Raw genomic sequence first — 55,435 nt, 5'->3', positions numbered from 1 at the left:
AGGTGCGCACCCACGGCACGCAGGACCTCCTCGTCCTCGACCGTCACGCCTTTTAAGATCAGTTTTGTCTTTCCAAATGCACTTCACAACAAAAAGCAAGGGTGACGGGACCCCCCACGGGCCCGCCACCCTCGCGTTTCGGGGACGCCTCGGGAGGGCGTCAGTCGGCGACCACCAGGGACGGGGTCTCCTTCGTGAGGATCTCGCCGCGGAAGAACGCGGGGCTCTTCCGCTGCATGACCAGCATGATCACCACGCCGAGGAGCAGCAGTCCGACGCCGATCACGAAGACCGAGCCGACGCCGAAGACCGCGGAGCCGGAGCCGTACGCCGGGTCCCACATGTCGTAGAGCGTCTTGCCGAAGACGGCGGTCAGCATCAGGCCGCCGAGGAACGGGATCACGCCCTTGAAGGCGAGGTCGCGGGCGGAGCGGAAGAGCTCGGCGCGGAAGAACCAGACGCAGGCGAAGGCCGTGAGCGCGTAGTAGAAGCAGATCATCAGGCCGAGCGCGTAGATGGTGTCGACCAGGACGTTCTCGCTGACCAGGGTCATCACGGTGTAGAAGACGCCGGTCGCGACGCCGGCGACGATCGTGGCCTTGCCGGGGACCTTGAAGACGGGGTGGACCCGGGCGAAGGACGGCGGCAGCGCCTCGTAGCTGGACATGGCGAGGACCGTGCGGGCGACCGGGATGAAGGTGGTCTGCAGGCTGGCGGCGGCGGAGGCGAGGACGGCGACGAAGAGCGCGATGCCGAGGGCGGGGCCCATGACCGGGCCCGCGAGGGCGGCGAAGACGTTGTCGGAGGTCTCCGGGTTGGCGAGGCCGAGGCCCTGGTCGCCGGAGCCGACGACCATCTGGGCGGCGATGCCGGTGGCCAGGTAGGAGCCGACCAGGACGACCATCGAGATGAGCGCGGCGCGGCCCGGGGTCTTGTCGCTGTCGGTGGTCTCCTCGTTGGCCGTGAGGCAGGTGTCCCAGCCCCAGTACATGAAGATCGACAGCGAGAGGCCGGCGGTGAAGGCCGCGAAGGAGCCGACGGAGAAGGGGTTCAGCCAGGACCAGGAGAAGCTCGCCCCGGTCGGGAAGTCGACCGAGCCGGCCTTGGAGAAGGCCATGACGACGAAGACCAGGAGGACGGCCAGCTGGAGGCCGACCAGGGTGTACTGCACGCCCTTGGTGGCGGTCATGCCGCGGTAGCTGATCGCGGTCGCGGCGGCGATCAGGGTGAGGCAGGTGAGGATGTGGACGGCCTTGTTGTCGTCCAGGGCGGCGATCGAGTCGTTGCCGCTGATCTCACCGGCGAGCAGCCAGAAGTACGAGGTCGCGACGCCGGCCAGGTTGGACAGCACGATGATCGTCGCGATGACCAGGCCCCAGCCGCACATCCAGCCGACCTTGGGGCCGAAGGCCTTCACGGTCCAGGTGAAGGAGGTGCCGCAGTCGGGCATGCGCTTGTTGAGTTCGCGGTACGCGAACGCGACGAGCAGCATCGGCAGGAAGCCCGCGAGGAAGACGGCGGGCATCTGCAGTCCGACCTCGCCGGCGGTGGAGCCGAGCGTGGAGGTCAGGCAGTAGACGGGGGCGACGGTCGAGATGCCGATGACGGCGCTGCCGAGGAGGCCCACGGAGTTGCCGCCGAGGCCCTTGGTGCGCACGCCGGAGGCGCTGCCCGGGGCATCGGTGCCCCCTGCCGTGTCTCCGGCCTGCTGCCGTACATCCACCTGAGTCATGAATTCGACGTTAAATGCTGCGGTTTCCATATCCGGAGGACTGGACTCCGCTCACTTGATCGATCATGACCTTGCATTGCGAGGTCGAATCCGGACACCCGCCAATGATTGAAAGATCGACCAACTAGGCGAGCCGACCATCCGGTAGGTCCGGCGGCGAGTGTCCGATATGCGGGAACCGCAGCTGCACCCCAAATGTCCGGTTTCAAAATTTCCCGTGCGACTTTGGAGACGCTTCTCACCCCGGTCGTCCCGGGCTGTCACCCCGGCCAGACGACCGCCTGCAGCTCGCTGTACGCGTGCAGCGCGTACGAGCCCACGTCCCGCCCGACACCGCTCTTCTTGAAGCCGCCGAACGGCGCCTCCATGTTCCGGCCGATCGTGTTCACGCCCACCCCGCCGGCCCGCAGCCGGGCCGCGACACGGAAGGCGCGGGCCACGTCGCCGGACCACACGTAGTCGATCAGCCCGTAGTCGCTGTCGTTCGCGAGCGCGATCCCCTCCTCCTCGTCGTCGAAGGGCACGACCACCACGACCGGCCCGAAGATCTCCTCCCGGACCACCCGCATCTCGTTGGTGCAGTCGGCGAGCAGCGTCGGGGCCACGTAGAAGCCCCGGGCGAAGTCCGGGCGCTCGCCGCCCGCGACGACCCGGGCCCCCTCCTTCCTCCCCAGCTCGATGTACGACTCCACCCGGTCGCGGTGGGCCGCCGAGATCACCGGGCCGACCACCGTCCCCTGCTCCGCCGGGTCCCCCACCTTCATGAAGGCCAGATAGCCGGTGAGCCTCTCGATCAGCCGCTCGTAGATCCCGCGCTGGGCGAGGACCCGGGTCGGGGCGGTGCAGATCTGCCCGCTGTAGAAGGCGAAGGTCGTCCCGATGCCCATGACGGCCGCGTCCAGGTCGGCGTCGTCGAAGACGAGCGCGGCCCCCTTCCCGCCGAGCTCCATCAGCTGCCGCTTGAGCGAGCGGCCGCAGACCTCGCCGATCGCCTGCCCGACGGCCGTGGAGCCGGTGAAGGAGACCATGTCGACGTCCGGGGAGTCGACGGCCGCCTCGCCGACCGCCTGCGCGGAGCCGGTGACGACGTTCACCACGCCCGCCGGGACCCCGGCCTCCTCCAGGGCGCGGGTCATCGCGTACACGGAGAGCGGGTCCTGCGGGGCCGGCTTCACCACGACCGTGTTGCCCATGGCGAGCGCGGGGGCGATCTTGCCCGCCGGGTTGGCCCAGGGGTTGTTGTACGAGGTGATGCAGGTGACGACGCCGACCGGGCGCCGCACCGCCACCGCGCCGAACACCCCGGCCTTCCCCATCGGGCCGGCCTCGTTGATCTGCGGGGGCAGGGCCTGCTCGACCGGCTCCATCGCCCCGCGCGCGTACCGGCGGAAGCGGGAGGAGCCGACCGCGACCTGCATCCCGCGCGCGGTGCCGGTCGTGGCGCCCGTCTCGGCCCGGGCGAGGAGCGTGTTCGCCTCGGCGTCCCGGGCCATCAGGTCCGCGGCCCGGTCGAGGATCGCCGCCCGCTCCTCCGGTCTCGTACGGGACCAGGTCGCGAAGGCCTCGCGGGCGGCGGCGGCCGCCTCGTACACCTGGGCCCGGGAGGCCTCGGGCGCGAGGCCGACGACCTCCTCGGAGGCCGGGTCGATCACCTCGTAGTGGCCACCGTCGGGCTCGACCCACTCTCCCCCTATATAGAGGCGCTCGATCCGGGTCATCGTGTGCTCACCGTCCTCGTGTCGCGGCCCGAGCGCAGCACCTTCCCCGGTACCGCGCCGGTCACCTCGTCGTCCCGTACCGTCTCCACGCCGTTGACCCGTACCGACACGATCCCCACCGCGCGCGAGTCGAGGCGCGGGCTGTCCCCCGGCAGGTCGTGCACGAGGGTCGCCGGGCCCGCGTCGATCCGCTCCGGGTCGAAGAGGACCAGGTCGGCGTGGAAGCCCTCCGCGATCCGGCCGCGCTCCCGGAGCCCGAAGAGCCGGGCCGGGTCGTCGCTCAGCATCTTCACCGCCCGCTCCAGGGGGACCAGCTTCCGGCCGCGGAGGCAGTCGCCGAGGAAGCGGGTGGTGTACGGGGCGCCGCACATCCGGTCCAGGTGCGCGCCCGCGTCCGAGCCGCCGAGCAGGACGTCCTCGTGGTCCCAGGTCTCCCGGCGCAGCGCCCAGGAGGCCGGGTCGTTGTCGCTGGGCATCGGCCAGAGGACGGTCCTCAGGTCGTCGTTGGCGCAGATCTCGACGAGGGCCTGGAAGGGGTCCTGGCCGCGCTCGGCCGCGATGTCCCGCACGACCCGGCCGGTGAGGCCCTCGTTCTCCCGGCTGTACGTGTCGCCGATGACGTACCGGCCGAAGTGCGCGAGCCGCCGGAAGACCCCGGCCTCCTTCGAGTCCGCGCGCAGCAGCATCTCGGCCCGCACCTCGGGGTCGCGGAGCTTCGCGATCCGCTCGGGGACGGGGAGGGCGAGGATCTCGCCCCAGCCGGGGATGAGGTTGAGGGCGCAGAAGGTCCCGAGGGACATGTTCATGGGGGTGAGGATCGGCATCGTGAGGGCGACGATCCGGCCGCCGGACTTGCGGGCCCGCTCGGAGGCGGTGAGCTGGCGGGGGACGCGCTCGGGGACGGCGGCGTCGATGGTGAGGACGTTCCAGTTGAGGGGCCGCCCGGCGGCGGCGGTCATCTCGACGAACAGCTCGATCTCGTCGTCGGAGAACTGGTCGAGACACCCGGCGAGGATGGCCTCCAGCTGCGTGCCCTCGTGCTCGCCGACGGCCTTCGACAGGGCGATCAGCTCGGCGGGCGTGGCGTGCCGGGAGGCGACGGGGGCGCCGTCGCCGTCGGAGTGGGTGGAGGACTGGGTGGTGGAGAGCCCCCAGGCGCCGGCGTCCATGGCCTCCTTGAGGAGAGCCACCATCTGCGCGAGCTGTTCCTCCGTGGGCTGTCCGCCGACGGCGTCCGCGCCCATCACGTACCGGCGCAGGGCGCAGTGGCCGACCATGAAGCCGGCGTTGACGGCGATGCGGCCGTCGAGGGCGTCCAGGTACTCGGCGAAGGAGGACCAGCCCCAGTCGACGCCCTCCTCCAGGGCCTTGAGGGCCATGCCCTCGACCTTCGACATCATGCGGCGCGTGTAGTCGGCGTCCTCGGGCCGGTCCGGGTGGAGGGGCGCGAGGGTGAAGCCGCAGTTGCCGCCGGCGACGGTGGTCACGCCGTGGTTCATGGACGGGGTGGCGTACGGGTCCCAGAACAGCTGGGCGTCGTAGTGGGTGTGCGGGTCGACGAAGCCGGGCGCGAGGACGAGGCCGGTGGCGTCCTCGGTGGTACGGGCGGTGGCGCCGGGCCCGGGGAAGACGATCCGCCCGTCGCGTATGCCGACGTCGGCGACGTGGCCGGGGGCGCCCGTGCCGTCCACGACGGTGGCGCCCGTGATCAGGTGGTCGAGCATGACGGTCCCTCTCTGTCCGTGAACGTGGGTGTGCCCCGGACCGGGGCCGCCGCGGGGCCCCGGCCGGGGCCGGTACGGGGCGGCGGTCCGGGAAGACACCGCCCCGCGCTTCTGGACCTCCCGCCCGTTGCGGGCCCGCGCCCCCCGTTGTGGGCCCGCGCGCCCCGTTGTGGGCAGGCGTTCCGCAAGGGGCGGAACGGGTGGGCACAACGGAACGGCGCCCCTGCCGGCGCCCGAGGCTCCCGCGCCCTGACCCGCACCCCGTGTGCACCATCGCTGGTGGTGCGGGTCCAGGCACGAGACGCGGAGGCGCCGCTGAGGGCGCCGTCCCGTGTGCCCACCCGTCCCGCCCCAGCGGGACGATTGCCCACACGGGCGGGGGAGCCGCCCAGTCGCGCGCGGGCCCCACACGGGGGGCGGCGGCGTCAGGAACCCGACGACTGCCGCATGCGGGTCGTCCGGTGCACCGGGTCCGTGTCGATCTCCGGAATCACGTGCTCCCCGATCAGCTTGATCGAGTTCATCGTGTCCTCGTACGAGATCCCGATCGGGAGGCCGAAGGACAGCTGGTCGGCCCCGGCCTGCTCCCAGCGCTTGCACTGCGCGAGCACCTCGCTCGGGTCGCCGCAGATCATCAGCTCCTCCTGGATGAGGAGTTCGATGATCTCGGCCGAGTACTCGGGGAGGAGCTCGGGCCACTCGGGGATGCCCTCGGGCCGCGGGAAGGTGTCGTGGTAGCGGAAGAGGAGGGACTGGAGGTAGTTCAGTCCGCCGCCGACCGCGATCTCGACGGCCTTCTCGTGGGTCTCGGCGCAGATCGCGGTCGAGGTGACCATGACGTTGTCGTTGACGAAGTCGCCGACCGCCTTGGCCTCCTTGATCGCGTTCTTGTAGGACTCGACGACCCACTCCATGTCGGAGACCTTCTGGACGCTGAAGCCGAGGACGCCGAGGCCCATCTTCCCGGCCATGGCGTACGAGGAGGGGGACCCGGCCGCGTACCACATGGCGGGGTGGGACTTCCCGTACGGCTTGGGGAGGACCTTGCGGGGCGGCAGCGACCAGTGCTTGCCCTGGAAGCCCACGTACTCGTCCTGGAGCCACATCTTGGGGAACTCGGCGATGGTCTCCTCCCAGATCTCCTTCGTGTGGTTCATGTCGGTGATGCCCGGCATGAACCCGAGGATCTCGTGGGAGCCCGCCCCGCGCCCGGAGCCGAACTCGAAGCGGCCGCCGGAGAGGTGGTCGAGCATCGCGACCTTCTCGGCGACCTTGACCGGGTGGTTGACGGGGGCGAGGGGGTTGAAGATGCCCGAGCCGAGGTGGATCCGGTCGGTGGCGTGGGCGAGGTAGCCCAGGTAGACGTCGTTGGCGGAGAGGTGCGAGTACTCCTCCAGGAAGTGGTGCTCGGAGGCCCAGGCGTACTTGAAGCCGGACTTGTCGGCCTGGATGACGTACTCGGTCTCCTCCATGAGGGCCTTGTGCTCGGCTTCGGGATCGGTCTCGGCGCGCTTGCCGACGTATCCCTGTACGAAGATCCCGAATTCCAAGGGGGTTCACCGTCCTCATTGTTTCTGACGATCCGTCAGATTCCTTGATGTGCCCGACTCTCGCACCGCGGCGCAGGTGCGTCAATACCTGACGAGGCGTCAGAAGAGGCTCACGCCGGCCAGCCAGCCGCCGTCGATCACGAACGGCTGGCCCGTGATGTACGCCGATTCCTCCCCGGTCAGGAAGAGCGCGAGGGCCGCCACCTCCTCCGGCCGCCCGATCCGCCCGAGCGGCACGAGCTTGCGGTACAGCTCGGCCGTGGCCGCCGGATCCACGCCCTCCGGGTTGCTCATGGGGGTGTCGATCGCACCCGGGCAGACCGCGTTCACCCGGACACCCTTCGCGGCCAGCTCCAGGGCGGCGACCCGGGTGAGACCGAGAACGGCGTGCTTGGAGGCGGCGTAGGCGCCGACCCCGGCCATCCCCGTCAGACCGGTGTACGAGGCGGTGTTGACGATCGTCCCGCCGCCGGCCGCCGCGATCTCGGGCGCGACCGTGCGGATGCCCAGGAAGCAGCCGGTCTGGTTGACGGACACGATCGCCTGGAACTCCTCCAGGGGTGTCGCCACCAGCTCGTTGAAGCGGAGGATGCCCGCGTTGTTGACGAGCCCGTCGATCTTCCCGAACCGCTCCTTGGTCGCCGTCACGGCCGCCGTCCAGTCCTCCTCGCTCGTCACGTCCAGGTGGACGTACGCGGCCCGGTCCTCCCCCAGCTCCTTGGCCAGCGCCTCCCCCGCGTCGTCCAGGACGTCCCCGAGGACCACCTTCGCCCCCTCGGCGGCGAACAGCCGCGCCTCCTGCTCGCCCTGCCCGCGCGCCGCCCCGGTGACGAGGACGACCCGCCCGTCGAGCTTGCCCATGCCCGCACTCCTTAGAGATGAGGTGCGACCTCCGTGCCGAAGGCCGCCATCTGGTCGATGAGTTCGGTACGGCTCCGGGACCGGAACCGGACCTGGATCTGGTGCACGCCCATCTCCCCGTACGCGCGCAGGGAGGCGGCGAGCTCCTCCGGACGGCCGCTCAGGGTGCGCCTGCCGACCTCCCAGCCGGGCGCGCCGACGTACAGCGCCTCGGTGATCGCGCCGACGGTGACCGGCTCCGCGATCCCGGCCTCGGTACGGAGCCGCAGCAGCGTCGCGATCTGCCCGGCGAGCTTCTCGCGCGGGTCGCCCTGCGGCAGCCAGCCGTCGCCCTTGAGGGCGGCGCGGCGCACGGCGGCCGGCGAGGAGCCGCCCACCCAGAGCGGGACCCGCTCCTGCGCGGGCCGGGGCAGCTGCCCGAGGTCCTTGAAGGCGAACCGCTCCCCCAGGTGCTCCGGGTACTCCTCGGGCCCGAGGGCCGCCCGCAGCGCGTCGACGGTCTCGTCGAGCACGGCGCCCCGGCGGGCGAAGTCCACGCCGAGCACCTCGAACTCCTCCTGGACGTGCCCGGCACCGACCCCGAGGACGAGCCGGCCGCCCGAGAGGTGGTCGAGCGTCGCGTACGCCTTGGCCGTGACGAGCGGATGGCGCAGGCCGACGACGGCGACGTGCGAGAGGAGCCGGACCCGCTCGGTGGCGGCGGCGAGGAAGGAGAGCGTGGCGACCGGGTCGTACCAGACGGTGCTCATCGGCCCGGCGAGCCGGCGCGGGATGGCGACGTGGTCGCAGCTCGCGAGGTAGTCGAAGCCGTGGGCCTCGGCGGCCCGGGCGACGGCGAGCAGGTCCGCCGGGCCCGCGGCCGCCTCCCAGGGCTCGGCGTAGAGGGTGCTCTGCGACTGGACCGGCAGCTGCATGCCGTAGACCACCATGGGAAACCCCTTACCTGACGGACCGTCACTTCGGCGAGCAGGCCCATGCTCGTACCTGACGATCCATCAGGCAAGGGGTAGGAGGTTCCGGGTACCCGACACGCCCCCGCTCAGGCAGCGCGGAGCTGCCCGAGCGGGGGGAACCTTCGTCCTTCGGTGCGTCCTTCCGCGGGTCAGGCGCTGCCCGCCGCGCCGGTCGCCCTCGCGTGGCGCACCACGGCCGTGGCGGCCAGGCAGACGACGGCCACGGCGCTCAGGAGCGCCAGTGCCTTGGCCCAGGCGAAGGTGGTGCCGAGGCTGCCGCTCAGCAGCTCGACGGTGCGCGCGCCCGCCACTCCGTGGAGCGCGATCACGAAGACGGCGACACCCGCTGCGGCGGCCCAGGCGATCAGGGTGTCCCGGGCCGCGAGCCACACCGCGCACGCCAGGCAGAGCACGGTGACGACCACGGACAGCGCCTGCGCGTCACCGCCCGAGCGCAGGCCGTCGAGGTCCGTCGGCAGATGGACGAGGCCGCAGACGAACAGCGCGACCGCCGCGGGCCAGCGCAGCACCGACCGCAGCGCGGGAGAGGAGACGTGACTTCCGGGACCCGCGGCCAGTGCGCCGTCCAGCGCGGACTTCCGCCCCTTGGAGGCGCCGCCGGCCCGCTTGGGGACCGTGGCGACCAGTGCGGCTCCCCCGGGTTCGGCCTTCTGCGGTTCGTCCCCGCTCGTGGTGGACTGCCAGTCGCGACTGTCGGCACCGAGGATGCCGACGAGCTGGACCACGTCATCGACCGACCGGCCCACCGCCGCGGCGCGCAGCGTGGTCTCGGCCTGGTGGAGGTCGTATCCGGACGCGTTCAGCAGCGCGAGCAGTTGGCGCACCTCGTCCAGCGGGCGGGTGACGGCCGCCGCGCGGAGCGCCACGTCCGCGGGACTGGACAGCTCGCCGGTCTCCTGGAGGCGGGCCACGAGTGTGGCGACCTCCTCCACGGGCCGCTCGGTGGCGGCCGTCCGCAGCAGCATGTGGACGGCTTCGTCACCGGACTCGTCGGGGGCGGACTCGTCGTGGGTGGACGGCTCGAGGGTGGACGGCTCGTGGGCGGACGGCTCGGAGGTGGACGGCTCGGAGGTGGACGGCTCGAGGGTGGACGGCTCGGGGGTGGTGTCGGGCTGCGGGCCGACCAGGGACTCAGCGGTGGCCTGCGCCCCCGGGCCGGCCGGGGACTCCGGGTCGGCCGGGAGCGCCGCCGCGACCGGGAACTCCGTCACGACCGGACCGCCCGATACGGCGGGGGGCGCCGTCGGCCGGTCGGGGAAGGGAGGCGCGTCGAGTACCGGGGACGGGTCGAGCACCGGGGACGAGGAGACAACCGACTGGCGGGACGGCCCCGGGCGCGGCTCTGTGGGCTCTGCGGACTCTGTGGTCGGTTCTACGTCGTCGTCCGCCGGATGTATGTGTGGGAGGTCGGTGGTCATGTCGCAGGCTCCGTTCGTGAACGCCCCCGGGGGAGGTCCACCATGGCTGTCTCGTGATGTGCAAGAAACGCACACTTGACTACTATTTGCACGCAGTCCGTGACACTCCGCCATCAGGGGGCGGCCTCGTTGGGCCAATGGGGCGACAGACGGAAGCGGCCGGGCCCCCTGCGGAGGACCCGGCCGCGAGCCGATGACCAGGCCCTACGGCCGCCAGAGCCCTTCCGGGGACAGCCCGAGGAGGTCGATCGCGTTGCCGCGGACGATCCGCTCGACGACATCGGAGGGCAGGTGACCCATCTGGGCCTCCCCGACCTCCTTCGACTTGGGCCAGGTGGAGTCCGAGTGCGGGTAGTCCGTCTCGTACAGGACGTTCCCCGCCCCGATCGCATCGAGGTTGCGGAGCCCGAAGGCGTCGTCGAAGAAGCAGCCGAAGACGTGGTCCGCGAAGAGCTCGGACGGCGGGCGCGTGACCTTGTCGGCGACGCCGCCCCAGGCGCGGTTCTCCTCCCAGACGACGTCGGCGCGCTCCAGGATGTACGGGATCCAGCCGATCTGCCCCTCGGCGTACATGATCCTCAGGTTCGGGAAGCGCTCGAACTTGCCACTCATCAGCCAGTCGACCATCGAGAAGCAGCAGTTGGCGAAGGTGATGGTGGAGCCGACGGCCGGCGGGGCGTCGGCGGAGGTGGACGGCATGCGGCTGGAGGAGCCGATGTGCATGGCGATGACCGTGCCGGTCTCGTCGCAGGCGCGGAAGAAGGGGTCCCAGTGGTCCGTGTGGACCGAGGGGAGCCCGAGGTGCGGCGGGATCTCGGAGAAGGCGACGGCCCGGACCCCGCGTGCGGCGTTCCGCCGGACCTCGGCGGCGGCGAGCTCGGGGTCCCAGAGCGGGATGAGGGTGAGCGGGATGAGCCGCCCGTGCGCCTCGGGCCCGCACCACTCCTCGACCATCCAGTCGTTGTAGGCGCGGACGCAGAGGAGCCCGAGCTCGCGGTCGCTCGCCTCGGTGAAGGTCTGCCCGCAGAAGCGGGGGAAGGTGGGGAAGCAGAGGGCGGACTGGACGTGGTTGACGTCCATGTCGGCGAGCCGGTCCGGCACGGAGTGGGAGCCGGGCCGCATCTGCTCGTAGGTGATGACTTCGAGGCGTATCTCGTCCCGGTCGTAGCCGACGGCGGTGTCGAGCCGGGTGAGGGGCCGGTGGAGGTCCTCGTACACCCACCAGTCGCCGATCGGCCCGTCGTCTCCCTTGGCACCCATGACGGGGGCGAACTTGCCGCCGAGGAAGGTCATTTCCTTGAGCGGGGCGCGGACGATCCGGGGGCCGGTGTCGTGGTACCGGGACGGGAGCCGGTCCCGCCAGACGTGCGGGGGCTCCACGGTGTGGTCGTCCACCGAGATGATCTTCGGGAAGGTCTCCATGGGTTTCACGGTAGCGCCGATCTGACGGTCCGTCAGCTAGTGGGAGCCAGAACGGCCGTGCAACGGCTCCGCAACGGGCCGCACAACGGCCGACCCGATGCTGACGGACTCCCTCCGGACAAGGCAGACTGTCCTGGGCGAAACCAGCGGTAGGGGCAGGGGGAGCGATGGACCGTGAGAACGGGCCGCGAGTTCCGGCGCAGCGGGCTCCGAGGATGGGCTCGGCAGCCCCGGCGCACGAAGAGACGGGCACCGACACGAACGCGGGTACGGACATACGGCCCGGCACGAACGCGAACACGAACGCGGGTACAGACGCACGACCCGGCACCGAGACGCACGGGAACACGGGTACTGACGCACGACCCGGCACCGACACGAACGGGAACACCCCCGGCACGAAGGGAGACGCCTCCGGCGGGCTCCGCTTCGGCGTGCTCGGCCCCGTCCGCGCGTGGCGCGACGGCGAACCCGTCCCCACCGGTTCCCCGCAGCAGCGCGCCCTGCTCGCCGCGCTGCTCCTGCGCGGCGGCCGCACCGCCACCGCGCACGAGCTGATCGACGCGCTGTGGGGCGAGGAACCGCCCTCCCAGGCGCTCGCCGCGGTCCGTACGTACGCCTCCCGGCTCCGCAAGGCCCTCGACCCGAAGGTCCTGGTCAGCGAGTCCGGCGGGTACGCCCTGCGGACGACCGCGCTCGACGTGACCGAGGCGCAGGAGCTGGCCGCCGAGGCGGACAAGCTGCGCGCGGCCGGGGACCGGACGGCCGCGCGGGCGAAGCTCGCCGAGGCGCTGGACCTGTGGGACGGCGAGGTGCTGGCCTCTGTGCCCGGCCCGTACGCCGAGACGCAGCGGACCCGCCTGGAGGAGTGGCGGCTCACCCTCCTCGAAACCCGCCTGGACATCGACCTGGAGGTCGGCGCGCACGCGGAGGCCGTGTCCGAGCTGACCGCGCTGACCGCCGCGCACCCGCTGCGGGAGCGCCTGCGCGAGCTCCTGATGCTCGCGCTCTACCGCAGCGGCCGGCAGGCGGAAGCCCTCGCGGTGTACGCGGACACGCGCCGGCTCCTCGCGGACGAACTGGGAGTGGACCCGACCCCGGAGCTCTCCCGGCTCCAGCAGCGCATCCTCCAGGCCGACGCCGAACTCGCCCGCCCGGTCGAGGAGCCGGCGCCGACGGCGGCGCCGGTCGCCCGCCCGGCGCAGCTCCCGGCGACGGTCCCGGACTTCACGGGCCGGTCGTCCTTCGTACGGGAACTGGGCACGCGTCTCGCCACGGCCGAGGGATCGGTCATGGCGGTCTCGGCGCTCGCGGGCATCGGCGGCGTCGGCAAGACGACGCTCGCCGTGCATGTCGCCCACGAGGCCCGGCCGCACTTCCCGGACGGTCAGCTGTACGTGGACCTCCAGGGCGCGGGCAACCGCGCGGCCGCGCCCGAGACGGTGCTCGGTTCGTTCCTCCGGGCGCTCGGCACGGCGGACTCGGCGATCCCGGACTCGCTGGAGGACCGGGCGGCGCTGTACCGCTCGACGCTGGACGGCCGCCGGGTCCTGGTCCTGCTGGACAACGCCCGGGACGCGGCCCAGATCCGCCCCCTGCTGCCGGGTACGGCGGGCTGCGCGGCCCTGGTCACGAGCCGTATCCGGATGGTCGACCTGGCGGGGGCGCACCTGGTGGACCTGGACGTGATGTCCCCGGAGGAGGCGCTCCAGCTGTTCACCCGTATCGTCGGCGAGGAGCGGGTGGGAGCCGAACGGGAGTCGGCCCTGGACGTGGTCGCGGCGTGCGGCTTCCTCCCCCTGGCGATCCGCATCGCGGCCTCGCGCCTGGCGGCGCGCCGTACGTGGACGGTCTCGGTGCTCGCGGCGAAGCTGGCGGACGAACGTCGCCGGCTGGACGAGCTGCAGGCGGGCGACCTGGCGGTGAAGGCGACGTTCGAACTCGGCTACGGGCAGCTGGAACCGGCGCAGGCGAGGGCGTTCCGGCTCCTGGGCCTGGCGGACGGCCCGGACATCTCGCTGGCGGCAGCGGCGGCGGTCCTGGACCTCCCCCTGTGGGACACGGAGGACCTCCTGGAGGCCCTGGTGGACACGTCGCTGGTCGAATCGGCGGCGCCCGGCCGCTACCGGTACCACGACCTGGTCCGGCTCTACGCGCGTGCGTGCGCGGACCGCGACGAACAGCCCCCGTCGGAGAAGGAGGCGGCGCTCTCCCGGCTCCTGGACTTCTACCTGTCGACGGCGGCGAGGGTGTACGCGATCGAGCGCCCGGGCGACCGTCTGGTGGACCACCTGGAACCGACGTCGTACGAGGGCCTCACCTTCACGGACCGCCACGAGGCCCAGGACTGGCTGTACGCGGAGGCGAACTGTCTCCTGGCGTGCGTACGCCAGTCGGCTTCGTCACCGACGACCCTCCGCCGAGCGGTGGACCTCCTGTGGGCGTCCCTCGACCTGGCGGAGTCGGGCGCGAACTCGAAGGAGTACGAGGCGGTGGCGACGGTGCTGCGGGAGGCGGCGAACGGGGCGGGGGAAGTCCGTGCCGAGAGCCGCGCCGCGATCACGCTCGCGTACGTGCACCACGTCTCCGGCCGCTTCGAGCAGGCCGACGGAGAGGCCAGAGAGGCCATGCGCCTCGCGAACGGCGTCGACGACCGGCTCCCCCAGTGCTGGGCGGCCAACACGCTCGGCGTGATGGCCGTCTACCGCAACCGGTACGACGAGGGCGAGGAGTTCCTCAACCGTGCCATCGAGGCCTTCCGGGACTGCCAGGACGGTCCGGGCGAGGCCAGTGCCCTGTGCAATCTGTCCCGCATCCACCTGCTCACCGGCCGGACCACGAGCGCGGTCACGCTCGCCCGCCGGGGAGCAGACATGTACGACAGGATGGGCCACGCCCTCAAGGGCGCCAACGGCCGCTACGCCATGGGGGTCGCGCTCACCCAGAGCGGGCAGCTCGACGACGCGGCCGCGAGCCTGACAGAGGCCCTGGACGTCTTCCGGGACAGCCGCCAGCGGCTCTGGGAAGGCATGACCCTGTTCCGCATCGCGGAGGTCGACGTCGCATCCCACCGGTACGCCCAGGCCGCTTCCAAGGCCGAGACGGCGCTCACCGTCCTTCGTGACATCGGCGGCGAGTGGCGACGGGGCAATGTGCTGACCGTCCTCGGCCGGGCCCTCGCCGGGATCGGCCAGGGCGGCCGCGCCGCCGTCTGCTGGCGGGAGGCCCTCGGCATCTACGAGGAGCTGGGCTCGGCAGAGGCCGCGGAGGTACGGATGCTGCTGCGCCCGATCGCCGCCGCCTGACGCCTTCAGGAGGCCGGGACGCGGGCGTTCATCATTCGTTTATCGCCGCAAGCCATGCTCATCTCATCGATCCGTCGCGTCGGGGGGCAGACGGGTCGCTGGTAAGGCCGTCGCTCCGACGCACTAGGGTGAGCGGCCCTGCGAGGAGGTCCGTCCGCTCGCCCACGGGGGAGCGCGCGGGCGGACCTCGACGACCCAACTGACACCGCCACAACGGGAGATTGCGATGAGCGACGAGTCGAGCATCAAGCCGACGAACATCCACGTCACGGGCGAGCCGGCGCTTGCCGACCTGGAGACGAAGAACATCCACGTCACCGACGAGCCGGCCGCGGACGCGATCGCCGAGAAGATCGGTATCAAGAACATCCACGTGACCGACGAGCCGACGGCCGTCGACGGCGGCACGGCCACCCCGCTCGGCAACATCCACGTCACGACCGAGCCGGCCAACTAAGCCACTCCCGACGGGGAACGGCCGCGGCGGCGACTTCGGGGGAGCTGCCGGGGCCAGCCGGAGGAGGTCCGGTCGACGGGGGAGCACACGGGCTCGGGGGACGCCCGGCGGAACCAGGGGGGATCCGTCCGGGCAGGGCCCGTGCGCAACGCGATCGGACCACCGCACAAGGAGGGGCCGGGCAGCTGCCCGGCCCCTCCGGCGTGTGCGCTCACGCCCCCTCGCCGCAGCCCTCCGCCAGTGGGGCCGTCGCGCCGCGGGCCACGTAGGTGGTCCAGCGGGTGAGGGCCGAGTCGGGTTCCTGTTTCGCGTAGCGGGTGTAGCCGTCGCCGTAGGCGGGGTCCTGGGCGTAGCCGACGACGTAGGTGTGGCCGGGGACCAGGACCGGGTACAGGGGGTCGTGGCTCGTGTAGCGGCCCTGGGGGTCGCGGCCGACGCCCTGGCCGAGGGTGAGCGTGGTGGGGACCTCGCCCTTGAGGGGGTGGAGGACGCGGAGGCGGACGCGCTGGATGCCGCCGGGGCCGCCGTCGGTGTCCGGGTCGTAGCCGGTGATCTCCTCGACCGTGGCGTAGGCGAGGTGGCTCATCGCGGCCGGCACGTACTCGTCGTGCGAGAGGTCGGGGAGGCAGAGGGCGTGCACGGGGGTCGTGCGGGCGGTGAAGGCCTCCGTCGCGGCCCATGCGGTGGCGCCGAGGACGAGCGTCCCGGCGAGGACGAGACCGGCGATCCGCTTCCGTTCCATGGTCACTTCCAGAGTTTCCGGTAGTTCGCTTCGTCCCGGTGCGTGGGTTCCGTCGGCGGGTTGTCGACGACCTTCGTCCACATCACGGAGGCCCAGGTGTCCGGCTTGTGGCACAGGCCGAGGGCGTGGCCGAGCTCGTGGACGGCGACGTGCCGGCGGGAGTCGCGGTCCTTGTAGCGGCCGTCCAGGTAGTACGAGTTCAGGTAGATGTAGTCGACGCCGGGCTTGCCCTGCCAGTAGCCCCCGTGGCCGTCGGCCTTGGAGTAGTCGCGCCATTCCAGGTCGTTGACGCTTCCGGCGTCGTCGGGGGCGATCTTCACCAGCCCGAGGGACCAGACGCGGTGGGCCCAGGTCAGCGGGTCGTTGTACGTGCTGTCGTCCTCCCAGCGCAGCTCCTTCCCGTCCACGCTGGAGTCCCCGCGCGTCTCGGACTCGCCGCGTACGCACGGCGCCGGGTCGACGGCGGTGGCCGCCGCGCCGTGCGGGCTGAGCAGGAGGCCCGACGTCAGGATCGCGGCCGCCGTGAGGGAACCGGCTGCCTTCATGGGGTGCTCCTCGCGCCGTCGACGACCGGGCTTCGGAGCGTAACCGCAGGTCCGCGGCCGACCGGGCGGGATACGCCCGCAGTCACCCGGCCGGGCGAGCGCCCGCCGGGAAGCGCGCCACAAGCAGCGCCCCGCGCGCCGAGTCCTCGATCGTCAGGGTCCCCCCGTGGTGGTCGGCGATGTCGCGGGCGATGGGGAGGCCCAGGCCCGCGCCGCCCGAGGTGCGGGTGCGGGAGGCGTCGAGGCGGGTGAAGCGGTCGAAGACGCGGGCGCGGTCGGCGGGCGGGATGCCGGGGCCGTCGTCCGAGACCGTGAGCCTCACCGTGGGGCCTTCGGTGACGGCCTCCACCGTGACCTCCGTCTTCGCGTGGCGGCACGCGTTCGCCAGGAGGTTGCGGAGGAGGCGTTCCAGGCGGGTCGCGTCGCCGTGGACGAGGGCCTCCGCCGGGGCCTCGCACGTGAGGTGGAGGCCGACAGCGTCCGGGAGGTGCTGGTGTTCGCGGACGAGGTCCTCCGCGAGGCCGGCCAGGTCGACCGGTTCCCGTACCGGCGTCAGCGAACGGTGGCTCGCGAGGAGCAGCAGGTCGTCGGCGAGCGTCTGGAGGCGTACGACGTCGGCGGCGGCCTCTCGTACGACGGATGGCCAGTCGGTGACCGAGTCCGGGTGGCGGAGGGCCGTCTCCAGTTGCACGCGGAGGGCGGCGAGGGGGCTGCGGAGTTCGTGAGCCGCGTCGGCCGCGAACTCCTGCTGGCGGGCCGAGGCCTGTTCGAGGCGGTCCAGGGTGTCGTTCGTGGTGACGGCCAGGTGGGCGATCACGTCTCCGGTCGGCGGTACCGGGACCCGCCGGTCCAGCGACTGGCCCGTGATGTCGGCGAGTTCGCGCCGGATCGCCTCCACCGGGCGGAGGGACCGGACGGCGGCGAAGTGGACGAGCGCTCCCGTGAGCATGGCGACGAGCGGCGCCCCCGTGGTCAGCATGATCCCGTACACCGGGCCGTGGGGTTCGTCGTACGCCTGTCGCTGGACCTCGATCGCCGCCGCGAAGAGACCGCCGGTCGTGGCCGCCGCCGCCAGGACCGTACGGCTCCGGTACGGCAGCCGGACCGCGCCGCCGCCCACCGCCGCCCACACCACGGCCCCCGTCAGCAGGCCCGAGGACGGGCCGATGGACATCAGGCCCCAGCGGTACGCCTCCTTCGCGACGAGCCACGGCTGCTGCGTGTTCTCGTGGTGGAGCCACTGCGTGTACGTGAGGAAGAGGGCTCCGGAGGTCAGGCCGGCGATCACCGCCGTCCTCAGCCGGACCATCCGCACGTGCCCCCGCCCCGCGAACCAGGCGGCGGTCGCGACGAACAGCGCGCCGACGAGGAAGCCCGAGGAGGCCAGGGCCGTGATCTCCGGGCCCACCCGGTCGGTGGCGAGGACCTCGGGGATCACCCAGGGCAGCGCGCCCTTCGCCAGGTCCGCCGCCTGGAGCCGGATCACCGCCACCGCCACGACGCACCACGCGGCGATCCCGGCCGCCACCGCCTGCCCGTACCGTCGCCACCACTCAGCCACGGCTCCTCCCCGCCACCCGGTAGCCCGCGCCCCGTACCGTCTCGATCGTCTCCGTCCCGAACGGAGCGTCGATCTTCTTCCGCACCGCCCTGATGTAGACGTGCACGATGTTCGGGTCGCCCGTGAAGTCCGCCGACCACACCTCGTCGAGGATGTCGAGCGTCGGGACCACCTCGTCGAGGCGCAGCAGGAGGCAGTGGAGGACCGCGAACTCCTTGGGGGTGAGCGAGATCGTCTCCGCGCCCCGGCCGCAGGTCCTGCCGGCCGGATCCAGCCACAGGTCGCCGCACTCCAGGAGGGTGCGCGTGCGGGCGCCGCCCCGGCGGAGCAGGGCGCGGAGCCGGGCTTCGAGGACGACTCTCCTGCTGCCCACGCAGCCGCTCGCCGCCCTCGCCACCCCCGGTTTCTGGCAGGAGAGCCCCCGGGAGGCGGCCGCCCGCGCGGCCTTGGCCCTGATCCCCGACGGGGCCCGGGTCGCGGCGAGCAACAGCCTGGCCCCGCACCTGACCGACCGGGCGACGGTGCACCTGGTCGCGGACGGGGTCCTCGACCGGCGGCCGGCCGTGGGGTGGATGGTGGCCGACGTGCGGGAGTCCTGGCCGGAGGGGGCGGTCGAGCGGGTGCTTCGGCGGGCCCGGGAGCGGGGGTGGCGGGTGGTGCGCGAGGCGGACGGGATCGTGGTCCTGGCCCGTCAGCGGGCGTAGGAGCCGAGGCCGATGAGGCAGTAGACGTACTCGCTGACGGTCGTGCCGTTCATCGTGTAGCGGTGGGAGAAGGCGTACTCCGTCTTCGGGTTCGCGTTGCAGTTGTCCATGTCGGAGGTGAGGGGGAAGGTCTGGATGACCTTGTAGTGGGCGTCCGAGGCCGAGCACGACACCTCCTCGACGCCGCTGACGCTCTGCGCGGTCTCCGAGTTGGGGAGGGTGCCGTTGAGGCAGGTGCCGTTCTGGTAGGGGTCGGGTTCCTTCTCCGTGGGGGTCTCGCTGGGGAACGGTTCGGGCGAGTACGAGTAGGTCGAGGTGGGGGCGGGGCCCGCGGTGCCGGGGCTCTCGTCCTCGTTCTGGTTCAGGAGGTACGAGCCGCCCACCAGCGCGCCGATGACCAGGAGCGTGGCCAGGCAGCCGAGGCCACCGGACTTCTTCGGGGCCTGCGCGGCCCCGGCGACCGTGATGCGCAGGTGGACCGTGCCCTCGCCGAGCCGGGCCGCGACGAGTTCGCCGTGGCGGCAGGGGCGGACGGTGATGTGGGCGGGACCGGACGGCAGCTGGACGGTGAGGATCACGCCCTGGGCGGCCTGCTGCGGAGTGAGCGTGAGGGGGATCTCTTGCGTCGGCACCGGCTGCTCCTGAGGGGAGAAGGTACGTACACGAAGGCTTGCCCGTATGACGTGTACACGGAGGGAGTTGGTTGCGGCTCCGAGGCCGTCCCCCGTGCCGTGCCCCGTCAGGACGCCGCCCGTTCCCTCAGCTCTCCCTTCACCACCTTTCCGCTCGCGTTCCTCGGCAGCTCCGTCACGAACTCGACCTCCCTCGGGACCTTGTAGTTCGCCATCTCGCGGCGCGACCAGGCGATCAGGTCGTCCGCGGTGACCCTCGCCCCGGCCCGCCGTACCGCGAAGGCCTTGCCGACCTCGCCGAGGCGCGGGTCCGGGATGCCGATGACGGCGACGTCCGCGATGTCGGGGTGCAGGCCGAGGAGCTGTTCGATCTCGGCCGGATAGGCGTTGAAGCCGCCGACGATGAACATGTCCTTGAGGCGGTCGGTGATGCGGAGGTTGCCGGCCTCGTCCAGGACGCCGATGTCGCCCGTGTGCAGCCAGCCGTCCGCGTCGATCGTCGCCGCCGTCGCCTCCTCGTCCTCGAAGTAGCCCTTCATCACGTGGTGGCCCCGGACCAGGACCTCGCCCGTGTCCGAGAGGCGTACCTCCGTGCCGGGGATCGGGCGGCCCGAGGTGGTGGCGATCGTCTCGTCCGGGTCGTCGCGGCGGCACATCGTGACGATGCCGCTCGCCTCGGAGAGGCCGTACGCGGTGAGGACCGTGCCCACGCCCAGCTCGGAGCGGAGGCGTTCGACCAGCCGCAGCGGGACCACGGCCGCGCCCGTCACGACGAGACGGAGGGTGGCGAGGTCGGACGCGGGGCGGGCCGGGTGGTCCAGGAGGGACTGGTGGAGGGTGGGCGGGCCGGGGAGGACGGTGATGCGTTCGGCGGCGATGTTGGCGAGGACGGTGTCCACCGTGAACACGGACTGCGGGACGATCACCGCGCCCCGCATGAGGCAGGCGAGGATGCCGGCCTTGTAGCCGAAGGTGTGGAAGAAGGGGTTGACCACGAGGTAGCGGTCGCCCTCCGCCAGGCCCGCGAGCCCGGACCAGATCGCATAGCAGCGCAGGGACTGGGCGTGGCTGATGACGGCGCCCTTGGGGCGGCCGGTGGTGCCCGAGGTGTAGATGATGTCGGAGGGGGCGTCGGGGTCGATGCCGTCGGCGCGGGCGCGGACCCGGGCGGCCGGGACGGTGTCGCCCTCCGCGAGGAAGGCCTTCAGGGTGGTCCAGCCCGCCTCGTCGGGGGCGGTGTCCCCGAGGACCACCACCCGTTCCAGGTCGGGGAGTCGGATGCCCGAGCGGCGCAGGGAGGCCACGTACGAGGTGCCGAGGAAGGTGCCGGTGACGAAGAGGAGCCTGGCGCGGGAGCGCCGGAGGACGTCGGCGGCCTCGGTGCCCTTGAAGCGGGTGTTCAGGGGGACGAGGACGGCGCCGGCGGTGACGGCGCCGAGGGCGGAGACGATCCAGTCGAGGGTGTTGGGGGCCCAGATCGCGACCCGGTCCCCGGTGCGTATGCCGGTGGCGAGGCAGGCGGCCGCCGCCCGTTCGACGCGCGTCCCGAGTTCGGCGTAGGTGACGCGGACGCGGCCGTCGACGACGGCCTCCCGCGGCCCGTACCGCTCGGCCGCCGCCCGTACGAGGCCGGGGATCGTGCCCCACTCCAGGTCGCCGCGCAGGTCCCTGCCCGTGTCCGCACCCACGTCCATGCCCAACCTCCCTGTAGCTGACTATCCGTCAGATTAGTTGTAGCCTGACGCGCTGTCAGCAGTGCTGCCCCATGAGGAGGTTCGGTGCTCAAGGACGCCACGGCCATCGTCGGGATAGGACAGACCGCCTTCGCGAAACAGCTCCACGAGACCGAGAAGACCCTCGCCTGCCGGGCGATCCTCGCCGCTCTCGACGACGCCGGGATCGACCCGTCCGAGGTCGACGCCTTCGCCTCGTACACGATGGAGGAGACCGACGAGGTCGAGGTGGCGAAGGCCATCGGGGCCGGTGACGTCACCTTCTTCAGCAAGGTGGGGTACGGAGGAGGCGGGTCCTGCGCCACCGTCGGGCACCTCGCCGCCGCCGTCGCCACCGGGCAGGCCTCCGTCGGCGTCGCCTGGCGGTCCCGGAAGCGCGGGTCCGGGCCCCGGCCCTGGAAGAACACCGCCGTCCAGTTGCCCACCCCCGGCCAGTGGACCCGCCCCTTCGGGCTGCTCCGCCCCGCCGACGAGATCGGCATGCTCACCCGCCGCTACATGCACGAGTACGGCGCCACCCGCGACCACCTCTTCAACGTCGCCCTGGCCTGCCGCAACCGCGCCAACCAGAACCCCGCCGCGATCATGTACGAGCGGCCGCTGACCCGCGAGATGTACATGACCGCCCGCTGGATCAGCGAACCCCTCTGCCTCTTCGACAACTGCCTGGAGACCGACGGCGCCCTCGCCTGCGTGATCGTCTCCGCCGAGCGCGCCCGCGACTGCCGGCAGAAGCCCGTGTACGTGCACTCCGCCGCCCAGGGCCTGCCCGCCCAGCACCACGGCATGGTCAACTACTGGAACGACGACCCGCTCTCCGGGCCCGCCTGGACCGCCGCCCGCCATCTGTGGAAGACCGCCGACTTCGGCCCGGACGACGTCGACGTCGCCCAGATCTACGACGCCTTCACCCCGCTCGTCCCGCTCTCCCTGGAGGGCTACGGCTTCTGCGGCAGAGGAGAAGGCGCCGCCTTCACCGAGGGGGGCGCCCTGGAGATCGGCGGCCGGCTGCCGCTCAACACCGGTGGCGGCGGACTCTCCGAGGCGTACGTGCACGGCTTCAACCTCATCAACGAGGGCGTGAAGCAGCTCCGCGGCACCTCCACCGCCCAGGTCCCCGACGCGGCCACCTGCCTGGTCACGGCCGGCGAGGGCGTCCCCACATCGGCCGTCCTCCTCAGGAGCTGATCACCGTGCTGAACCCCGTCATCGACGAAGACGGCGCCCCCTTCTGGGAGTACGCCGCCCGCGGTGAACTCCGCGTCCAGGCCTGCGCCGCCTGCGGCGAGCTCCGCTTCCCGCCCCGCCCCTGCTGCCCGCACTGCCGGTCCTTCGACAGCGAGTGGCGGCTCATGTCCGGACGCGGCCGGATCTGGTCGTACGTCCTCCCCCACCCGCCGCTCCTGCCCGACTACGCCGCCCAGGCCCCGTACAACGCGGTCCTCGTCGAACTCGCCGACGCCCCCCGCATCCGCCTCGCCGGCAACGTCGTCGCCGCCCCCGACGCCCCCCTGAACTCGGTCGACCCGGCCCGGCTCCGCATCGGCGCCCCCGTCCGGGTCGCCTTCACCGAGGTCGACGGCATCGCCGTCCCCCGCTGGCTCCTGGAGCGCGCATGAGCATCCGGGTCGAGCGCGACAAGGAGACCGGGGTCGCGGTCGTCACCCTCGACCGGCCCGGGAAACACAACTCCGTCACCCTGGAGATGGCCCGCGAGCTCACCGCCGTCTGGCGGGGCTTCCGGTACGAGGACGAGGTCCGCGCGATCGTCGTCACCGGGGCCGGCGGGCGGGCCTTCTGCACCGGGATCGACCGCGAGGACGCCGGACGGATCCCGCAGCCCTCCTCCCCGTACACGATCGACGACCCGCTCCTCGCCATCGGCCCCAAGGCGAACGACCTGTGGAAACCGGTGATCGCCGCCGTCGAGGGCATGGCCTGCGGCGGGGCCTTCTACCTGCTCGGCGAGGCGGAGTTCCTGATCGCGGGCGAGAGCGCCACCTTCTTCGACCCGCACACCACGTACGGGATGGTCAGCGCCTTCGAGACCGTCCACATGGCGCAGAAGATGCCGTACGGAGAAATCGCCCGGATGGCCCTCATGGGCACCGCCGAACGGGTCTCCGCCCGCCGCGCGTACGAGACGGGCCTGGTCAGCGAGGTGACGGAGCCCGGCGAAGCCCTTGCGGCCGCCGTCCGGGCCGCCGCCGTCATCGCCTCGTACCCGACCGGGGCCGTCCAGGGCACGGTCCGGGCCCTCTGGTCCACCAGGGACGCCTCCCGCACCCCGGCCCTCGCGCACGCCCCGCACCTGGTGACGCTCGGAAACCTGCCGGCGGACCGGCAGACGGAACTGTTCACCCGGAGGAGCGGCGACCACCGGCTCCGGTAGCGGACGGGTCGGTCCCCGCCGCTGCTACTTCTTCCGCACGTCGTACACCCAGCAGTTCTTGACCGAGGAGACCACCCTCGGGGTCTTCATCGCGACCTCGAAGGTCTTCTCCTCGTAGGCCCCGACGGTGACGACGGCCGTGGTCGAGTCGACCGCCGAACCCGTGACCCCCTTGAACTCCAGGGTCACCTCGTACGTGCCCGCCAGCGCGTCGTGCGAGGTGATCTTCAGGGTCGACGTGGTGTCCGCCTTGCGGGCGGGCCTGCCCTTGCGCTTCTTCTGCGCGGGCTTCACGCAGTCGACGACCACGACCTCGACCGTGGCGGAGCTGGGGGAAGGGCTGATGCTGGGCGTCGAACCACCGGAGCCGCCCGAGCCGCTGTAGTCGTCGTTGCCCTGCTCGTCGCTGGAGCAGCCGCCGCCCGAATCGTCGTCGTCGGAGCCCGAGTGGCTCCGGCTCTTGCTCTTGCCGCTCTTGCTCTTCCCGCTGCCGCCACTGCTTCCGTGGCCGCCCTTGCCGGTGTGGAAACCGGTCAGCGCGAGGACCACCACCGTGAGCGTCGCCGCGAGCTTCAGGCGTGTCCGTACCATCGCCGCCGTCCCCTCCTGCGTGTCGTGTCCGCGCCACCCTAGCGTCGGCTTCGTGCCACGTGGCGGGGGCCCCTCACCCGGCGTAGCGTCGGGAACGAGAGCGGGACCGCCGAGGAGGCCGCATCGATGATCCGCAACATCGCCGGCTCGGTCCTGGCTCTCGCCGGAGCGACGGCCGCCGTCTGGAGCCCCTTCCGTGCCTGGTACGACGGCCGTCACGGGCGCGACTACGCCATCGGGGAGCTGTTCACCGGCGTCACCGACGCGAAGGCCGACGTCCTGGGCTCGATCCTGCTGCCCTTGGCCTTCGCGGCCCTCGTCGCCCTCGTCGGCGTAGTGCTCCGCTCCCGGCTGCTCGTCGCCCTCGCCGGGCTCGTCGTCCTCGGCTTCACGATCCTGTGGATGGTGCGGGTCGGCGAGGCGGAGGGCAGCCTCACCATCGACGCCGACGGCACGGGGCTCGGTGAGGGTGTCGCGATCGCCTTCGGCGGCGGGATCCTGATGCTCCTGGGCGCGCTCGTCATGTCGGGCCGGAGCCATACGCACCGGGTGGACCGGGCGCCACGGCACGGCCGCCGACCGCCGGCCGGTCCTCCGCCGGCGCCTCCCACGGACCGGATGCCCACGGACCAGCCCCCGACAGACCGGACACCGGACCGCTACCCGGCGGACCCGAGCCTGTCGGAGCAGACGCTGACGTGGCCCCCGGAGGAGCCGCCCACGAAGGACGGCTCCCGGTGGCCGGACGGGCCCTAGGCCCGGGGCGCGGCCGCGCCCCGGCCGGTCGCCGTGCCCTTGACCGCGTCGAGCGCGTACACGCAGCGGTCCTTGCTGCACGCGTACACGACCCCGCCCTTCGCCACCGGCGAGCCGGTGATCTCGCCGCCGGTCGCGAGCTTCCAGCGGAGCTGCCCGCCGGTCGCGTCCAGGGTGTACAGGACGTGGTCGGCCGAGCCGAAGTGCACCCGGCCGTCGGCGACGACCGGGGAGCCGACCAGCTCGCCGCCCGCCGCGAACCGCCACCGGGGGGTGCCGGTGACCGCGTCGAGCGTGTAGAGCGCGCTGCCGCTGCCGACGTGGACGTTGCCGTCGGCGACGAGCACCGGCTCGGCGGACTGGCGCGGCTCGGTCGCGATCCGCCAGCGGTCCTGCCCGGTGGTGGCGTCGAGCGCGTACACCGTGCCGAGGTGGTCCGAGAGGTACACCCCGCCGCCCGTGACGGCCGGTCCCGGCGCGAACGTGGGCGGGGAGAGGAAGACGGCCGGCGCCTCGAAGTGCCAGCGGACGTGACCCGCGGCGATGTCGATCGACAGGACCCGGGTCCCGGCGGAGACGTACACGCAGCCGTCCTCGGCCGGGGCCACCCGGACCGGCACGTTGCCGCAGGAGGCGGCGTCGCCGATCGGGTACGACCAGCGCTCCACGCCCGTGCGGGCGTCGAGGGCCTGGAGCCGGGCGTCCCGCCACACGTACACGGTGTCGCCGTGCACGGCGGGCCCCGCCTCCGGGGTCTCGAAGTCGGTCTGGGCGCCGGTGAGCTCCCACAGCTTGGCGCCGTTGGAGGCCTCCCAGCCCTGGACGCCGCCGCCGCGCGTACCGGTGACGACGGTGCCCCGGTCGACCTGGAGCGAGTACACCCAGGCGTCCGTGTGCAGCCGCCAGCGCTCGCTGCCGTCGCCGGCGTCGAGGGCGTACAGGGTGGGGCCGTCGGAGGCGTGGATACGGCCCGAGGAGACCGCCATCGACCAGGCGACGTCCCGGGTCTTGAACTGGCGCCGGCCACTCCCCGTGTCCAGGGCGTGCACCTCGAAGGAGGTCACGTACAGCAGGTCGCCGTCGACGACCGGGGTGCCCCAGACGTCGTTCGACATCCGGAAGCGCCAGGGCCGCCAGTGGCCGGGCTCCGGCGGGGGCTGCGCTGCCGCCTGGTCGGTGCCGCCCTGCGGGGGCACGGACACCGGGCGGGAGCCGTGCTGCGGGGCCTGCTCGGCGCCGTGCGGGCCGCCGCCGGGCGGGCGGATCCAGCCGGTCGCGGGGCCCGCGTCGGCGCCCCGGCCGACAGCGAGCGCCGCCCGGGTGTCGGCGACCCGGGGGCCGGGGCCGATCGGCACCGTCGCGCCGCCGAGGCGCACGGGACCGCCCGCGCTCTCGGCGGGACCGGCGTGCCGGCCGCCGACGGGCGCGTGGTCCTGCCGCTCGGGCGCGTGGTCCGGGAAGCGGGGGTCGGAGCGGGGGCCCGGCGGGTCCGCCGGGGGCCGGGGCGGCGCGGTCGGGGCGGGCAGCTGGCGGCCGCCGCCGCGGCGCCGCTCGATCATGGCGGTGGCGCTCAGGGGCAGCCACGCGGAGGCGGTGCCGCTGTCGTCGCTGCCGGGCCCGAAGAGGTGCGGGGCGAGCTGCGCCTGGAGGTCGGCCGGGGTGGGCCGGCGGGTGACGTCCATCTGCATGCAGGAGTCGATGAGGGGCCGCAGCTCGTCCGGGAGGCCCTCCAGGTCCGGGCCCTCGCGGAGCAGCATGAAGACGGTCTCGACCGGGTTGGCGCCGTGGAAGGGCGCGTGCCCGGTGGCGGCGAAGACCAGCATCGAGCCCAGCGAGAAGACGTCGCTGGCGCCGGTGACGCTGCGCGAGTCGCGGGCCTGCTCGGGCGACATGTAGGCCGGGGTGCCGACGGCGACATTGGTCATGGTCAGGCGCGTGTTGGAGACGCCCGACGCGATGCCGAAGTCGATCACCCGGGGGCCGTCCTCGACGACGAGGACGTTGGAGGGCTTGAGGTCGCGGTGGACCAGGCCCGCGCCGTGGATGGACTGCAAGGCCTCGGCGACGCCCGCCGCGAGCCAGCGGACGGCCTGGGCCGGGAGCGGCCCGCACTCGTTCACTATCTCTTCGAGGGAGGGCGCCGGGACGTAGGCGGTGGCCAGCCAGGGCACGGCGGCGCGCGGGTCGGCATCGACGACGGCGGCCGTGTAGAAGCCGGAGACCGCCCGGGCGGCCTCCACCTCCCGGGTGAAGCGGACCCGGAACAGCTGGTCCTCCGCGAGCTCCGTGCGCACGGTCTTGATCGCCACGCGCCGGCCCGAGGCCGAGCGCGCGAGATAGACCAGGCCCATTCCGCCCGCGCCGAGCCGGCCCAGCACCTCGAAGGGCCCGATACGTCTCGGGTCGTGCTGCGTCAGCTGTTCCACTTGCCTGCCACCTCCCCGTTGGGGCCATGAGGGTACGGCCCCGTGGCCCCTGATTCTTCCTGTCCGAGGGCCCGGTTGCGAACCCGGGGGCGGATCGGGGTGTCACAGGTCATAAGCACCGGGCAGCGCAGGCACGGACGGATCAGTCCGTAGTGGACGGTTTCGGTTCCGCGAGGACGGCGAAGCGGGCGCCCTGGTTGTCGTGGAGGACGGCGATGCGGCCGTGCGGGGTGTCGAAGGGCGGGGTGGCGATCCGGCCGCCGAGCCGGACGGTGGTCTCGCAGGCCTCGTCGCAGTCGGCGACGGCGAAGTACACGAGGACGTGGCCGGGCATCTCCGCGGGGAACGCATCGGTGATGACGGCCCGTCCGCCGAAGGCGCTCTCGTCGCCGGGCCGGGAGCCCGGAGGCGACCAGACGCGGTAGTCGAAGCCGCTCTCCCGGCCCTCCTCCTCGGGGTCGGCCTGGCGGCCGAGGTAGCCGAAGACGGTGGCGTAGAAGGTGTCGACCTTCTCCGGACTGCGGGTGTAGACCTCCATCCAGCAGAAGGCGCCGGGCTCGTTCGTGACCTCGAAGCCGTCGTCGTCGCCCTCCTGGCGGAGGCCGAAGACCGCGCCGCCGGGGTCGGCGGCGAGGGCGTACACGCCGAAGCGGCCGACGGGGTAGGGGTCCATGACCATCCGCCCGCCGGCCTCCCTGACCCGGGCGGCGAGGGTGCCCGCGTTCTCGGTGGCGAGGTAGACGGTCCAGGTGGTGGGCATGCGCCCGTCGCGCTTGGGGAGCAGCCCGGCGACCCGGCGGCCGTCGAGGAGGGCCTCGTCGCGGTCGGGGTCGAAGGTCCAGCCGAAGAGCTCGCCGTAGAAGCGCTTGCCCGCTTCGAGGTCGGGGAGCTGTGCCTCCACCCAGCAGGGGGTGCCCTCAGTACGTACGGCCATGTCCACACGCTAGGACGGCGGAGACGGTCCCGCACGCCCCGACATGCGAACAAAGAGGCGATTTATCGGGGTGGAACCCTTGCGGTGACGGGGTTGTCCACCGAAGTTGTCCACAGCCTGTTCATAAGCCTATTCGGGTACGGGGGTCTCCCGGCCGGCTCCGAAGTGGCTCGAACCCGCCCCTGCACTCCCGCGCCGGACCCGTGCCGACCTCGCGGAACGGGCGTGCACCCCATTTGCAGTCGGCCGAATCGCGCGCCGACCCCCCCTCGGTAAGCTGACGGCATGACAGGACAAGTACGCACCGTCGACGGCCGCGTGGCCGGACGACGCGGTCAGGCGACGCGGCAGAAGCTGCTCGACTGCCTCGGTGAGATGCTCAGCTCCTCGCCCTACCGGGACGTCAAGGTCATCGATGTGGCCCGGAAGGCGGGTACTTCACCCGCGACGTTCTATCAGTACTTCCCGGACGTCGAGGGAGCGGTCCTCGAGATCGCGGAGGAAATGGCCAAGGAGGGCGCCGCGTTGACCGAGCTGGTCTCCGGCCGCTCCTGGGTCGGCAAGGCCGGCTGGCAGACCTCGGAGGAACTCGTCGAGGGCTTCCTGGACTTCTGGCGGAAGCACGACGCGATCCTGCGGGTCGTGGACCTCGGCGCCGCCGAGGGCGACAAGCGGTTCTACAAGATCCGCATGAAGATCCTGAACTCGGTCACCAACTCCCTCACGGACGCGGTGAAGGAGCTCCAGGCCAAGGGCAAGGTCGACAAGGACGTCAGCCCCGCCGCGATGGCCGGCTCCCTGGTGGCGATGCTGGCCTCGGTCGCCGGGCACCAGAAGGGCTTCCAGACCTGGGGCGTGAAGCAGGCCGAACTCAAGCCGAACCTCGCCCTGTTGGTACACCTGGGCATCACCGGCAAGAAGCCGACCAGATAGCCCGAGACCCCTCTCCTTCACCCGTCCTGTCGCCGACGCCGACGGCGGCCCGCTCCCCCGAACCGGAGCGGGACCACCGTCGGCGTCGCCGTGTCCGGGGCCGGCGCGGGCCGCCGTATCCGACGCCGACGCCGGCGCGGGACCACCGTCGCAGCCGCCGTCGGGTCCGGAGCCGCACTGCCGTCGGCGCCGCCGCGTCCGGGCCGGTGCTCATCTCCGGGTCAGCCGGAAGAGCCGGATCTCGCGTTCGATCCGCGCCTGGTACGTGGCGTACGGCGGCCAGAACTCGAGCGCCGCCTTCCAGGCCGCCTCCCGCTCCTCGCCCGTGAGCAGCTCCGCCCGTACGGGCACGTCCTCGCCCCGCCAGTTGACCTCGACGTCCGGATGGGCGAGCAGGTTCGCGGTCCAGGCCGGGTGGCCCGGGCGGCCGAAGTTGGAGCCGATCAGGAGCCAGCGGCCGTCCCCCTCCGGCATGCAGGCGAGCGGGGTGACCCGCGGCTGCCCGCTCTTCGCGCCCCGGGCGGTGAGGATCACCCCGGGCAGCATCCGTGCGCTGAGCAGCACTTTTCCCCCGGTCAGCCGGTGCACGGCCCGGTCCATGGCCGGAATGAGGTGCGGGGCGACCTTGGCGAAGGTCCTGGTCGAGGACACCTTCTGCACGAGCTTCCGTCCGGCGGGCATCTACGCCGCCTCCTCTCCGAAGAGTCCGGTCCGTTCCGCGGCGCGGGCGCGCAGCCGGCGGGCGGGGCCGAAGAGCAGTTCGTCGGAGGCGGCCCGCCTGAAGCAGAGGTGCGCCTCGCCCTCCCAGGCGTGGGACTCCCCCGCGGTGGCGCGCAGGGCCTCCAGGGCGTGGGCGAGGGCGAGCGGCCCGCCGTCGGGTCCGGGGCCGGGTTCGCGGGCCGCGCAGTACGTCAGCGAGCGGGCCGCCTCGACCTGGACGTACAGCTCGGCGAGGCGGTGTCTGGCCGCGCCCTCCCGGGCGCCGAGGTGCTCGACCGCGCGGTCGAGGGCGGCCCCGGCGGTGCCGACGGCCTCGGCGGCGAGCATCACGGCGGCGGCGCGGCCGGTGGCGGCGAGGGCGCCGAGGACGTCGGCGGGTTCTTCGCCGAGGAGTTCGGCCGCGGTGTCCCGGAACTGGACGGTGGCCCGGGTCCGGGTGACGTCGAGGGCGGGCTCCCGGGTCCGTACGAGCCCGGGGGCGTCCGCGGGGACGAGGAAGAGGAGCGTCCGGCTGCGGGCGAAGCCGCCGGCGTGGGCGGCGACGAGGAGCAGTCCGGCGCTGTGTCCGTCGATGACCTGCGCGGCCTCGCCGTAGAGGCGCCAGCCGCCGTCCGCGGCGCGCGCGGCCTGGATGCCGCCGGCCCGGCCGCCGCCGGACCAGTCCCCGGCGGTGTTGTCGCCGGTGAGGCCGAGCGCGAGGGCGAGGGCGGTGGGGACGGCGAGGGCGCAGGTCAGGCCGCCTGCGGCGATCCGTGGGAGGAGTGCGGCGCGCTGGGCTGGGGTGCCGAGGGCGGCGAGCAGCGGGGCGGTGAGGACGGTGGTGGCGAGCAGCGGGGAAGGGGCGAGGGCGCGGCCGGTCTCCTCGCAGGCGAGGGCGAGTTCGGCGGCGGCGCGGCCGGCGCCTCCGTACTCCTCGGGGAGGGTGAGTCCGGCGAGGCCGTGGGTGGCGGACAGGTGGGCCCAGAGCGCGGTGTCGTAGCCCTCGGGGGTGGTGGTGGCCGCGCGGTGCGCGGGCGGTCCGGCCCGTTCGGCGAGCAGCTCGCGCAGGGTGCGGCGGATCTCCTGCTGCTCCTGGGTGAGCGGGACGGTGAGCGGTTCCGCCGGCGGGGCGGATGGCGAGGTGTCCATGGAGCTCCCTCCGTATCTGACAGTCCGTCATGCTAGGGCGGTGCGGGGCCGGTTGCCCAGAGAAGCGCCGGTCCCGATTCAGAGAATCTGATGTACCGTCAGATTCATGCCCACCACCACACGCAGCTCCCGCCGCGTCGCCGTCGTCGGCGTCTCCCTCTCCGACTGCGGCCGGGTCGACGAGGCCACTCCCTACGCCCTGCACGCCCAGGCCGCCCGGCGCGCCCTCGCGGACAGCGGGCTCGACCGCTCTCTGATCGACGGCCTGGCCTCGGCGGGCCTCGGCACGCTCGCCCCGGTCGAGGTCGCCGAGTATCTGGGCCTGCGCCCCCGCTGGGTGGACTCGACCGCCGTCGGCGGCGCCACCTGGGAGGTCATGGCCGCGCACGCCGCCGACGCGATCGCCGCCGGCCACGCGAACGCGGTCCTGCTCGTGTACGGCTCCACCGCCCGCGCCGACATCCGGGCCCGGCGCCGCACCGCGAACCTCTCCTTCGGCTCGCGCGGCCCGCTCCAGTTCGAGGTCCCGTACGGGCACACCCTGATCGCCAAGTACGCGATGGCCGCCCGCCGTCACATGCACGAGTACGGCACGACCCTGGAGCAGCTCGCGGAGGTGGCGGTCCGGGCGCGGGCGAACGCGGCGCTCAACCCGGAGGCGATGTTCCGCGAGCCGATCACCGTCGACGACGTCCTGGACGGGCCGATGATCGCGGACCCGTTCACCAAGCTGCACTGCTGCATCCGCAGCGACGGCGGCTGCGCGGTGCTGCTCGTGGCCGAGGAGTACGTCCAGGACTGCCGCACGGCCCCGGTGTGGGTGCTCGGCACGGGCGAACACGTCTCGCACACCACGATGTCCGAGTGGGAGGACTTCACGGTCTCCCCGGCGGCGGTCAGCGGCCGGCTCGCCTTCGAGCGGGCGGGCGTGCGGCCGGCCGACATCGACGTCGCCGAGATCTACGACGCCTTCACCTACATGACCCTGGTGACCCTGGAGGACCTGGGCTTCTGCACGAAGGGCGAGGGCGGGGCCTTCGTCCAGGAGAAGGACGGCCTCCCGGTGAACACGGACGGCGGCGGGCTCTCGGCCTGCCATCCGGGGATGCGGGGCCTGTTCCTGCTGGTGGAGGCGGTGCGCCAACTCCGCGGAGAGGCACCGGGACTTCAGGTCCGACGGCCGGACGGTTCCCTGCCGGAGCTGGCGGTGGCCTCGGGGACGGGGGGCTGGTTCTGCTCCTCGGGGACGGTGGTCCTCGGCCGCGGCTGACCCCGCGCAGAGGACCCCGCCAAGAATCTATACAAGCGTCATAGACAAGCGTGTAGGACATCCGTATAGTCATGTCTGCGGGCAGGGGAACGGCCCGCAGACACCCGACAAGGAGTCCTGACATGACCAGCACCACGAAGACCGCCAAGACCGTCCTGATCTCCGGCGCCTCGATCGCCGGCCCCGCCCTCGCCCTCTGGCTGCACCGCTACGGCTTCGCCCCCACCGTCGTCGAGCGCGCCCCCGAACTGCGCACCGGCGGCTACAAGGTCGACATCCGCGGCACCGCGATCGAGGTCTGCCGCCGGATGGGGATCCTCGACGAGATCCGCGCCAAGTCCACCGACATGCGCGGCGGTTCGTACGTCGACGACGCCGGCCGCACCATCGGCGAGCTGCCCGCCGACATCTTCGGCGGCCGCGTCGAGGAGGACGACGAGATCATGCGCGGCGAGCTCGCCCGCATCCTGTACGACCGGACCCGCGAGGACGTCGAGTACGTCTTCGGCGACTCGATCGCCGCCCTGGCGGAGGACGCCGACGGCGTCACCGTCACCTTCGAGAGCGGCACCGTCCGCCGCTTCGACCTGGTCGTCGGCGCCGACGGCCTCCACTCGAACACCCGGAAGCTCGCCTTCGGCCCGGAGGAGCGGTTCAAGCGCCACCTCGGCGCGTACATCTCCATCTTCACGGCCCCCAACCACCTGGGCCTGGACCGCTGGGAGACCTACCACGCGCTCCCCGGGAAGCTGGTCTGCGTCTACAGCTCGTCCGGCGAGGCCGACGCCAAGAACCTCTTCATCTTCTCCTCGGACCAGGAACTCCCCGAGGACCACCGGGACGTCGCCGCCCACAAGCGCCTGCTCACCGACACCTTCACGGGTGACGGCTGGGAGATCCCCCGGCTCCTCGGACACGCCGCCGAGGCCGACGACTTCTACCTCGACTCCATGTCCCTCGTCGAGATGGACAGCTGGTCCCGCGGCCGCGTCGTCCTCCTCGGCGACGCCGCCCACTGCTCCTCCCCCGCCTCCGGCCAGGGCACCGGCCTCGCCCTCATCGGCGCCTACGTCCTGGCGGGCGAACTGGCCCGCGCCGGCGGCGACCACACCGTGGCCTTCGCCCGCTACGAGCAGCACATGCGGCCGGGCGTCGCGCAGAACCAGAAGATGGCCGAGGGCTTCGTCAAGGAGATGACCGTCGGCTCGAAGTGGAAGATCGCCCTGCGCATGTTCATGGTCCGGACGCTGCCGAAGACCCCGTGGAAGAACCTCATCGCGAAGAAGATCCGCGACGGCATCCAGTCCGCGGCCAACGCGGTCCCGCTGGTCGACTACACGGCACCGGGCGCCGCCGGCACCACCGCACGCCCTACCGTGACCGCATGACCGACTTCCACAGCGCCCTCCGCTCCCTCCGGGTCTGGGACACCGAACTGCCGTCCTTCGACCCGGCGAGCGCCCCGCCCGAGCCGCTCCCCCTCTTCCACGACTGGTTCACGGCGGCGGTCGCGGCCGGCCAGACCGAGCCGCACACCCTCTCCCTGGCCACCGCGGACGAGGACGGCAGGCCCGATGTCCGTACGGTGATGCTGCACGACGCCGACGCGCGCGGCTGGCACTTCGCCTCGCACGCCGGCAGCGCCAAGGGCCGCCAGCTCGCCGCCCGCCCCGAGGCCGCGCTCGGCTTCTACTGGCCGGTCCAGGCCCGCCAGGTCCGCATCCGGGGCCACGTCACCACCGGGACCCCCGAGGAGGCGTACGAGGACCTCCACGCCCGCACCACCGGCGCCCTCGCCGCGGCGCTCGTGGGCCGGCAGAGCGAGGTCCTCGACTCCCCCGGGACCCTCGCCGAGGCGAGCGAGGCGGCCTGGCGCCGGGCCGAGGCGGAACCGGACGCAGCCGCCCCCAGCTGGACCCTGTACGTGGTCGAACCGGCCGAGGTCGAGTTCTTCCAGGGCGACGCCCGCCGCCGCCACGTCCGCCTCCGCTACCGCCGCACCCCGGACGGGGACTGGACCCGCGAACTCCTCTGGCCGTGAGCCCTATTCGGCCCCCGTCCCGTACATCTCCTCGATGTCCCGGGCGAAGTCCCGCAGCACCGCTCGCCGTTTGAGCTTCAGGGAGGGCGTCAGATGTCCGGAGGTCTCCGAGAACTCGGTGGTCAGGACCCGGAAGGCGCGGATCGACTCGGCCCGCGAGACCAGCCGGTTGGCATCGTCCACCCCCCGCTGGAGCGCGGCCAGCAGCTCCGGGTCCCGGGCCAGCTCCCAGAGCGCCAGATGGTCCTTGTGCCGCATCCGCCGCCAGTGCGTCAGGCCCTCGTGGTCCAGGGTGATCAGCGCCGTGACGTACGGGCGGTCGTCGCCGAGCACCATGCACTGGGCGACCAGCGGGTGGGCGCGCAGCCAGTCCTCCAGCGGGGCCGGGGCCACGTTCTTGCCGGCCGAGGTGATGAGGATGTCCTTCTTCCGGCCGGTGATCCGCAGATAGCCGTCGTCGTCGAGCGAGCCGAGGTCCCCGGTGGGGAACCAGCCCTCGTCGGTGTACGGCAGGGCCGCTCCGCGCTGTGCGTCCCAGTAGCCGGCGAAGACGTGGCCGCCCTTGAGCCAGACCTCGCCGTCGCCGGCGATCCGGACGGCGGTGCCCGGCAGCGGCCAGCCGACGGTCCCGGTGCGCGGCCGGCGCGGCGGGGTGACCGTCGAGGCGGCGGTGGTCTCCGTCAGGCCGTACCCCTCGAAGACCTCGACGCCGGCGCCCGCGAAGAACTCGGCGAGCGGGGCGCCGAGCGGGGAGCCGCCGCAGATCACGTACTTCACGCGGCCGCCGAGCGCGGTGCGGATGCGCCGGTAGACGAGCGGGTCGTAGAGCGCCCGCGCGGCCCGCAGGGAGAGCGAGGGCGAGGCCTGCCGCCCGTACCGGCGGGCGATCTTCGCGGCCCGGTCGAAGGCGGCGGCCTTCCCGCCGCGTTCGGCGGTGGCGCGGGCCTTGTTGAAGACCTTCTCCAGGACGTACGGGATCGCGAGGAGGAAGGTGGGCCGGAAGGCGGCGAGGTCGGTGAGGAGCTCCTCGCCCTCGACGGAGGGCGCGTGCCCGACGCGGACGCGGGCGCGGACGCAGCCGACGGCGACCATCCGGCCGAAGACGTGGGAGAGCGGCAGGAAGAGGAGGGTGGCGGCGGGCTCCTTGCTCTCCGAGACGAAGACGGGGTGGAGGAGCCGGACGGCGTTGTCGACCTCGGCGAAGAAGTTGGCGTGGGTGAGGGCGCAGCCCTTGGGCCGACCGGTGGTGCCGGAGGTGTAGATGAGGGTGGCGAGGGTCTCGGGCGTGAGCAGCCCCCGGCGGGCGGTCACGGCCTCGTCGGCGACCCGGGCACCCGCCTTCCGCAGCTGGTCGACGGCGCCGGTCCCGATCACCCACAGATGGGCGAGGCCGGGCAGCTGCCGCCGCTCGGCGGAGACGAGCCGCGCCTGCTCGGCGTCCTCGACGACACAGGCCGTGGCGCCGGAGTCCTGGAGGATCCAGCGGGTCTGGAAGGCGGAGGAGGTGGGGTAGACGGGGACGGTGACGAGTCCGGCGGCCCAGGCGGCGAAGTCGATCAGGGTCCACTCGTAGGTGGTGCGGGCCATCAGGGCGAGCCGGTCGCCGGGGCGCAGGCCGTGGGCGATGAGACCCTTGGCGACGGAGTGCACCTCGGCGGCGAACCGGGCGGCGGTGACGTCGCGCCACTCCCCTCCCGCGTCCTTCCGGGAGAAGAGGACGGCCTCGGGGGCCTGCCGGGCGTTGTCGTACGGCAGGTCGGCGAGCGAACCGCGGGCGACCCGGGGCACGAGGGCGGGGGCGGAGACCTCCCGGACCCGGCCGTCCACCACGACCTTGTGCGGCTCGACGGGCTCGGTCCCGGCTGCGGCGGTGACGACGGACACGGGCGGCTCCTCGGTCTGCGCGATGAACTGAGGTCGTGCGTCGGTGCGTTGAGCCCTGCGGTGCCTTGACTGCCTTGACTAGCCGGTAACCTTACTGTGGGGTAAGCCTCAACGGGGAGACCAGCGCTCGCTTTTCATGAGGTTTCCGAGCCCCGCCCAGGCGAAGCTCATCAGCGTCGCGGCGGCTTCCTTCGCCGTCACCCCGGGGGTCTCGTTCGCCCAGCCGGCCAAGGACTCGGCGGCCCCCACCAGGGCCTGCGCCAGCGCGTCGGCGTCCCGCGCGGTGACACCCGCCTCCCCCGCGGCCTCCCCGATCAGCCCGGCCGCGAAGCCCACGATCCCGTCCCGCATCCGCGCGACCTCCCCGGCGAACGGCTCCCCGTGCGTCCGCGCCTGCCGGCTCAGCACCACCCACGCGTCCGGGTGCTCGGCGGCGTACGTGAAGAAGGCGAGCAGCCCCGCCCAGAGCCGCTCGTCGGGCGGCGCCTCCGGCCCCCCCGAACCCGGCGGCCACGGCCGCGAGCAGCGCCCCGGCCTCCCGCCGGATGACGGTGGTGAACAGCTCCTCCTTGGAGCCGACGTACAGATAGACCAAGGGCTTGGAGACCCCGGCGAGTTCGGCGATCCCGTCCATGGACGCCGCCTGGTACCCCTGCCGCGCGAAGCACCGCACGGCCGCGTCCACCATCTGCCGTTCCCGCACCACCCGCGGCAGACGCCGCGCCTTCGCCCCACCGGCCACGGCGTCCAACCTTCCCGAGTACTCTCTCCGCCAGCCTACAAAGCTCCTAGACTCGGCCTGGATCGCAGCGAGACCGGGGATACGGGGGCACGCCACATGCAGGTCCGGATCACGAGCGGTGGGGCATGACACCGGCCCGCACCTCCCGCGCGGTCCTGTTCGGCGTCCACGCCTACCGGCACCTCGCCGCCCTCGACGGCGTACGGCACAACGCCCCCGCCTTACGCTCCCTGCTCGTCGCGGACGACCTCGGCGGCCTCGACCCGGCCCACTGCGTCACGGTCCCGCCCGACAGCACCGCCGCCGGCTTCCTCGACGCCGTCCAGGACGCGGCCGACGAGGCGGGCGACCTGCTCCTCGTCTACTACGCCGGACACGGCCACGTCGGCCGGGACGACAAGCAGTTGCTGCTCAGCACCCGGGAGTCCCGGAAGGCACGGCCCTTCCATTCGGTCCCGTACGACGAGGTGCGCGCGATCGTGGCCGCCTCCCGGGCCCAGCGCAAGATCGTGATCGTCGACTCCTGCTTCAGCGGCGGCGCCCTCCACATGGCCGCCGACTCCTCTGTCGCCGAAGGGGACTTCGAGATCGAGGGCGCCTGTGTCCTCACCTCCGCCGCCCAGACCGAGCGCTCCCTCTGCCTCACCGACGGCAGCGTCTTCACCCTCGAACTGCTCGCCGTCCTCGCGGGCGGCCTCCCCGCCGTCCTGCCCGACGGCCGGCGCGGCGACCAGCAGCCCGCCCTCACCATGGCCGATCTGTACGACACGCTGTGCGCCCGGCTCGACGGCCGCGTCATCGACGGCCACGCGATCCCGAAGCCGCGCATGAGCACCCGCGACAACGGCCACCGCATCCGCCTCGCGGCGAACCGCTCCTTCGCCACGCCGGTTCCCGCGTTCCAGCCCGGCCGCGGAGCCTCCCTGGACCGGCCGGGCGAGATGGGCCCGGGCCGCCCCCGCACCGCCTCGTCCCTCGCGCCCCGCACCCAGCTCGCCCCCACCAAGTACTTCACCGGCCGCGCGGAGGAAGTCGCACAGCTGGAGGCGATGGCGGCGGACGCCCCCGCCGTCTGCCTGATCCACGGCCGCGGCGGCCTGGGCAAGTCCGAACTGCTCCGGACCGTCGCCGCCCGCGTCTCCGAGCGGTTCCCCGGCGGCTGCCTGGAGATCGACCTGCGCGGCTGGACACCCGGCGAGACGCCCCGCAGCCCCGACGCCGTGATCGCCGAACAGCTCCTCCACCTCGGGCACGCGGCCCAGGACATCCCGTCCGACCCCGTCGCACGCGCCGAGTCCTGGCGCCTGTCCCTGGAGCGGAAGGCGGTCCTCCTCATCCTGGACAACGCCCGCGACGCCGCCCAGCTCGCCCCGCTCCTCCCCGGAGCCGGCTCGCGGAGCCTCGTCCTGGTCTCCAGCCGCTCGGCGCTCACCGACCTGACCTGGGACTGGAGCCACGAGCTGAAGCCCCTGAGCAAGGCCGAGTGCGCCGACGCCTGGCACCGGATGGGCGTCCCCGAATCCACCACCGGACTCGACGAGATCGCCGACCGCGTCCACGGCAGCCCCCTCGCCGTCCGCGCCCTCAGCACCCGCCTGCGCCGTGGAGCCCCGCCCGAGGCCGTGCTCGCCTCCCTCGCCGACTCCTCCCCGTACCGCGCGTTCCCCGACATCGACGCCGCCGAACGGGCCGCCTTCACCAGCGCCTACGACGCCCTCGACCCGGAGCTGCGCACCCTCGTCCGCCACGCGGCGGTCCACCCGGGCCCGGACTTCGGCGCGGACTCGCTCGCGGCCATGAGCGGCCTTCCGGAGCACGTGACCCAGCTGCGCCTCACCGAGATCGAGCAGCTCCTCACCCACCGCGAGGGCCGCTACGGCTTCCACGACCTGAGCCTGGGATACGCGAGGGAGCGCGCGGCCCAGGACGCCCCGGACGAGGCGGAGCCGAGCCGGAACCGTCTGTACGCCTCTCTCCTCGCCCGCCTGGAGCGGGAGCGGGAGACCCTGCGCAGCAGCCCCGCGGACGACGACGAGCCGATCCGCCGGGCCCGGCGCTGGCTGGACGCCCACGCCCAGGAGTTGAGCGCGGCGGCCCGCGCGTCGGCCGTCGGCGGCTGGGAGGACGCGCCCGCCTTCCTGCGCGCGGTCGGCCGGCTCTGCAGCCGCGAGTCCCGGGTCGTGGAGGCCCAGGGACTGTTCGACCTGCTGCTCGGCCTCGCGGCGGAGGGATCCCTGGAGCACGCCCACGCGCTGAACGGCCTGGGCCGGACGTACCGTCTGCAGGAGCGTCACACGGAGGGCATGGAACGGCAGCGCGAGGCCCTCGCCCTCTACGAGACCCACGGCGACGTCGGCGGCATGGCCGATGCCGTTCTCGAGATCGCCACGATCGACTACCTGAGCGAGCGGAGTGACACGGCGGCCGAGGGATTCGCGCGGGCCCGCGCCCTGTACGTCTCCGCCGGGAACGGGCACGGCCAGGCCGAAGCGCTGCTGCGCCTGGGCGACACCCGCCGGTACCAGCACCGGCCCGACGAGGCCGAGGAGCACTACCGGCAGGCCCTGGAGGTCTACCGGAAGCTCGGGAACCGCGGCGGCCAGGCCAAGGTGGGCATGGGCTACGGAAGCATCCTCCGGTACCAGCAGCAGTACGCGGAGGCCACCGGGATGTTCGAGGAGTCGTACCGCCTCTTCGACTCCCTGGGCGACCAGGGGGGCCGGGCGGACACGCTCGCGATCCTGGCCCTGGCCCACCTGGACCAGGACCACCTGGCCGAGGCGCAGGCCAAGGCCCAGGAGGCCCTCGACATCTACACGGCCCTCGGCGACCTCCGCGGCCAGGGGATCGGGCTCAGCGGCCTGGCCCATGTCAGCCGGGCGCGGGGACGGCCCGAGGAGGCCCTGCGCTTCCACACGAGGGCGTACGGGCTCCACCGCGAGATCGGTGACCGGCGGGGACAGGCGATCGAGCTCCTCGGCATGGCCTATGTCCACCTCGGCAACAGGGACTTCGACGCGGCGGGCACGGCCCTGAACGAGTCCCTGGGTCTCTGGCGGGACATCGACGACCCGGGCGGCGAAGGGGACGCGCTGTGCGGTCTGGCGCGGCTCGAACTCGACCTCGGGCTGCACGGGGCGGCGGCGGCCACCTGCCGGGAGGCGCTGGACCGCTACGAGACCATGGGGACCCGGCTCAACCAGGCGTACGCCCTGGCCCTCCTGGCCGGCATCGCCGCCGAGGACCCCGACCAGGGCGACCCCGCCGAGCTGTACCGGTCCGCGGCCGGCATCTACGGCGAGCTCGGCAAGGAGGAGAGCGCGGAGTGGTGCCGCAACCGCATCGCCGAACTCGGCCCCTGACGCACGCGTGCCCCGGGCCGGGGAGGTCCGGGGCACGAAGGCGCTGCGCGGGAAGGGTCAGGCGGCAGCCGTGACCGCGACCTTCTCGTCCTTCTCGCCGATCGCGGCCAGGTCGTCGATCGGGGAGGCCGAGGCGTGCTCGTACGCGGTGTGGTCGAGGATCTTCTCGCGGGCGGAGACGAGCACCGGGACCAGGGCCTGGCCCGCCACGTTCGTGGCCGTGCGCATCATGTCGAGGATCGGGTCGATCGCCATGAGGAGGCCGACGCCCTCCAGGGGGAGGCCCAGGGTGGAGAGGGTCAGGGTGAGCATGACCGTCGCGCCGGTGAGGCCGGCGGTGGCCGCCGAGCCGATGACGGAGACGAAGGCGATCAGCAGGTAGTCACCGATGCCGAGCTGCACGTCGAAGATCTGCGCGATGAAGATCGCGGCGAGCGCCGGGTAGATCGCGGCGCAGCCGTCCATCTTGGTGGTGGCGCCGAACGGGACGGCGAAGGAGGCGTACTCCTTCGGGACGCCGAGGCGCTCGGTGACCTTCTGGGTGACCGGCATGGTGCCGACCGAGGAGCGGGAGACGAAGGCCAGCTGGATGGCCGGCCAGGCGCCCTTGAAGAAGTGGAGCGGGTTGACCTTGGCGACCGTGGCGAGCAGCGTCGGGTAGACGACGAAGAGGACCAGGGCGCAGCCGACGTAGATGTCGGCGGTGAAGGTGGCGTACTTGCCGATCAGGTCCCAGCCGTAGTCGGCGATGGCGAAGCCGATGAGGCCGACGGTGCCGAGCGGGGCGAGGCGGATGACCCACCACAGGGCCTTCTGGAGGAGCTCCAGGACCGACTCGGAGAGGGTGAGGATCGGCTTGGCGCGGTCGCCGAGCTTGAGGGCGGCGATGCCGGCGACGGCGGCCATGAAGACGATCTGAAGGACGTTCAGCTCGGTGAAGGGCGTGATGACGTCCGTCGGGATGATGCCGGTGAGGAAGTCGATCCAGGAGCCCTCGCGCTTGGGCAGCTTGCCGTCCTGCGGGGTGAGGCCGGTGCCGGCGCCCGGGTTGGTGATCAGGCCGATGGCGAGGCCGATGCCGACCGCGATCAGCGAGGTGATCATGAACCAGAGGAGGGTGCGGGTGGCGAGCCGGGCGGCGTTGTTCACCTTCCGCAGGTTGGTGATCGAGACCAGGATCGCGAAGAAGACGAGCGGCGCGACGGCCAGCTTGAGCAGCTGGACGAAGATGTCGCCGATCTGGCCGAGGGTCTCCTTCAGCCAGGAGACGTCCTGGCTGCGGGCGACCCAGCCGAGCAGGGCGCCGAGGGCCAGACCGGCGATGATCTGGGCCCAGAAGGGGACCTTGGGTATCCGGGACGGCTTGGACTCGGTCGCGGAAGCGGACGAGGACACGGGCACACTCCACAGGTGCGTATCGGGGGAATACGGGACGGGGGTGCGGCGCACACGCGCTCGGGCGCGGGCCGCTGCATGATGCCGGATCAGGAGGCGCGGCAACAGACCGCGGACATACAGCGGCAGAGATCGACGTGCAGGCGCGCCACGAGCGGGGTGCTCGCGGCATCGGTCAGGCGCACTGTCGTCATCACGTCCAGCACGTTAACACTTGAACTTTGAGAACCTCAAAGCCATTCTTTGGGTTGCGGAGAGCCCCATTCGCCTCCGAAACGCAGAACACCCCAGGCCGGAGCCTTGGAAGGCCCTGCCCGGGGTGGATGTCTGTGAGGAAGCTTACGCAGCCCTTATACGGCTACAGCGCGTCCTCCTGGGACCGGTTCGCGTCGAGACGGCCCTTCGCGCGGTCGACCTTCGCCACGATCTCGGCGCTCGCCTCGTCCCGCACCTTGCGCAGGAGGACGAAGCTCAGCGGGGCGGAGATGACGATGGAGAGGACGAGGACCCAGAGGAGGTTCGAGTCGCCCAGGCCGCGCGGCAGCACGCCGACGTAGACGAGACCCCACAGGGCGAGGAAGCACCCGGCGAAGATCCCGAGCCGCATCAGCGTGTAGCGGAGCATGTCAGTCCACTCTTCCGTTCCGAAAGATCCCAAAGTTCCCATGCGGGACGAGCGCCTCCCAGTGAAGCACGCGGCGAGGGCGCCCCCGGGACCGGGCCTCTTGAGCACAGCAAGAGTAATAGATAATCTGCATCCATGACCCTTACCTTCGAGGTGGACCCGGCAGTCGACCCGGCCCTGCGCGACGGCGTGCTCTCCCTCTGGGCCGACGTCTCCAACGCGGGCGGCGCCGTCGGCTTCGTACCCCCCGTGACCCCCGACGCGATACGCCCCGAGCTGCTCAAGCACCTCGTCGCGATGACCGAGGGCGGCACGCGCCTGCTCGTCGGCCGGGACGAGGAGGGCAGGGTCGCCGCCACCGCCTTCTTCACCTTCAACAAGCACCGCCTGATGACCCACTGGGTGTGGCTCTACACCGTGATGGTCCACCCCCGGTACCAGGGCAAGGGGTACGGCCGCGACCTCATGGCGGCGGTCGAGCACACCGCCCGTACCGCCGAGGGCTTCGAGGCGATCGAGGCGATCCGGCTGACCTGCCGCGGCGGCACCGGCGTCGACGGCTTCTACGCCAAGTCCGGCTACAAGGAGGTCGGCCGCGTCCCCGACGCGATCCGGGTCGCCCCCGGGGACGACCGCGACGACATCATCATGCTGCTGCCGCTGACCTGAGACGACGAAGGGCCGGCGGGGTCGCCCCGCCGGCCCTTCGTCACGACCGCGTCAGAACCGCATGGACTGCGGCGACTCGCGCCGGTCCGCGTCCGGACCCGGGTACTCGCGGATGATCTCGTACCGCGTGTTCCGCTCGACCGGCCGGAAGCCCGCGTCACGGATCAGTTCGAGCAGGTCCTCGCGGCCCAGCTTGTTCGGCGTGCCGTAGTTGTCGGCGTCGTGCGTGATCTTGTACTCGACGACCGAGCCGTCCATGTCGTCGGCGCCGTGCTGGAGCGCCAGCTGCGCCGTCTGGACGCCGTGCATGACCCAGAAGACCTTGACGTGCGGCACGTTGTCGAAGAGCAGCCGGGAGACCGCGAAGGTCTTCAGGGCCTCGGCGCCGGTCGCCATCGTGGTGCGCGCCTGGAGCTTGTTGCGGACCTTGCCGTCCTGCATGTCGACGAAGTCGTGCTGGTAGCGCAGCGGGATGAAGACCTGGAAGCCGCCGGTCTCGTCCTGGAGCTCACGGAGCCGCAGCACGTGGTCCACGCGGTGGCGCGGCTCCTCGATGTGCCCGTAGAGCATGGTCGAGGGGGTCTTGAGCCCCTTCTCGTGGGCGAGCCGGTGGATCCGGGACCAGTCCTCCCAGTGGGTGCGGTGGTCCACGATGTGCTGCCGGACCTCCCAGTCGAAGATCTCGGCGCCGCCGCCGGTCAGCGACTCCAGGCCGGCCTCGATGAGCTCGTCGAGGATCTCGGAGGCGGAGAGGCCGGAGATCGTCTCGAAGTGGTGGATCTCGGTGGCCGTGAACGCCTTGAGGGAGACGTTCGGCAGGGCCTTCTTGAGCTCGGAGAGGGAGCGCGGGTAGTAGCGCCAGGGCAGGTTGGGGTGCAGCCCGTTGACGATGTGGAGCTCGGTGAGGTTCTCGTTCTCCATCGCCTTCGCGAGGCGCACGGCCTCCTCGATGCGCATGGTGTACGCGTCCTTCTCGCCCGGCTTGCGCTGGAAGGAGCAGTAGGCGCAGGAGGCGGTGCAGACGTTGGTCATGTTCAGATGCCGGTTGACATTGAAGTGGACCACGTCGCCGTTCTTGCGGGTCCGGACCTCGTGGGCCAGACCGCCGAGCCAGGCGAGGTCGTCGGACTCGTACAGGGCGATGCCGTCCTCACGGCTCAGCCGCTCACCGTCCCGGACCTTCTGCTCAAGTTCGCGCTTGAGTCCCGCGTCCATGTACGGCCGCCTCCCTTTATCTCCGAATTCAGGCTTGACCACCGTACTCTCAGCCCTCTTCGGGCAGCTCTCCGACCCGGTTCTCCCACTTGGTGGAGAGCACGATCGTCGTACGGGTGCGGGAGACGCCCTTGGTGCCGGAGAGCCGGCGGATCGTCTTCTCCAGGCCGTCGACGTCGTTAGCGCGCACCTTGAGCATGAAGGAGTCGTCGCCGGCGATGAACCAGCAGTCCTCGATCTCGGCGAGGTCCTTGAGGCGGCGGGCCACGTCCTCGTGGTCGGCGGCGTCCGAGAGGGAGATGCCGATGAGGGCCGTGACGCCGAGGCCGAGCGAGGCGGCGTCGACGGTGGCGCGGTAGCCGGTGATGACCCCGGCGGCCTCAAGACGGTTGATGCGGTCGGTGACGGAGGGGCCGGAGAGCCCGACGAGCCGGCCGAGCTCGGCGTACGAGGCGCGGCCGTTTTCGCGCAGAGCCTGGATGAGCTGCCTGTCCACGGCGTCCATAGGTATGAAGCCTTCCATTGTCCAGCGATACCGCGAGTTTAGGTATAGAATCTAAGGTACACAGGGGCGACACCCTGTGAATCTTTCAGCAGATCAAAGACGATCTTTCAGGAGTGGTGTTCACCGTGTACACGATCGAGATGGCCTACGCACGCATGCGCGAGCTGCAGGACCTGGCCAACCGCTCGCGTGCCCACCAGCCGACCGCCGCCTCGAAGCGCGCCGAGAAGAAGCACGCCAAGAAGCGCTAATCAGCCTGGAGAGCCGCACCGAGCTCTCCTTCCCACCGGCGGTACAGCTGGTGCGGCACTCCCGCCGCGTCCAGCACCCGCCCGGCGACGAAGTCCACCAGATCCTGGATGTGCGTCGCCCCCGCGTAGAACGCCGGAGAGGCGGGCAGCACCACGGCGCCCGCCTCGTCCAGCGCCACCATGTGCTTGAGCGTCTGTCCGTTCAGCGGAGTCTCCCGCACCGCGACCACCAGCGGACGCCGCTCCTTCAGCGTCACGCTCGCGACCCGCTGCAGCAGGTCCTTCGAGAGCCCGAGTGCCACTCCCGCCACAGCCGCGGTCGAGGCCGGCACCACCAGCATCCCCTTCGCCGGGTACGAGCCGGAGGACGGCCCCGCGGCCAGATCCCCGGCAGCCCAGTACCGCACGTCGTCGAGCCGGTCCGACACGTCGAAGGTGTCCGGCTTCCCGTCCGCCCCCCGCGCCAGCCACGCCGCCAGGTCCTCGCGCCAGTGCGCGTCCCGGAAGGCGATCCCCGTCTCGTCGAGCAGCGTCAGCCGCGAGGCCCGCGACACGACGAGGTCGACACTCTCCCCCGCGTCGAGCAGCCCCCTCAGCACGGCGGCGGCGTACGGCGTACCCGACGCCCCGGAAACCCCCACGATCCAGGGGGTGCGCTTGCCGTCGTTCATGCCGTCGAGCCTATCCGTCCTCGCACCGGGCTACGGGGTGAGCCCGCGGACCAGCAGATCGAGCAGCGCGCACACGAACAGGCTGATCCCGATGAAGCCGTTCGTCGTGAAGAACGCCCTGTTCAGACGGGACAGGTCGTGCGGCTTCACGATCGTGTGCTCGTAGCCGAAGGCCACGATCACGATCACCAGGCCGACCCAGAAGAAGAGGCCCGCGTCCGTCGCCAGGGCGTACCAGACGAGGAGGCCCGTCGTCACGACCGCCGAGGCGCGGGCGCCCCACAGTGCGGCCGGCACGCCGAAGCGGGCCGGGACCGACATGACGCCGTGCGCCCGGTCCGCCTGCACGTCCTGACAGGCGAAGATCAGGTCGAAGCCGCCGATCCAGATGCCGACCGCGAGGCCCAGGATGACCGCGTCCCAGGACCACTCCCCGGTCACGGCGAGCCAGGCGCCGATCGGCCCGATGGACTGCGCGAGACCGAGAATCGCGTGCGGGAAGTTGGTGAACCTCTTCCCGTACGGATAGACGACCATCGGGATGACGGCGAGCGGGGCGAGCGCCAGGCAGAGCGGGTTCAGGAGGGCGGCGGCGCCGAGGAAGACGACGACGGCGATCCCGGCCCCGGTCCACGCCGAACGCACGGACACCGCGCCGGTCACGAGCTCCCGGTTCGCGGTCCGCGGATTACGCGCGTCGATCTCGCGGTCGATGATCCGGTTGCAGGCCATGGCGAAGGTCCGCAGGCCCACCATGCAGACGGTGACGAGGAAGAGCGTCCACCAGTGGATGTTCCGGTCGAGCTGGAACATCGCGGTGAGGGAGGCGATGTAGGCGAAGGGCAGCGCGAAGACCGAGTGCTCGATCATCACCAGCCGCAGGAACGCCTTGGTACGCCCGGGCTCGGCGCCCGGGACGGCGGCCGTGGTCATCACAGCCCGTACTCCTTCCAGCGGCGGTCCACCAGGGCCGCGGTCGCCGGGTCCGACTCCACCATGTCCGGCCAGCCGCCGTCCCGGGTGTAGCCCTCCTCGGGCAGCTTCTTCGTGGCGTCGATACCGGCCTTGCCGCCCCAGAACTGCTGGTAGGAGGCATGGTCGAGATGATCCACCGGACCCTCGACCACCGTCAGGTCCCGCGCGTAGTCGGTGTTCCCGAGCGCCCGCCAGGACACCTCGTGCAGATCGTGCACGTCGCAGTCCTTGTCGACCACGATGATCAGCTTGGTCAGCGACATCATGTGCGCGCCCCAGATGGCGTGCATGACCTTCTGCGCGTGCTTCGGGTACTTCTTGTCGATCGAGACGATCGCGCAGTTGTGGAAGCCGCCCGACTCCGGCAGGTGGTAGTCGACGATGTCCGGAACGATGATCTTGAGGAGCGGCAGGAAGAAACGCTCCGTCGCCCGCCCGAGCGGCCCGTCCTCGGTCGGCGGCCGGCCGACGACGATCGACTGGAGCAGCGGACGCTTCCGCATCGTGATGCAGTCGATCTTCAGGGCGGGGAAGGGCTCCTGCGGGGTGTAGAAGCCGGTGTGGTCGCCGAAGGGACCCTCCGGAAGCATCTCGCCGGGCTCCAGCCAGCCCTCGACGACGACCTCGGCGTTGGCCGGGACCTGCAGCGGGACGGTCTTGCAGTCGACCATCTCGATCCGCTTGCCCTGCACGAAGCCGGCGAAGAGGTACTCGTCGATGTCGCCGGGCAGCGGCGCCGTCGAGGCGTACGTGACGGCCGGCGGGCAGCCGAAGGCGATCGCGACCGGCAGCCGCTCGCCGCGCTCGGCGGCGACCGCGTAGTGGTTGCGGCTGTCCTTGTGGATCTGCCAGTGCATGCCGATGGTGCGCTTGTCGTGCCGCTGGAGCCGGTAGAGCCCCAGGTTCCGCACCCCGGTCTCGGGATGCTTGGTGTGGGTGAGGCCCAGGTTGAAGAAGGAGCCGCCGTCCTTGGGCCAGGTGAACAGCGCGGGAAGGAGGTCGAGGTCGACGTCGTCCCCGGTGAGGACGACCTCCTGGACCGGAGCCTCCTTGACCTTCTTCGGCGGCACGTGGACCATCGAGCCCAGCTTGCCGAAGGCCTCCCGGACCCCGACGAAACCGTGCGGCAGCTCCGGCTTGAGGAGCCCGCCGATCTTCTCGCTGATCTCGCCGTACGACTTCAGACCGAGGGCCTTGAGCAGCCGGCGGTCCGTGCCGAAGACGTTCATCGCGAGGGGCATCGAGGAGCCCTTGACGTTCTCGAAGAGAAGCGCGGGACCTCCCGCCTTGTTCACCCGGTCGACGATCTCCCCGACCTCCAGGTACGGGTCGACTTCGGCCTTGATGCGCTTGAGGTCGCCTTCGCGCTCCAGGGCCCTGAGCAGCGAGCGGAGATCGTCGTAAGCCATAGGGGTCAGTATCCGCCACGGGCTAGGCTTGACCTGTCACCGGGGCCGCTGAAACGCGCCCCCGCCACCGCTTCCAGGGGGCCGCACCACATGCTCAGGGCGCTGATGTACATCCTGCCGCTGGCGCTGACGATCTATGCCTTCATCGACTGCCTGAACACCCCCGAGGACGAGGTCAAGCACCTGCCGAAGGTGGTCTGGGTCATCATCATCCTGCTGTTCTGGATCGTGGGCCCGATCGTGTGGTTCGCCGCCGGCAAGCTGCGCCGCGCCCCCGCCGGAGGCCGTACGCCCTCCGAGTGGCACCGCGACCACCGTCACGAGTGGGTCGCCCCGGACGACAACCCGGAGTTCCTCAAGTCCCTCCGCGAGGAGAACAAGAAAGACGAGTCCCTCCTCAAGGACTGGGAGGCGGACCTGCGCCGCCGCGAGGAAGAGCTGAAGAAGCGCGAGCGCGGCGAGGACACGGGGACCGAGGGCTGATGGAGCTGCGGCTCCTGGCCACCTTCGAGAAGGTGGCCGACGTCCTCTCCTTCACCAGGGCCGCGGCGGAACTCGGCTACGCCCAGTCGAGCGTCACGAGCCAGATCCGCTCCCTGGAGTCCTCGCTCGGGGTCGATCTCTTCGAGCGCCTCGGCTCCCGCATCCGCCTGACGGAGGCCGGTGAACGGCTCCTCCCGTACGCCCGCCGGATGGCGGACCTGGCGGAGGAGGCCCGTACCGCCGTCGCGACCACGGCGGAGCCCTCGGGCCCGATCGCGATCGGCACCATGGAGTCCCTCACCTCCTACCGGCTGCCGCCCCTCCTGGAGTACTTCCACCACCGCTACCCGAAGGTGCGGCTGACGCTCCGCCCCACGCTCGGCGACGAGACCCGGCAGGCGCTGCGGCAGGGCACGTACGACGTCGGCTTCCTGATGGAGCCGGAGACGGAACACGAGGGCCTGGAGTCGGAGATCCTCGCGCCGGAGCCCCTGGTCCTGGTGGCGGGCCCGGGCCATCCCCTGGTCGGCCGTACGGAGCTGACGAGCGCGGACCTGGCCGGTGCCCAGCTGGTGGGCACCGAGCCGGGCTGCCCGTACCGCGACCTGTTCGAGGCGGAGCTGCGGGAGTGGGCGCCGCCGTTCATGGAGTTCGGCACGATCGAGGCGACCAAGCGGGGGGTGGCGGCGGGCCTGGGGGTGGCGCTGCTCCCGAGGGTGGCGGTCGAGCGGGAACTGGCGGGCGGGACGCTGGTTCCGCTCCCCTGGGAGGCCCCGTTCACCCTGTTCACGCAGCTCGCGTGGCGGCGGGGGAAGCGGCTTCCGGCGCACGTGCGGCTGTTCGTGGAGCAGGCGCGGCGGCTGGTGTCCGAGCAGTGAGGGTGACCCTGAGGCTGGCGAGCACGATCAGCGGGACGCCGAGCGCCTGGACGAGCCCGATGTGATGCCCGTACACCGCCCAGTCGACGCCCATGGCGACGGCGGGGTAGGTGAAGGCGAGGACGGCGATCTTGGCGGTGGGCAGCTTGGCGTAGGCGGCGTACATGAGCACGTACATGAGCCCGGTGTGGATGAACCCGAGGCCGACGAGCCAGCCCCAGCCACCGCCGCCGACGCCCCCGAAGTCGACGAAGGGCAGCAGCAGCGGCATCCCGACGAGCACCTGCACCAGGGCGATGAGATGGGGCCGCACCCCCGTGATCCGCTTGGTGACGAAGGTGGCGAGGGCGTAGAGCACGGCGGCGGCGAGCGCGAACCCGAGCCCCTTGAGGGAGGCGGTGTCACCGGGCCGTACGCCGGACACGAGCACCAGTCCGACGAAGGCGAGGGCGAGCCACCCCAGCTTGGATCCGGGAATCCGCTCCCGCAGGACGACGGCCCCGAGCAGCACGAGGAAGAACGGCTGCGTGTGGTAGACGACGGTGGCGAGGGAGATGGAGCTGGCCTCGTACGCCTCGAACAGGAACACCCAGTTGAAGACGATGAAGACGCCGCCGAGCGCGGCGAGCCCCAGCTTCTTCGCGGTGAACCCGTGCCCGGTGAAGAACCCCCGGACGAGGCTGTAGGCCCCGAGGGCGAGGGCCCCGAAGAGGCAGCGGAAGAACACCACCTCGAAGGGCGAGGCGCCGGACTCGACGACGAAGACGCCGAGGGTGCCGGAGAGCACCATGGCGAGGGTGAGTTCGACGGTTCCCCTGGTCTCGTTTCTCATGACGACGACGCTACGAACGCGGACCGGGGGCGGTCCACGGGCCAGTGGGGCGTCCTGCCGATGGGCCCGATCGGCTCGGCCGATGGAGCCCGGAATACCTTCGGGGAGACGGGAGTTGGCAACGGGACACCCCCCGAGAGCCGGAGCAGAGATGACCCTCGACACCGCACGTGGCACGGACCGCTCGTTCCTCTTCGTCCTCGGCAGCTCGCGCTCCGACGGAAACACCGAGATCCTCGCCCGCGCCGCCGCCGCGCAACTTCCCGCCGACGTGCCGCAGCGCTGGGTGGACCTGAACGAGCTGACCCTGCCCGACTTCCAGGACGGACGGCACGAGTCGGCGGACCGGCAGGACGAGGAGAACGAGGAGCTGCTGCGGCAGGCCACGCTGGACGCCACCGACATCGTCATCGCCTCGCCGCTGTACTGGTACACCCTCTCCGCGCAGACCAAGCGCTACCTCGACTACTGGTCGGGCTGGCTGAACGTGCCCGACTCGGACTTCAAGGAGCGCATGGCGGGCGGCACGCTGTGGGGGGTGACGGCGATGGCGCACGACGAGCACGAGGTCGCGGACGGCCTGGTGACGGCCCTGAACCACTCGGCGGCCTATCTGGGGATGCGCTTCGGCGGCGTCCTGACCGGCACCGCGTCCCGCCCCGGCCGCATCCACGCCGACGAAGAGGCGATGACCCGCGCCAAGACCTTCTTCCAGAACGAGACCCCGCTCGCCCGCTTCCCCTACGAGGGGTAGCCCGTCCGACGTTCCCCGTGTGAGGCCGGCCCCCTGCCCGGGAAGGCTCCCGGTATGGATCTGGAACTGGCACGGCGGTGGCTCGGTACCGCGCTCGACGAGGCCCGGACCGGGCTCGCCGAGGGTGGGATTCCGATCGGGGCCGCGCTCTACGGGGCCGACGGGAAGCTGCTCGGGCGCGGGCACAACCGGCGGGTGCAGGACGGGGACCCGTCCCTGCATGCCGAGACCGCCGCCTTCCGGGACGCCGGCCGGCAGCGCTCGTACCGGGGGACGACGATGGTCACGACCCTCTCGCCCTGCTGGTACTGCTCCGGGCTCGTGCGGCAGTTCGGGATCTCCCGGGTGGTCGTCGGGGAGGCCGAGACCTTCCACGGCGGGCAGGAGTGGCTCGCGGAGCACGGGGTCGAGATCGTCGTGCTCGGTGATGCCGCCTGCGTCGGCCTGATGCGGGATTTCATCGACAAGAACCCGGCCCTGTGGAACGAGGACATCGGCGATGAGTGAAGCGAGTCTGCCCACGATCGATCTGGGGCGCGATCCGGGCCCCCAGCTGCCCGCCGTCGACCGGGCCCTGCGCGAGGCCGGGTTCCTGCTGGTCACCGGGCACGGTGTCGACGCGGGACTGCGGGCGGAGATCCGGGCCGTCGCCCGGCGGTTCTTCCATCTGCCCGCCGCCGTCAAGGAGCCGTACGCCGTGCGGGTCGGGGGGCGGGGGTGGCTCGGGCCGGGGGCGGAGGCCAACGGGTACGCGGAGGGCACGGCGACCCCGCCCGACCTGAAGGAGTCGCTCTCCTTCGCGGCCGATGAGCCGACCGGGGACCCGGTCGTGGACGCGGAGTGGTTCCTGCCCAATACGTGGCCCGCCGAGGTGCCTGAGCTCAGGCCGCTCGTGGAGACCTACCTGGTGGCCATGAAGTCGCTTTCCGATCGGGTTCTCGATCTGCTGGGTGTCGCGCTCGGCGAGGAGCGGGACTTCTTCACCCGGCACACCGGGCATCCCACCTTCGGTTTCAACGTCAACTGGTATCCGGGGCGGGAGCGGACCGGCGATCCGGAGCCCGGGCAGTTCCGTATCGGGCCGCACACGGACTTCGGCACGGTCACCGTGCTCGACCGGGAGGCGGGCAAGGGCGGGCTTCAGGTGTTCACCGACGCCCGGGGCTGGCAGGACGCTCCGTACGATCCGGCCGCGTTCACCGTCAACATCGGCGATCTGATGGCGGGCTGGACGGGAGGGCGGTGGCGTTCAGGGCGGCATCGGGTGCTGCCGCCGCCGGCGGACGCGCCCGCCGAGGAACTGATGTCGCTGGTCTACTTCTACGAGTGCACGCCGGGGACGACCATCCACGGCATCGAGTCGCACGCGTATCTGCGGGGTCAGCTCGATGCCATCGCCACCGAGTGACGCTCCCCGGCCTACTGCCAGCCGAAGTCGTCGGTGCCGGTGCCGGTGCCGGTGTCGCCGGTGGCGGGCTGCGCCGACGCCTCGATCTGGGCGACGGGCTGGTCCTGGGCGGCCTGCGCGGCCACCGAGGGGAGCAGGAGGGCGGCGAGGGAGCAGACGACGACCGCGGTGGTCCGGGCGATACGGGTGCTGATCATGGGAGGAGCCTTTCGGGACTGCAGAAGTGGGAACGGGTCCGGCCTCGTACCCCGCGGTGGTGCGGGCCGGTGTCGCCTCCGGAGCTCCTCGCCCCTTCGGCACGTCCTACTCTGCTCGCCCGGCGGGACCCCCGGTAGGCCTGCCGGGTGGCCCCAAGAGGCCATGACCCAATGGGGCCAGGAAGGCCGCTTCCGCCCGCCGCAGCGACCAGCCGGTGAAGCCCGGGTGCCGGGTCAGCAGCCGCTCGCAGAGGGCCGCCGTACGGGCCTCCGCCTGGGCCAGTGAGTCCGCGAGGAGATAGACCCCGAGGACGGGGCCACGGGGCCCGTTCGCATGGGCGCTGACGTGCTCGACGCCCTCGTCGGGACGGGCGAGCCCCAGAGCCTTGGTGGCGGCGTCGCAGGGCATCAACATTCCTGCGGGTGAGGCGAGTTGGGCGTGGATCAGGTACATGGGATCCAGAGTGTCAAGCCGGGACGCCATTCCACGACAACTCCCGGTGGCCCCTTGATGCCTTGGACTGAAACGGCCAACCTCCCCTCCGGCGGTCCATGATCACCGACGTCGTGCGACGATCCCTGTGATCAACCATCGTGCGAGGGGGGGCCTCCAGGATGCTCACGCTGTTGGGACTGGACCAGAGGACCGAGTCCGTCTACCGCGCCATGCTGGCGTATCCGGGCGACGGGGTCGTCGCGCTCGGGACACGGATCGGGTTCGCGGAGGAGGAGGTGCGAGGAGCGCTCGACCGGCTCAGCGAGATCGGCCTGGTCCGCTCCTCGTACGACTCTCCCGGGACGCTGCGGGCGGTGAGCCCGGACGTCGGGATGGAGCTGCTGCTCGCCCGGCAGCAGGCCGAGCTCCTCGCCCAGCAGCAGCGGGTGGAGGAGAGCCGCGCCGCCGCCGCGCAGCTCATCGCCGAGTACACGCAGCTGCGTCCGCAGACCCCCGAACCGGGGGTCGAGCACCTGATCGGTCTGGACGAGATCCGCGACCGCCTCGCCTCGCTGCACCGGCAGGTCCGGGAGGAGGTGATGATCTTCTCCCCCGACGGGGCGCAGTCGCAGGACAACCTGGAGGCCTCGAAGCCGCTGGACCTCGCCCTGCTGGAGCGCGGGATCCGGATGCGGACCGTCTATCTGGACAGCGTCCGCAACAGCCCGCACACCATGGCGTACGCCGAGTGGCTCGGCAGTCTCGGCCGGCAGGCCCGTACCGTCGCCACCCTGCCCGTGCGGCTGATCATCATCGACCGTGCGACCGCCGTGATGCCGGTCAGCAGTGACGATTCGGCGGCCGGTGCGGTGGTGATCACCGGCCAGGGCACCGTCACCGCGCTCTGCGCCCTCTTCGAGACGGTGTGGGAGGGCGCGAAGCCGCTGGGCGAGCCGGTGACCGAGGAGGACGGCGAGCTCACCGACACCGAGGCCACCACGCTGCGGCTGCTCGCCAGCGGTCTCACCGACGAGGCGATCGCCAAGCGCCTCGGCGTCTCCCACCGGACCGCCCGCCGGACGGCGACCCTGCTCATGGAACGCCTGGGCGCGCGCAGCCGCTTCGAGGCGGGCGTGCGCGCGGTGCAGCGGGGGTGGCTGTCCTGACCGCCGCTGCGGCGCCGGGGCGATGCCCGGCGCCGCAGCGGTAGGTCCTACTTGCCGTCCCAGTCGCCGGCGACCGGGATCATTCCGTCGCCGCCGAAGTTGAACTCGTAGTCGGCGTCGTTGTTCGTGTTCTGGTTGTTGATCGAGAAGACGTGGCTGCTCGGCATCCACACCGCGACCGTGTCCTTGCCGTCCCGGTCGAAGTCGCCGACGACCGGCTTGTGGCCGACGGTGCCGTACACGAACTCGTAGTCGTTGCCGCCGGAGTTCGGCGCGTTGCGGAGGTAGACCTTGCGGGTCGACGGGTCGTACATGCCGATGCCGCTTCCGCCGATGCCGTCCCAGTCGCCGGCCAGCGGGATCATGCCGTCGTCGCCGTAGACGAAGACCTTCTCCGCCGCACCGGCGGTGTTGGAGTTGCGCAGGTAGAAGGTGTGGTTCGAGGGGCGCCACACGCCGATGGTGTCGGTGCCGTTGCCGTCCCAGTCGCCGACGACCGGGACGTCGCCGAGGCTGCCGAAGCTGATCTCGTAGCTGTTGGCGCCCTGGTTGGGCGAGTTGCGCAGGTAGAAGGTGTGCGTGGCCGGGTCCCACATGCCGACGCCGTCGCCGCCTGCGCCGTCCCAGTTGCCGGTCAGCGGCTTCATCCCCGTACCGCCGTAGACGAAGTCACCGGCGTCGTTGCCGCCCGCGTTCGCCGTGTTCCGCAGGTGGAAGTAGTGGTTGTACGGGTCCCACATGCCGATGCCGTCCTGGCGGGCGAAGACCGGGTCGTACGGGTCGGAGCCGAGTCCCACCTGGGGGCCGCAGACCGGCCACTGGTTCTCGCCGTAGGTGTCGAGGAGCTTCTCGCCGACGAGGATCTGCTCCTCCCTGGTCGCCTGGTTCGGGTACGCGGCGTACTGGGTGCCGCCCATGGCCTGCCAGGTGCTCAGGCTGAACTGGATGCCGCCGTAGTAGCCGTTGCCGGTGTTGAGGGACCAGTTGCCGCCGCTCTCGCACTGGGCGAGCTTGTCCCAGGTGGCGACGGAGGCGGCGGTGGCCTGCCCGGCGCCGAGCGTGAGGGAGGCGAGGAGGGTGCCCGCGGCGAGGGCGAGCGTGGACAGGCGGGAGGACAGGGAGCGCATGACGAGACCTCGGTACGGGGGAGTGGGGAAGGGGCCGGGCGCGGGGCGGCGGCGCCGGGGCGGGTGCCCGGCGCCGCCGCGTGGGGGTCCTACTTGCCGTCCCAGTCGCCGGCGACCGGGATCATTCCGTCGCCGCCGAAGTTGAACTCGTAGTCGGCGTCGTTGTTCGTGTTCTGGTTGTT

The 55,435-nt window shown here is 72.0% G+C and carries 52 protein-coding genes and 1 pseudogene (1 of these 53 running past the window's edge); 20 read left to right on the top strand and 33 right to left on the bottom strand.

Features of this window, described 5'->3' with window-relative positions:
• The 9 genes from AC07AW_RS38205 to AC07AW_RS38165 form a co-directional block, all read right to left on the bottom strand.
• Positions 1-47 carry the start of an IS200/IS605 family accessory protein TnpB-related protein gene (locus AC07AW_RS38205; protein WP_478820049.1) on the bottom strand. 1,504 nt of this gene lie to the left of the window's left edge, so 47 of the gene's 1,551 nt are visible here — the first part of the coding sequence; it begins with the start codon at positions 45-47; the stop codon falls past the left edge of the window.
• A 113-nt stretch (positions 48-160) separates the two neighbouring features.
• A complete protein-coding gene (locus AC07AW_RS38200; protein ID WP_478820048.1) occupies positions 161-1,732 on the bottom strand; it encodes an APC family permease in 1,572 nt (523 codons plus the stop codon).
• A 260-nt stretch (positions 1,733-1,992) separates the two neighbouring features.
• Complete coding sequence (locus AC07AW_RS38195) at positions 1,993-3,450, bottom strand: aldehyde dehydrogenase family protein (protein ID WP_478820047.1); 1,458 nt, start codon at positions 3,448-3,450, stop codon at positions 1,993-1,995.
• Positions 3,447-5,174: an N-acyl-D-amino-acid deacylase family protein gene (locus tag AC07AW_RS38190; protein WP_478820046.1), complete on the bottom strand. Its 1,728-nt coding sequence runs from the start codon at positions 5,172-5,174 to the stop codon at positions 3,447-3,449. Before AC07AW_RS38190 ends, AC07AW_RS38195 begins: the two co-directional genes overlap by 4 nt.
• A 425-nt stretch (positions 5,175-5,599) precedes the next feature.
• Positions 5,600-6,724 carry an LLM class flavin-dependent oxidoreductase gene (locus AC07AW_RS38185; protein ID WP_478820045.1) on the bottom strand — a complete coding sequence of 375 codons (1,125 nt, stop codon included), beginning with the start codon at positions 6,722-6,724 and terminating at the stop codon, positions 5,600-5,602.
• A 99-nt stretch (positions 6,725-6,823) separates the two neighbouring features.
• Complete coding sequence (locus AC07AW_RS38180; RefSeq protein ID WP_478820044.1) at positions 6,824-7,585, bottom strand: SDR family NAD(P)-dependent oxidoreductase; 762 nt, start codon at positions 7,583-7,585, stop codon at positions 6,824-6,826.
• 11 nt (positions 7,586-7,596) lie between these two features.
• Complete coding sequence (locus AC07AW_RS38175) at positions 7,597-8,514, bottom strand: TIGR03619 family F420-dependent LLM class oxidoreductase (protein ID WP_478820043.1); 918 nt, start codon at positions 8,512-8,514, stop codon at positions 7,597-7,599.
• A gap of 173 nt (positions 8,515-8,687) precedes the next feature.
• The gene (locus AC07AW_RS38170) at positions 8,688-9,770 is read right to left on the bottom strand and encodes a hypothetical protein (RefSeq protein WP_478820042.1); all 1,083 of its coding nucleotides are present in this window, start codon (positions 9,768-9,770) and stop codon (positions 8,688-8,690) included.
• A gap of 411 nt (positions 9,771-10,181) precedes the next feature.
• On the bottom strand, positions 10,182-11,399 hold the full coding sequence (locus AC07AW_RS38165; protein ID WP_392157780.1) for an amidohydrolase family protein: 1,218 nt from the start codon (positions 11,397-11,399) through the stop codon (positions 10,182-10,184).
• A 215-nt stretch (positions 11,400-11,614) separates the two neighbouring features.
• Here AC07AW_RS38165 and afsR point away from each other — a divergent pair, with 215 nt between their 5' ends.
• Complete coding sequence (afsR, locus tag AC07AW_RS38160) at positions 11,615-14,704, top strand: SARP-family global regulator AfsR (RefSeq protein WP_478820041.1); 3,090 nt, start codon at positions 11,615-11,617, stop codon at positions 14,702-14,704.
• A gap of 226 nt (positions 14,705-14,930) precedes the next feature.
• On the top strand, positions 14,931-15,161 hold the full coding sequence (locus AC07AW_RS38155; protein WP_478820040.1) for a hypothetical protein: 231 nt from the start codon (positions 14,931-14,933) through the stop codon (positions 15,159-15,161).
• A gap of 211 nt (positions 15,162-15,372) precedes the next feature.
• Here the strand turns inward: AC07AW_RS38155 and AC07AW_RS38150 are convergent, their stop codons facing one another.
• From AC07AW_RS38150 to AC07AW_RS38135, 4 genes are all read right to left on the bottom strand, one after another.
• On the bottom strand, positions 15,373-15,909 hold the full coding sequence (locus AC07AW_RS38150; RefSeq protein ID WP_478820039.1) for a hypothetical protein: 537 nt from the start codon (positions 15,907-15,909) through the stop codon (positions 15,373-15,375).
• Positions 15,906-16,448, bottom strand: a complete 543-nt coding sequence (locus tag AC07AW_RS38145) for a matrixin family metalloprotease (RefSeq protein ID WP_478820038.1) — start codon at positions 16,446-16,448, stop codon at positions 15,906-15,908. The genes AC07AW_RS38150 and AC07AW_RS38145 overlap by 4 nt, the downstream gene beginning before the upstream one ends.
• Positions 16,449-16,530: 82 nt before the next feature.
• Complete coding sequence (locus tag AC07AW_RS38140; protein ID WP_478820037.1) at positions 16,531-18,009, bottom strand: sensor histidine kinase; 1,479 nt, start codon at positions 18,007-18,009, stop codon at positions 16,531-16,533.
• Positions 18,002-18,382, bottom strand: a complete 381-nt coding sequence (locus AC07AW_RS38135; RefSeq protein WP_478820036.1) for a winged helix-turn-helix domain-containing protein — start codon at positions 18,380-18,382, stop codon at positions 18,002-18,004. Before AC07AW_RS38135 ends, AC07AW_RS38140 begins: the two co-directional genes overlap by 8 nt.
• Between AC07AW_RS38135 and AC07AW_RS38130 the strand changes: the two genes are divergently transcribed.
• Positions 18,309-18,713, top strand: a complete 405-nt coding sequence (locus tag AC07AW_RS38130) for a DUF2079 domain-containing protein (RefSeq protein WP_478820035.1) — start codon at positions 18,309-18,311, stop codon at positions 18,711-18,713. The two genes, AC07AW_RS38135 and AC07AW_RS38130, sit on opposite strands and share 74 nt — an antisense overlap.
• On the opposite strand, the gene AC07AW_RS38125 is transcribed toward AC07AW_RS38130, so the two are convergent.
• Positions 18,701-19,345: an LppU/SCO3897 family protein gene (locus tag AC07AW_RS38125; RefSeq protein ID WP_478820034.1), complete on the bottom strand. Its 645-nt coding sequence runs from the start codon at positions 19,343-19,345 to the stop codon at positions 18,701-18,703. The genes AC07AW_RS38130 and AC07AW_RS38125 overlap by 13 nt on opposite strands.
• A gap of 107 nt (positions 19,346-19,452) precedes the next feature.
• Positions 19,453-21,009: a FadD3 family acyl-CoA ligase gene (locus AC07AW_RS38120; RefSeq protein ID WP_478820070.1), complete on the bottom strand. Its 1,557-nt coding sequence runs from the start codon at positions 21,007-21,009 to the stop codon at positions 19,453-19,455.
• A gap of 114 nt (positions 21,010-21,123) precedes the next feature.
• Here AC07AW_RS38120 and AC07AW_RS38115 point away from each other — a divergent pair, with 114 nt between their 5' ends.
• From AC07AW_RS38115 to AC07AW_RS38105, 3 genes are read left to right on the top strand one after another with little or no spacing between them, the layout of a single operon-like run.
• Positions 21,124-22,266: a lipid-transfer protein gene (locus tag AC07AW_RS38115; RefSeq protein WP_478820033.1), complete on the top strand. Its 1,143-nt coding sequence runs from the start codon at positions 21,124-21,126 to the stop codon at positions 22,264-22,266.
• A 5-nt stretch (positions 22,267-22,271) separates the two neighbouring features.
• Positions 22,272-22,697 (top strand): Zn-ribbon domain-containing OB-fold protein, encoded by a 426-nt coding sequence (locus tag AC07AW_RS38110; protein WP_478820032.1) that lies wholly within the window; start codon positions 22,272-22,274, stop codon positions 22,695-22,697.
• Complete coding sequence (locus AC07AW_RS38105) at positions 22,694-23,470, top strand: enoyl-CoA hydratase/isomerase family protein (RefSeq protein WP_478820031.1); 777 nt, start codon at positions 22,694-22,696, stop codon at positions 23,468-23,470. Before AC07AW_RS38110 ends, AC07AW_RS38105 begins: the two co-directional genes overlap by 4 nt.
• 24 nt (positions 23,471-23,494) lie before the next feature.
• Here AC07AW_RS38105 and AC07AW_RS38100 read toward each other — a convergent pair whose 3' ends face one another.
• On the bottom strand, positions 23,495-24,061 hold the full coding sequence (locus AC07AW_RS38100) for a hypothetical protein (RefSeq protein ID WP_478820030.1): 567 nt from the start codon (positions 24,059-24,061) through the stop codon (positions 23,495-23,497).
• A gap of 126 nt (positions 24,062-24,187) precedes the next feature.
• Here AC07AW_RS38100 and AC07AW_RS38095 point away from each other — a divergent pair, with 126 nt between their 5' ends.
• A complete protein-coding gene (locus AC07AW_RS38095) occupies positions 24,188-24,817 on the top strand; it encodes a hypothetical protein (RefSeq protein ID WP_478820029.1) in 630 nt (209 codons plus the stop codon).
• On the opposite strand, the gene afsK is transcribed toward AC07AW_RS38095, so the two are convergent.
• Positions 24,814-27,243 (bottom strand): protein serine/threonine kinase AfsK, encoded by a 2,430-nt coding sequence (gene afsK, locus AC07AW_RS38090; RefSeq protein ID WP_478820028.1) that lies wholly within the window; start codon positions 27,241-27,243, stop codon positions 24,814-24,816. The genes AC07AW_RS38095 and afsK overlap by 4 nt on opposite strands.
• Before the next feature lie 142 nt (positions 27,244-27,385).
• Positions 27,386-28,177: a VOC family protein gene (locus tag AC07AW_RS38085; protein WP_478820027.1), complete on the bottom strand. Its 792-nt coding sequence runs from the start codon at positions 28,175-28,177 to the stop codon at positions 27,386-27,388.
• A gap of 285 nt (positions 28,178-28,462) precedes the next feature.
• On the opposite strand from AC07AW_RS38085, the gene AC07AW_RS38080 reads away from it, so the two are divergent.
• Entirely contained in the window at positions 28,463-29,110 is a 648-nt protein-coding gene (locus tag AC07AW_RS38080) for a TetR family transcriptional regulator (protein WP_041129739.1), read from the top strand.
• A gap of 210 nt (positions 29,111-29,320) precedes the next feature.
• Here the strand turns inward: AC07AW_RS38080 and AC07AW_RS38075 are convergent, their stop codons facing one another.
• The gene (locus AC07AW_RS38075; protein ID WP_478820026.1) at positions 29,321-29,791 is read right to left on the bottom strand and encodes a nitroreductase family deazaflavin-dependent oxidoreductase; all 471 of its coding nucleotides are present in this window, start codon (positions 29,789-29,791) and stop codon (positions 29,321-29,323) included.
• Positions 29,792-30,958, bottom strand: coding sequence for an acyl-CoA dehydrogenase family protein (locus tag AC07AW_RS38070; RefSeq protein ID WP_478820025.1), 1,167 nt, complete (start codon positions 30,956-30,958; stop codon positions 29,792-29,794).
• Positions 30,959-31,064: 106 nt separating this feature from the next.
• Between AC07AW_RS38070 and AC07AW_RS38065 the strand changes: the two genes are divergently transcribed.
• The 3 genes from AC07AW_RS38065 to AC07AW_RS38055 all read left to right on the top strand — a co-directional run bounded on the left by AC07AW_RS38065 (position 31,065) and on the right by AC07AW_RS38055 (position 34,269).
• Entirely contained in the window at positions 31,065-32,228 is a 1,164-nt protein-coding gene (locus tag AC07AW_RS38065) for a thiolase C-terminal domain-containing protein (RefSeq protein WP_478820024.1), read from the top strand.
• A 122-nt stretch (positions 32,229-32,350) separates the two neighbouring features.
• On the top strand, positions 32,351-33,616 hold the full coding sequence (locus tag AC07AW_RS38060) for an FAD-dependent monooxygenase (protein WP_478820023.1): 1,266 nt from the start codon (positions 32,351-32,353) through the stop codon (positions 33,614-33,616).
• Positions 33,613-34,269 carry a pyridoxine/pyridoxamine 5'-phosphate oxidase gene (locus AC07AW_RS38055; RefSeq protein WP_478820022.1) on the top strand — a complete coding sequence of 219 codons (657 nt, stop codon included), beginning with the start codon at positions 33,613-33,615 and terminating at the stop codon, positions 34,267-34,269. Before AC07AW_RS38060 ends, AC07AW_RS38055 begins: the two co-directional genes overlap by 4 nt.
• A 3-nt stretch (positions 34,270-34,272) precedes the next feature.
• On the opposite strand, the gene AC07AW_RS38050 is transcribed toward AC07AW_RS38055, so the two are convergent.
• The gene (locus tag AC07AW_RS38050) at positions 34,273-36,153 is read right to left on the bottom strand and encodes an AMP-dependent synthetase/ligase (protein ID WP_478820021.1); all 1,881 of its coding nucleotides are present in this window, start codon (positions 36,151-36,153) and stop codon (positions 34,273-34,275) included.
• 108 nt (positions 36,154-36,261) lie between these two features.
• A pseudogene (locus AC07AW_RS38045) lies at positions 36,262-36,841 on the bottom strand (TetR/AcrR family transcriptional regulator).
• A 179-nt stretch (positions 36,842-37,020) separates the two neighbouring features.
• Between AC07AW_RS38045 and AC07AW_RS38040 the strand changes: the two are divergent.
• Complete coding sequence (locus tag AC07AW_RS38040; RefSeq protein ID WP_478820020.1) at positions 37,021-40,257, top strand: caspase, EACC1-associated type; 3,237 nt, start codon at positions 37,021-37,023, stop codon at positions 40,255-40,257.
• 57 nt (positions 40,258-40,314) lie between these two features.
• Here the strand turns inward: AC07AW_RS38040 and AC07AW_RS38035 are convergent, their stop codons facing one another.
• Positions 40,315-41,652: a dicarboxylate/amino acid:cation symporter gene (locus tag AC07AW_RS38035; RefSeq protein ID WP_478820019.1), complete on the bottom strand. Its 1,338-nt coding sequence runs from the start codon at positions 41,650-41,652 to the stop codon at positions 40,315-40,317.
• A 358-nt stretch (positions 41,653-42,010) separates the two neighbouring features.
• Positions 42,011-42,277, bottom strand: a complete 267-nt coding sequence (locus tag AC07AW_RS38030; protein ID WP_329853093.1) for a DUF4229 domain-containing protein — start codon at positions 42,275-42,277, stop codon at positions 42,011-42,013.
• Positions 42,278-42,412: 135 nt separating this feature from the next.
• Here AC07AW_RS38030 and AC07AW_RS38025 point away from each other — a divergent pair, with 135 nt between their 5' ends.
• The gene (locus AC07AW_RS38025) at positions 42,413-42,946 is read left to right on the top strand and encodes an N-acetyltransferase family protein (protein ID WP_478820018.1); all 534 of its coding nucleotides are present in this window, start codon (positions 42,413-42,415) and stop codon (positions 42,944-42,946) included.
• 51 nt (positions 42,947-42,997) lie between these two features.
• Here AC07AW_RS38025 and mqnE read toward each other — a convergent pair whose 3' ends face one another.
• Both mqnE and AC07AW_RS38015 read right to left on the bottom strand, forming a co-directional pair.
• Complete coding sequence (mqnE, locus tag AC07AW_RS38020; RefSeq protein WP_478820017.1) at positions 42,998-44,161, bottom strand: aminofutalosine synthase MqnE; 1,164 nt, start codon at positions 44,159-44,161, stop codon at positions 42,998-43,000.
• 49 nt (positions 44,162-44,210) lie between these two features.
• Positions 44,211-44,666, bottom strand: coding sequence for an Lrp/AsnC family transcriptional regulator (locus tag AC07AW_RS38015; protein ID WP_017241016.1), 456 nt, complete (start codon positions 44,664-44,666; stop codon positions 44,211-44,213).
• Between the two features lie 113 nt (positions 44,667-44,779).
• Here AC07AW_RS38015 and AC07AW_RS38010 point away from each other — a divergent pair, with 113 nt between their 5' ends.
• Positions 44,780-44,917 (top strand): hypothetical protein, encoded by a 138-nt coding sequence (locus tag AC07AW_RS38010; RefSeq protein WP_167537137.1) that lies wholly within the window; start codon positions 44,780-44,782, stop codon positions 44,915-44,917.
• Here the strand turns inward: AC07AW_RS38010 and AC07AW_RS38005 are convergent.
• From AC07AW_RS38005 to AC07AW_RS37995, 3 genes are read right to left on the bottom strand one after another with little or no spacing between them, the layout of a single operon-like run.
• Entirely contained in the window at positions 44,914-45,588 is a 675-nt protein-coding gene (locus AC07AW_RS38005) for a UbiX family flavin prenyltransferase (RefSeq protein ID WP_392157748.1), read from the bottom strand. The genes AC07AW_RS38010 and AC07AW_RS38005 overlap by 4 nt on opposite strands.
• Before the next feature lie 30 nt (positions 45,589-45,618).
• Complete coding sequence (gene mqnP / locus AC07AW_RS38000) at positions 45,619-46,521, bottom strand: menaquinone biosynthesis prenyltransferase MqnP (RefSeq protein ID WP_478820016.1); 903 nt, start codon at positions 46,519-46,521, stop codon at positions 45,619-45,621.
• On the bottom strand, positions 46,521-47,972 hold the full coding sequence (locus tag AC07AW_RS37995) for a menaquinone biosynthesis decarboxylase (protein ID WP_388855359.1): 1,452 nt from the start codon (positions 47,970-47,972) through the stop codon (positions 46,521-46,523). Before AC07AW_RS37995 ends, mqnP begins: the two co-directional genes overlap by 1 nt.
• A 90-nt stretch (positions 47,973-48,062) precedes the next feature.
• Between AC07AW_RS37995 and AC07AW_RS37990 the strand changes: the two genes are divergently transcribed.
• Positions 48,063-48,455, top strand: a complete 393-nt coding sequence (locus tag AC07AW_RS37990; protein ID WP_478820015.1) for a PLD nuclease N-terminal domain-containing protein — start codon at positions 48,063-48,065, stop codon at positions 48,453-48,455.
• On the top strand, positions 48,455-49,333 hold the full coding sequence (locus AC07AW_RS37985; RefSeq protein ID WP_478820014.1) for a LysR family transcriptional regulator: 879 nt from the start codon (positions 48,455-48,457) through the stop codon (positions 49,331-49,333). The genes AC07AW_RS37990 and AC07AW_RS37985 overlap by 1 nt, the downstream gene beginning before the upstream one ends.
• Here the strand turns inward: AC07AW_RS37985 and AC07AW_RS37980 are convergent.
• Positions 49,242-50,165 carry a DMT family transporter gene (locus AC07AW_RS37980; RefSeq protein WP_478820013.1) on the bottom strand — a complete coding sequence of 308 codons (924 nt, stop codon included), beginning with the start codon at positions 50,163-50,165 and terminating at the stop codon, positions 49,242-49,244. The genes AC07AW_RS37985 and AC07AW_RS37980 overlap by 92 nt on opposite strands.
• Positions 50,166-50,316: 151 nt before the next feature.
• Between AC07AW_RS37980 and AC07AW_RS37975 the strand changes: the two genes are divergently transcribed.
• The 3 genes from AC07AW_RS37975 to AC07AW_RS37965 are packed head-to-tail and all read left to right on the top strand — an operon-like array spanning position 50,317 to position 52,327.
• Complete coding sequence (locus tag AC07AW_RS37975) at positions 50,317-50,919, top strand: flavodoxin family protein (protein WP_478820012.1); 603 nt, start codon at positions 50,317-50,319, stop codon at positions 50,917-50,919.
• A 54-nt stretch (positions 50,920-50,973) separates the two neighbouring features.
• The gene (locus AC07AW_RS37970; RefSeq protein WP_478820011.1) at positions 50,974-51,426 is read left to right on the top strand and encodes a nucleoside deaminase; all 453 of its coding nucleotides are present in this window, start codon (positions 50,974-50,976) and stop codon (positions 51,424-51,426) included.
• The gene (locus tag AC07AW_RS37965) at positions 51,419-52,327 is read left to right on the top strand and encodes an isopenicillin N synthase family dioxygenase (RefSeq protein WP_478820010.1); all 909 of its coding nucleotides are present in this window, start codon (positions 51,419-51,421) and stop codon (positions 52,325-52,327) included. The genes AC07AW_RS37970 and AC07AW_RS37965 overlap by 8 nt, the downstream gene beginning before the upstream one ends.
• Positions 52,328-52,338: 11 nt before the next feature.
• Here the strand turns inward: AC07AW_RS37965 and AC07AW_RS37960 are convergent, their stop codons facing one another.
• Positions 52,339-52,524: a hypothetical protein gene (locus AC07AW_RS37960; RefSeq protein WP_478820009.1), complete on the bottom strand. Its 186-nt coding sequence runs from the start codon at positions 52,522-52,524 to the stop codon at positions 52,339-52,341.
• Positions 52,525-52,630: 106 nt separating this feature from the next.
• Positions 52,631-52,978, bottom strand: coding sequence for a hypothetical protein (locus AC07AW_RS37955; RefSeq protein WP_478820008.1), 348 nt, complete (start codon positions 52,976-52,978; stop codon positions 52,631-52,633).
• A 161-nt stretch (positions 52,979-53,139) separates the two neighbouring features.
• Here AC07AW_RS37955 and AC07AW_RS37950 point away from each other — a divergent pair, with 161 nt between their 5' ends.
• Positions 53,140-54,126: a LuxR C-terminal-related transcriptional regulator gene (locus AC07AW_RS37950; protein ID WP_478820007.1), complete on the top strand. Its 987-nt coding sequence runs from the start codon at positions 53,140-53,142 to the stop codon at positions 54,124-54,126.
• A 47-nt stretch (positions 54,127-54,173) separates the two neighbouring features.
• Here the strand turns inward: AC07AW_RS37950 and AC07AW_RS37945 are convergent, their stop codons facing one another.
• Entirely contained in the window at positions 54,174-55,253 is a 1,080-nt protein-coding gene (locus tag AC07AW_RS37945) for a transglycosylase family protein (protein WP_478820006.1), read from the bottom strand.
• Positions 55,254-55,435 lie beyond the last annotated feature (182 nt).

It is taken from the genome of Streptomyces sp. NPDC044003, assembly GCF_056435185.1.
This window is presented reverse-complemented; position numbering and strand designations above follow the sequence as displayed.

Excerpts from the sequence above, each read along its gene's own strand:
- AC07AW_RS38200 (WP_478820048.1), bottom strand. The coding sequence starts at position 1,732 with ATGACTCAGGTGGATGTACGGCAGCAGGCCGGAGACACGGCAGGGGGC.
- AC07AW_RS38195 (WP_478820047.1), bottom strand. The coding sequence starts at position 3,450 with ATGACCCGGATCGAGCGCCTCTATATAGGGGGAGAGTGGGTCGAGCCC.
- AC07AW_RS38190 (WP_478820046.1), bottom strand. The coding sequence starts at position 5,174 with ATGCTCGACCACCTGATCACGGGCGCCACCGTCGTGGACGGCACGGGC.
- AC07AW_RS38180 (WP_478820044.1), bottom strand. The coding sequence starts at position 7,585 with ATGGGCAAGCTCGACGGGCGGGTCGTCCTCGTCACCGGGGCGGCGCGC.
- AC07AW_RS38175 (WP_478820043.1), bottom strand. The coding sequence starts at position 8,514 with ATGGTGGTCTACGGCATGCAGCTGCCGGTCCAGTCGCAGAGCACCCTC.
- AC07AW_RS38165 (WP_392157780.1), bottom strand. The coding sequence starts at position 11,399 with ATGGAGACCTTCCCGAAGATCATCTCGGTGGACGACCACACCGTGGAG.
- afsR (WP_478820041.1), top strand. The coding sequence starts at position 11,615 with ATGGGCTCGGCAGCCCCGGCGCACGAAGAGACGGGCACCGACACGAAC.
- AC07AW_RS38155 (WP_478820040.1), top strand. The coding sequence starts at position 14,931 with ATGAGCGACGAGTCGAGCATCAAGCCGACGAACATCCACGTCACGGGC.
- AC07AW_RS38145 (WP_478820038.1), bottom strand. The coding sequence starts at position 16,448 with ATGAAGGCAGCCGGTTCCCTCACGGCGGCCGCGATCCTGACGTCGGGC.
- AC07AW_RS38105 (WP_478820031.1), top strand. The coding sequence starts at position 22,694 with ATGAGCATCCGGGTCGAGCGCGACAAGGAGACCGGGGTCGCGGTCGTC.
- AC07AW_RS38100 (WP_478820030.1), bottom strand. The coding sequence starts at position 24,061 with ATGGTACGGACACGCCTGAAGCTCGCGGCGACGCTCACGGTGGTGGTC.
- AC07AW_RS38095 (WP_478820029.1), top strand. The coding sequence starts at position 24,188 with ATGATCCGCAACATCGCCGGCTCGGTCCTGGCTCTCGCCGGAGCGACG.
- AC07AW_RS38085 (WP_478820027.1), bottom strand. The coding sequence starts at position 28,177 with ATGGCCGTACGTACTGAGGGCACCCCCTGCTGGGTGGAGGCACAGCTC.
- AC07AW_RS38080 (WP_041129739.1), top strand. The coding sequence starts at position 28,463 with ATGACAGGACAAGTACGCACCGTCGACGGCCGCGTGGCCGGACGACGC.
- AC07AW_RS38075 (WP_478820026.1), bottom strand. The coding sequence starts at position 29,791 with ATGCCCGCCGGACGGAAGCTCGTGCAGAAGGTGTCCTCGACCAGGACC.
- AC07AW_RS38070 (WP_478820025.1), bottom strand. The coding sequence starts at position 30,958 with ATGGACACCTCGCCATCCGCCCCGCCGGCGGAACCGCTCACCGTCCCG.
- AC07AW_RS38065 (WP_478820024.1), top strand. The coding sequence starts at position 31,065 with ATGCCCACCACCACACGCAGCTCCCGCCGCGTCGCCGTCGTCGGCGTC.
- AC07AW_RS38060 (WP_478820023.1), top strand. The coding sequence starts at position 32,351 with ATGACCAGCACCACGAAGACCGCCAAGACCGTCCTGATCTCCGGCGCC.
- AC07AW_RS38055 (WP_478820022.1), top strand. The coding sequence starts at position 33,613 with ATGACCGACTTCCACAGCGCCCTCCGCTCCCTCCGGGTCTGGGACACC.
- AC07AW_RS38040 (WP_478820020.1), top strand. The coding sequence starts at position 37,021 with ATGACACCGGCCCGCACCTCCCGCGCGGTCCTGTTCGGCGTCCACGCC.
- AC07AW_RS38030 (WP_329853093.1), bottom strand. The coding sequence starts at position 42,277 with ATGCTCCGCTACACGCTGATGCGGCTCGGGATCTTCGCCGGGTGCTTC.
- AC07AW_RS38025 (WP_478820018.1), top strand. The coding sequence starts at position 42,413 with ATGACCCTTACCTTCGAGGTGGACCCGGCAGTCGACCCGGCCCTGCGC.
- mqnE (WP_478820017.1), bottom strand. The coding sequence starts at position 44,161 with ATGGACGCGGGACTCAAGCGCGAACTTGAGCAGAAGGTCCGGGACGGT.
- AC07AW_RS38015 (WP_017241016.1), bottom strand. The coding sequence starts at position 44,666 with ATGGACGCCGTGGACAGGCAGCTCATCCAGGCTCTGCGCGAAAACGGC.
- AC07AW_RS38005 (WP_392157748.1), bottom strand. The coding sequence starts at position 45,588 with ATGAACGACGGCAAGCGCACCCCCTGGATCGTGGGGGTTTCCGGGGCG.
- mqnP (WP_478820016.1), bottom strand. The coding sequence starts at position 46,521 with ATGACCACGGCCGCCGTCCCGGGCGCCGAGCCCGGGCGTACCAAGGCG.
- AC07AW_RS37995 (WP_388855359.1), bottom strand. The coding sequence starts at position 47,972 with ATGGCTTACGACGATCTCCGCTCGCTGCTCAGGGCCCTGGAGCGCGAA.
- AC07AW_RS37990 (WP_478820015.1), top strand. The coding sequence starts at position 48,063 with ATGCTCAGGGCGCTGATGTACATCCTGCCGCTGGCGCTGACGATCTAT.
- AC07AW_RS37985 (WP_478820014.1), top strand. The coding sequence starts at position 48,455 with ATGGAGCTGCGGCTCCTGGCCACCTTCGAGAAGGTGGCCGACGTCCTC.
- AC07AW_RS37980 (WP_478820013.1), bottom strand. The coding sequence starts at position 50,165 with ATGAGAAACGAGACCAGGGGAACCGTCGAACTCACCCTCGCCATGGTG.
- AC07AW_RS37975 (WP_478820012.1), top strand. The coding sequence starts at position 50,317 with ATGACCCTCGACACCGCACGTGGCACGGACCGCTCGTTCCTCTTCGTC.
- AC07AW_RS37970 (WP_478820011.1), top strand. The coding sequence starts at position 50,974 with ATGGATCTGGAACTGGCACGGCGGTGGCTCGGTACCGCGCTCGACGAG.
- AC07AW_RS37965 (WP_478820010.1), top strand. The coding sequence starts at position 51,419 with ATGAGTGAAGCGAGTCTGCCCACGATCGATCTGGGGCGCGATCCGGGC.
- AC07AW_RS37960 (WP_478820009.1), bottom strand. The coding sequence starts at position 52,524 with ATGATCAGCACCCGTATCGCCCGGACCACCGCGGTCGTCGTCTGCTCC.
- AC07AW_RS37955 (WP_478820008.1), bottom strand. The coding sequence starts at position 52,978 with ATGTACCTGATCCACGCCCAACTCGCCTCACCCGCAGGAATGTTGATG.
- AC07AW_RS37950 (WP_478820007.1), top strand. The coding sequence starts at position 53,140 with ATGCTCACGCTGTTGGGACTGGACCAGAGGACCGAGTCCGTCTACCGC.
- AC07AW_RS37945 (WP_478820006.1), bottom strand. The coding sequence starts at position 55,253 with ATGCGCTCCCTGTCCTCCCGCCTGTCCACGCTCGCCCTCGCCGCGGGC.